Genomic DNA, 57,671 nt, shown 5'->3' on the forward strand with positions numbered 1-57,671 from the left:
AGATAGGCCGGCGTCACGCCAAAGCGCCCGGAAGCGATCTGCTTGATCTTGGAGGAGCGAATCGTGCCGTAACGCGCCGGGTCCTCACCGCCTTCACCGGAGTTGGAACGACCGCCCGCCTCGTTCATCGCCTGAGCCAGCGATTCATGCGCTTCAGGCGAGAGTGCGCCCAGCGACATGCCGGCACTGTCAAAACGCGGCAGCAGGTTTTCGACCGGCTCGACCTCATCGATCGAGATCGGCTCGGCACCGGGCTTGAGCTTGAGCATGTCACGGATGGTCGCTACCGGACGCTCATTGACCAGCGCCGCAAACACCTTCCATTTCTCGTAACTGCCTTCCTGCACGGCTTCCTGCAGCTTTTTGACCACATCCGGGTTATAGGCGTGGTACTCGTGACCGTGCACGTAGCGATAGATACCGCCCTGGCGGATCGGCTTGCGCGGCAGCCAGGCATCACGAGCCAGCAGTTCCTGCTGCAGCTGCAGCTCGGCAAAGCCGGTCCCTTCGATACGCGAGGCCATGCCGTGAAAGCATAGATCCATGATCTCGGACGACAGCCCCACCGCCTCGAACTGCTGCGAGCCGCGATAGGAGGCGATGTGTGAGATCCCCATCTTGGAGAGAATCTTGAACAACCCCTTCTGCAGACCGCGGCGATAGTTTTCACGCCCGTCTGCCGGATTGCCGGTCAGCTCACCGGTGCGGTACATGTCCGCCATGGTCTGATAGGCCAGCCACGGGTAGACCGCAGTGGCGCCGACACCGAAAAGCACCGCCATCTGGTGGGCGTCGCGGGCATAGCCGGTCTCGACCACCAGATTGACGCGCGGGCGCAGGGCCAGACGCCCCAGATGCTGGTGCACGGCGCCCACGGCCAGCGCCGGATGGATTGGCAGCAGGCCCTTTTTGAGATCGTTGTCGGAGAGCACCAGCACCACACAGCCGGCGCGGGCGCACTCTTCGGCCCTCTGACGCAGATGAACGATGGCCTCTTTCAGGCTCATCGAGTCGCTGTCATACATCATCGGCAGACGACAGCTGGCAAAGACCGGATCATCGTGCTCGGTCAGTGCCGTGAACTTGCGCGGTGATAGAACAGGCGTGGTCAGGATCAGACGATGAGCGTGATCCGGCGTGGCCTCGAAAACGCTGCGCTCGGCGCCCAGACAGGTCTCCAGCGACATGACGATCGCTTCACGCAGCGGATCGATCGGCGGATTGGTGACCTGGGCAAACTTCTGACGGAAAAAGTCGCTCAGAAGCCTCGGCTGACGCGACAGTACGGCCATGGGCGTATCGTCACCCATCGAGCCAACCGCTTCCTGACCGGTTTCGGCCAGCGGCCGCAGCACCTGGTCGCGCTCCTCGTTGGTCACAAGGAACATCTTTTCCATCGCCAGCAGCTGCCCTTCGTCCACGGCCTGGAACTGGGCCAGTTCGGTCAGGGCCGATTCCAGATAATGGGCGTTTTCCTTCAACCAGCGCTTGTAGGGATAAGCACGCTTGAGCTTGTCATCGACATCGCGGGTATGCAGCACTTCGCCGGTATGGGTATCCACCGACAGAATCTGACCCGGCCCGACGCGGCCCTTGGCCACGACCGAGCCACTGGGATAGTTCCATACGCCGATTTCCGAGGCGAGCGTGATATAGCCGTTGTCGGTGATCACCCAGCGGGCCGGGCGCAGGCCGTTACGATCCAGCATGCACACCGCATGACGACCGTCGGTCAGCACGATCCCGGCCGGGCCATCCCAGGCCTCCATGTGCATGGAGTTGTATTCGTAAAAGGCGCGCAGCTCGCTGTCCATGGTTTCGACGTTCTGCCACGCCGGCGGCACCATCAGGCGTACGGCGCGGTAGAGCTCCATGCCACCGGTCAGCAAAAGCTCGAGCATGTTGTCCATGCTCGATGAATCGGAGCCGGTCGTATTGACGACCTCCTCGAGCCCTTCAATGTCCTTCAGACGTTCGGTCGTGAAGTTTTCCTTGCGCGAGTTGGCCCAGCTACGGTTGGCCTCGATGGTGTTGATTTCGCCATTGTGGGCCAGAAAGCGAAACGGCTGGGCCAGCGGCCAGCGCGGCGCGGTGTTGGTCGAAAAGCGCTGGTGGAAGACACAGATCGCGGTCTCCATGCGCTCATCGCCCAGGTCTTGATAGAAGGTCGGCAGATCCGCCGGCATCATCAGACCCTTGTAGGAGACCACCTTTGAGGAGAGCGAGCAGACGTAAAACTCTTCCTCGCTCTTGAGCTTTTGCTCGGCATAGCGGCGCGCCATGTAGAGATCGACGTTGAAGTCGAGATCATCGTGGCGATCCTGTGCCGGTGACACAAACATCTGGCGAATGCGCGGCATGCAGGACTGCGCCAGCGGGCCACACACGCTTGAATCCACGGGCACATCGCGCCAGCCGTGAAACGCAAGGCCACGGGCGGCGAGTTCTTCCTCGACAACGCCCCGCGCCTTCATTTCACGCTCGTCGTCGTCGGGGAAGAACACCACGCCTACGGCGAAATTGTCACCCAGTTCGGCATCAAGCGACTCACGAGCGATATCGCGCATGAATCCTGTTGGCATCCCCAGCAGCAAGCCACAACCGTCCCCGGTCTTGCCGTCGGCATTGATGCCGCCGCGGTGCGTCATGCAGGTCAGGGACTCAATGGCCGTGGCCAGAAGATGATGACTGGACTGCCCTTCCATATGTGCGATCAGGCCGAAACCGCAGTTGTCTCGGAACTCGTCGGGCCGATGAAGACCTCTTGTCATGAACATGCCTCTCCGTAAACGCTAAAAAGCGAAGCATCAAGAAATTGACACGGTTGTAATGGGTCTAAAAGAAGGATACTCTGCCCGGTTATTTTTATTTCAGACAGCGCCTCTTGAGCGCCCGAGGTGGGAAAAGAGCTGCTTCGAGCATACGATAGACGGCCTTGCAGGCAAACCCCCCTGGCACCTTCCAGTTTTCAAAAAAACGGCTCAATTTCGAAGGGTTACACGCTTCCCACAATAAAAAAGGCTGTTTTCTCAAGACCTTAGGCCTGCACCCCAATAGCGCTTCAATCCGTTCGACGCCCTATAAAAGTGCGCGCCCACCCATGCCGTTTGTGCATAAGCCATGCCTTTTTTGATTTCACTCCGATTCAGAATCCATCGTCTCTTGAGCGCCACTGGCCCGGAAGAAAACTTCCGGGCCAGTGGCATCTCGGCGGGAACATCAATCCCTGTCAGGCGCCTCAATACAGGCCGAAGAGATAACCTACAAACATCATGATGAGGCTGAACCCCCAGAGATAGAGAAAGGCGTAGCGGATGTAGCGACCCATCTCCAGCCCGGCCAGGCCCAGCGCCAGCCAAAGCGCCGGTGAAAACGGGCTGATGAAGGTCCCAACGATACTGCCGATCGACATGGCATGAGCGACTGCAATCGAATCTATCGCGGCGCTGGCCGTAATCTGCTGAATGACCGGTAACAGTGCAAAGTAATAGGCATCGGTACTGGTCAGAAGCTCCAGCGGTACCCCCATGGTGCCGACCAGAATATGCAGCACGCTCACGGCCTGCCCTGGCAGAATCTGCGTCACATCCAGCGCGATCGATTCCAGCATGCCGGTGCCATTGAGAATGCCCAGAAAGGCGCCGGCAGCCGCAATGATCGCGCCCATGTTGAACGCCTGTGGCGCATGCTGCGTGATCACGCGCGACTGCGCCGAAAGACTTGGATAATTGAGCAACAGCGCCACGGACAGCGCGATCATGAAGATGTAGGCCGGTGCCATCAGACCCAGCGCCAGCGAGATGACCGTGACCAGCGTCAATGCTGCATTGAACCAGTAAAAGCGCGGCATGCCCTCATGAGTTCCCGAGGACGAAGCCTGCTCGTTATGATCAGACGCCTTTTCAGTGGTAGCCGTGCCCCCGGAGGCAATGTCGGTACTGCTGCCTGGCAGATAATGACGCGCGATGGCAGCTTCTACCCCACCGACCGCCTGAATCTGGCGCTTTTCACGCAACCCGAGCAGCGCAGCACCAATGACCGCCAGCATCACCCCAATCAGCTGCACCGGGATCAGTCCATGCCAGAGTTCATCAGGAGAGATATCGGTTACGGCCGCGGCACGACCGATCGGGCCGCCCCAGGGCACCATATTCAGAATCCCCATACTGGTCGCCATCAGGGTCAGCATCAGATAAGGGTTCATGCCCAGTCGGCGATAAAGCGGAATCAGCGCCGGCAGAACGATCAAAAAGGTCGCGGCACCAGCTCCATCCAGATGCACACAGGCCGCCACCAGTGCCGTCATGACCGCCACGGCCACCACATTGCCGCGCGTCAGCGTTACCATGGCCGAAATCAGGGGATCAAAGAGGCCTCGCTCTTTCATGATCGAGAAAAAGAGAATGGCAAACATGAACATGAAGGCAACGCCTGCCACCTTGTTCACACCCTGCTGAAAGAACTCCGAAATCTCGCTGATACCAAAACCGGCCAGCAACGCACCGATAAAGGGAATGGCGCTGAGTGCGATGATCGGGATGACCTTCTCAAACAGCAAAAGGATCACGATGGTGATAATGATGGCAAGGCCTATGAAGGTCAGCACCTCTACTCTCCTGCGCTTGTTGTCATGAAGGGACTACCGGCAAAGGCCGGCAGGCAAGCATCGGGCGAGCGTAGGGGGCAACACGGGGACAAGGCAAAGCTTACACAATTGAAAGAAAAGGATTTTTCAGTCGACCCCCAACATAACAATAAGACCTTGGTATCAGGCATTATCGACTTAACAGGAATCATTATTATTTGAAGCGGGGTTTGGAGAGCGAGCCTTTCAGAAATGAAAGACTTCATCGATGTAGCGATACTACTAAAGTTGAGTCAAAAAAATGGCCGGTGCACCATCGCACCGGCCATGAATCAGGGCCGACTCTTTACATCAGGAAAAACGCATCCACCTATTGTCTTTCCCAGTCTGCCAGCAGGTCATGAACCTGCCCTTCGTCGACCTCATCGGTAATACAGGCGTCGCCAAAGGCCTTTAACAGCACCAGCCGCAGGCGTGCATCCGTCACCTTCTTGTCCAGATGCATCAACTCCAGAAAACGCTCGGCGCTGACGCTGGCCGGCGCATGGCGCGGCAGGCCGGCCGCCTCGAGCAGCATTGCCACGCGCTTGACGGCGGCCTCATCAAGCCAGCCCAGTCGATGCGACAGGGCTGTGGCCATCATCATGCCGGTACCCACCGCCTCGCCATGCAGCCAGTTTCCGTAGCCCATTGCCGTTTCTATTGCGTGACCGAAGGTGTGGCCCAGATTGAGATAGGCTCGTACACCCTGCTCGGTCTCGTCCTCCACCACGATCTCGGCCTTGACGGAGCAGCTTTTGAGGATCGCCTCGGTCAGGAGTGCAGCGTCCAGCGAGCGTAGACCGGTCATATTGGTTTCAAGCCAGGTCATGAAGGCCTCATCGCGGATCAGGCCGTACTTGATGACCTCGGCAAGCCCGGCGGTCAGCTCACGTGCCGGCAGGGTCTTGAGCGTATCGGTGTCCACAATGACCGCGCGCGGCTGATGAAAGGCGCCAATCATGTTTTTGCCACGGGGATGATTCACACCGGTCTTGCCGCCGACCGAGGAGTCCACCTGCGCCAGCAGCGTGGTCGGAATCTGGATAAAGGCGATGCCACGCTGATAGCAGGCAGCGGCAAACCCCGTCATGTCGCCGGTCACGCCGCCGCCCAGTGCGATCAGGGTAGCGCGCCGGTTGAAACCGGCCGCCAGCAGGGCGTCCCAGATCCGTTCGACGTGCTCGAGATTCTTGGTCGCTTCACCATCGGGCAGCACCACTTCATGCACGTCATGACCCGCGAGGGTCGCCTTCAAGCGCTCAAGATACAGCGGCGCCACAACCTCGTTGGTCACGATCATGACCTGGCGCCCGGCAAGATGTGGCGTCAAAAGCGAGGCATCGTCCAGAAGACCCGGGCCGACATGAATGGGATAGTGACGATCCGGCAATTCCACCGTGAGGGTCTGCATCTGCGACATCCATTGATCCGTAAAGAGATGATGGCGGTGTCTCGCACCGCCGCTGACGGGCATTGACTAGAGCGAGTAGCCTGACAGGTCAGTGCAACAGCCACGCGCGGCGCTGCTCGCATAGCGTCGGGTGCGCCGGCGAATCTCGGCCACCACCGAGCGTGGGCTGCGCCGGTCGGTACTGACAATCAGGGTGGCGGTATCGCGGTAAAGCGGGTCACGCAGCTCCAGCAGTTCGCGCAGGCGCTGCTCGGGATTCTCGCACTGCAACAGCGGACGATTGCGGTCACGCGCCGTGCGTTTGAGCTGCTGCTCGATGGTGGTGGACAGGTATATGACCACGCCCCGCTCGCGCAGCAGGCGCCGATTGGTCGGGTGCATGACCGCCCCGCCACCGGTGGCCAGCACGATGCCCTGATAGCGGGTAATTTCATCAATGACCTGAGCTTCGCGAAGACGAAACCCGGCCTCACCCTCGACATCAAATATCCAGGGAATATTGCAGCCACAGCGCTTTTCGATAACGTGGTCGCTATCAAAAAAGTCGCGGTGCAGCTCGGCCGCCAGCGTGCGACCGATGGTACTTTTACCGGTCCCCATGGGGCCGATCAGAAACAGATTGGGTAAAGCCTGCATTAGCGCACCGTCAGGGTGTCCTCAAGGATCCTTGGCGTAATGAACACCAGCAATTCTACCTTTTCATTGGACTGCTCGGTATAGCGAAACAGTCGACCAAGGCCCGGCAGGTCACCAAGGAAAGGAGTCTTGTACAGATTGTTGACCTGCTCGGTAGAGAGGATACCGCCAAGTACGACCGTTTCACCATCATTGACCAGCACCTGGGTCTGAATTTGATTGGTATCGATGGCCGGCACACCGTTGTACTGATTGCTGGAGACGTCGTCATTGTTGACGATCAGATCCATGATGATGCGATTGTCGGGCGTGATCTGAGGTGTGACTTCCAGCGACAGCACCGCCTCCTTGAACTGCACGGTGGTGCCGGTCAGGGTGTTGTCGCCGCCCTGCTGATAGGGAATTTCCTGCCCCTGCTTGATCAGGGCCGGGTGCTGATTGGCCGTGATCACCTTGGGCTGGGAAATTGTCTGGCTCTTGCCCTCGGACTCCAGCGCATTGAGTTCCAGGTCCAGCAGCACATCTCCCGAGAGATAGCCAAAGCTGAAGCCGGTGGTAGGCGCTACGGCGTTACCCAGATCCACACTCAGCCCACCGTTGGCCGCCAACCCATTGGAGGCACCGTTCAGATTGATGCCGCTTGACGGCGTGCCCGGTCGTGACAGCCCCCATCGCACGCCCAGCTGATTGACCACCCGGTCGCGGGCGATCACGATGCGCGCCTCGATCTGTACCTGGCGCACCGGTACATCCAGATGATCGATGGTGCGACGAATCTCCTCGATACGCTCGCGGGTGTCCTGCACCAGCAGCGTGTTGGTGCGTTCATCCACTGACACGTGTCCACGCTCGGACAACAGTCCGAGCCCCTGCTCTCCACGCAAAAGTGCCGCCATGTTGACCGCCTTGGCATAGCGCATCTGCAGATAGTCGGTGGTCAGCGCCTCGTTGGCCGACATTCCCTGATCGGCCTGAGCGACACGCTGCGCCATACCGGAAAGCTCCTCGGCGGGCGCCACCAGCAAAACGTTGCCGCTGCGCCGACTGGCAAGGCCACGGGTCTGGAGAATCAGATCAAGCGCCTGATCCCACGGTACCTGGCGCAGGTTGATCGTCACGTTGCCACTGACGCTGTCACTGACCACCAGATTGAGCCCGACCTCATCGGCCAGAATCGACAGCACCGTACGCACATCGATGTCCTCGAAATTCAGCGAGATGCGCTTGCCATCAAAGGGAAACTGCGACTGCAGGCGACCGGCAGCGGCAGAGCCGGCCGGCGACACCCGGATCACGGCCTCGCTTCCTCGCTGGGTGGCCATCGCCACCGCCCCAGGCGCCATGGCCAGCGTCAGTACCACATCCTCACCCGACTGCGAAGGCGTCACGCGGGACACGGGGGTTGCAAAATCGCTGACATCCATGATGCGCTGCCACTGCGGCGTCAGCCGCACGCCCGACAGGCGTACGCGAGCCTGATCGCCCTGTACGTCCAGCTGGGGCGAGATGCCCTGTCGATCCAGCGTCACGATCAGTTCACCGCTGCCCTGACCGGCAGCGCGATAGTCAATGTTGTCGATACGGGCCCGGGCGTCGCTGCCCGCCGTGGCAGCATCATCATAGCCCCGAGCCGTCGCACCACCGGCCCGAACCGCGGCAATGCGCTGCAACAGATCGCCGTTCCGGGCGTCGTTGCTGCCTGAGTTGCGATCGCCGAGTCTGACCTCCAGCACATTGCCGGCGGCGGAGAGCTGCCACCCTACCGGGCGCGCCATGGCCAGAGTGACGCGCAGTCGATCGCCGGAAACGCGCGCCTCGGCGGCATCGACATTGGCACTGGCCAGCGGCACGCGCGAGGACGACAGCCGACTGCCGGCACCGTCGAAATCCAGCATCAGCCGCTGTGGGGCGCTCAGCATCGTGGACTGAGGCACATTGACCGGACCATCAAAGACCAGCTGAACGAGCTCTCCCGAGCCTGTCTGTCGAGAGGTGATATCGGTCAGAGAAGCCGCATTAGCAAGCACCGCCCCCACAAACAGTACAAGGCCTGCCACGAAGGCCGCAGCGTTACGCCATCGTCTGTACCGATGGCTCGAAACGATCGTGGCACATGGGCCGGACAACGGCCGACCGCGATAACCATGATGACCCGTTGGTGTCATGAGTTTGCTCCCAGCGTCAACGTGCGGCTGACTTCACTGAAACCGCCGCGTCCATCCGGCGCCAGCTCTGTAATCTCGATATGGTCACTGCCTATGCGAGTGACCCGTCCACTGTTTTCACCAATATGTTCCCGGTATCCCAGGCGTACGACCCGGCCTTCCGGCGTGCGGATCAGCGCAATCGTGCGCGCGCCCACACTCAGGGTGCCGACCAGTCTCAGGGACTCCAGCGCATAGCGTTCCAGCGGTTCGCGCGCGCGCTCGGGGTCCGGACTGACGCTGCCTGGGGATGGCGACGCTGCAGGTGCTGCAACCACCATGCCCGGTGCGCTGGCGAAGGGGCTGCGACGCCCGCCGGCATCATAATGCAGGGGTTGATAGGCCGGCTGTTCGGGCAGCGCATCCAGATGACCGACCGGGCGATTGCGCAGCGTCTCGAGCTCGGCATCCAGCTGCGCCGTGTCATTGCGCTCACAGCCCCAGAGCGCGAGGCAAAGCGTCATCACTACAAGAGGCGCGGCGTTCATGGCGCCACCGCCTTTGACGAGGCACCTTCGGCCTGACCGGGTTCATAGCGATAGGTTTCGGCCTGCAGCGACAGCACCAGCGCATCATTGGCCTCGCCGGTCGTGGGCACCAGGGTAAAATCGTGCAACGTCACGATGCGCGGCAACTCCGCCACGTGAGAAATAAAGGCGGCCAGACGGTGGTAATCGCCGCGTACCTGAATTTCCAGTGGCTGGGTAATATAAAAAGGATGCGATTCGGGCGAGGCCAGTCGAATGAAATCGATGTCGAGCTGCTGGCGACGGGCAGCGTCGCTGATGTCATCCAGCAGCGCCGGCACTTCACTGTCCGTGGGCAGCATGCTCAAGAGCGTCCCCATGCGAACATCCAGCTCCTGCATACGCTGTTCCAGCAGCGGCAGATTGGCCGCCTGAAAGGCACGCGTGGCGTACTGCGATTTCAGCGTCTCGACCTGCGCACGCGCCTCATCCACCGCTTGCGCGACCGGGGCTGCCAGATACCACTGCGCCCCGAACGCCACAAACAGGGTCACCAGCACGCAGAACAGCACGCGCAAAAGCCAGGGCCAGCTGCCGCCCTCTTCCAGACTCAGCTCGGTCAGGCGTACCTGACGCAGCCGCTGCCATTCAAGACGCCAGTCGATACGTCTCATGGCAACGCCTCCGAACTCGCTGGCACCTCATGCAGGGGGTGTTCCGGCACCTGCAGGTTAAAGCGCCGACGGTTCGAGCGTTCATCCTCGGCACGCACATCAAGCAGCAGGGGCTCTCCCAGGACCGGCGCACCCGAGAGCGCCCGCATCTGGTCGGACACCTGACGATTGGTCGTGGCCAGGCCACTGATCTCGAGCTGACCATCATGGCGATTGACCCGGTCATAAACCACGCCATCGCTCAGGGTATCGGTCAACGCCTGAAAAAGCGCCACGGTCTGGGAGCGGGAGAACTGCAGCTGACGAATCAGCTCGATGCGCCCCTGCATCTGATGACGCTTGTCCTCCAGCAAATGTCCCTGGGTAATGTCCTGCTCGAGGTGCTCGGTGCGCTGCTGAATATAAGCGATGTCATCATTAATGCGATCAAGCTGGTACTGCTGCCAGGACTGACATAAAAATCCGATGCACAGCCCGAGTATCACGCTGAGTACAAGCCAGAGATGAAACCGGCGGGTACGACGCTCACGCGCTTGCTCACGCCAGGGCAGCAGGTTGATATCGATCCGGACATCGCCGGGCCTTTCAATGACCGTGCTCATGACAGTGACCTCATGGCCAGCCCGCAGGCGGTCATCATGGCAGGGGCATCCATGGACAGTCGGACGTGATCGATCCCGCTGCCAATGCGCATGCTGGCAAACGGGTTGGCAGGGATCACCTCGAGCCGACTCTCCTCGGCCAGACGCTCGGCCAGACCTTCGATAACGCTGGAACCGCCGGCAAGGATCAGGTGCTCGATTTCACAGGCACCGGCTGTGGTGTAGTAAAGCTTCAGCGAGCGCATGATCTGCTGCACCAGTGACTCGCGAAAGGGATGCAAAACGGCAGAACGATAGTCCGGCAGATCGCCGGCCTTCTTGGCACGCCCGGCCTCCTCAAAGGTGAGGCGATAGTGCTGACGAATCTGGTCGGTCAGCTGGCGACCGCCCATGACATTATCGCGGGTATGCACAATGCGTCCCCGATGGACAATGTTAAAGGCGGTCATGCTGGCGCCGATATCCACCAGTGCACTGCCCCGGTCGGGATGATGGGCAATGCCGGACAGCAGATAGCGCGTGGCGCGCTCCATGGCGAACATTTCGACATCCACCACCGCAGGCTCGAGCCCCACCTGCTCCAGTACATCGGTCAGCAGCTGCATGTCCTGACGTCGGCAGGCCACCAGCAGGATATCCTGCTGATCGTTATAGCGGGGGTTGAGGCCCAGACGCTGAAAGTCGAGCGTCACCTCATTGAACGGAAACGGAATATGCTTGTCCGACTCCATGGCAATACGCTGGCTGATGTCATCATCATCAAATGACACCGGCATGCTCAGCACCTTGGTAATGACGGCGCCGGTAGGGAGAGCCACCACGGCACGGCGCGTCCGGGGGCCGGCATGATCCATGGCACGCGACAGCGCCATGACCACCTGATCCATGTCACGAATGCGGCGCTCGACCACGGCGCGATCCACCAGCGGGCGCACGGCCCAGGAGGCCACCCGCCAATGATCACTTTGACGCTCCAGCTCGAGCAGCTTGACGGTGGCAGAGGTAATATCCACGCCGATCAACCCCTGTGTCGCACGTCCAAAACCCAGCACGTCAGTCCTCCAGCCAGTGGCCCGTCTTTTGACGTTGTTTATAACGTGTTCAGGATCACTCTGATGACACAAATAACGGGGTTTACGCACGCTTTAAACGGTTTTAAAAGCATGCACTCTGTGCTCGACTACCCATTAACGCTGGTCGCCCTGGCGCCGGCTACTTATAATGCCCGGCTTGCTAGTGCCATATTTCAGCGCGGTCTTCGGCAACGACGCCAGACGGTCACCGATACCCTGCGCACTCAAGCCCGCCTCATCGACGGAACACGTGTTACATGACGTTCATCAAGCGCCTGGTTTTTCATCTCTTCTTCCTGCTGCTTGCCATAACGGCGGGCATTGCACTTTCTGTAGCTGGCGCTGCGCTCTACTTCGCCCCCAGCCTGCCCGACGTTCATCAGCTGCAGGACTATCAGCTCGAGATGCCGCTGCGGGTCTATACCCGCGACGACAAGCTCATCGGCGAGTTCGGCGCCCAGCGCCGTCAGCTGGTCAAGGGAGATGAGATTCCGCAGAACTTCATCAATGCCCTGCTGGCCGCCGAAGATGCCGGCTTCTATCAACACCCGGGCGTGGACCCGCGCGGTTTGCTGCGTGCCGCACTCGAGCTGGGCACCAGCGGCCGCATTCGCTCTGGCGGCAGCACCATTACCATGCAGGTGGCCCGTAACTACCTGCTCACCCTGGATCAGACCTTTACCCGCAAGATTCGCGAGATCCTGCTGTCGCTGCAGATGGAACAGATCCTGTCCAAGCAGCAGATCCTTGAGCTCTATGTCAACAAGATCTATCTGGGCCAGGGCGCCTATGGTGTGGGGGCTGCCGCCGAAGCCTATTTCGACAAGCCGCTCAACGAGCTGAGCCTGCCGGAGCTTGCCACCATCGCCGGCCTGCCCAAGGCACCGTCAAGCCTGAATCCAATCAGCAACCCCCAGCGCTCGCTGATTCGCCGCAACTGGGTGCTGCTGCGCATGCATCAGCTCGACATGATCGACCAGCAGGCCTATCAGAACGCCGTCCAAGCCCCGATCGAAACCAGGCGCCATCATGCCCAGCCTGATGTCCAGGCCCCCTGGGTGGCCGAAATGGCGCGCCAGTACGCGCTGGAACGCTTTGGCGATGAGGCCTATACGGGCAATTACCGCATCGTCACGACCCTTGACAGCAAGATGCAGGAAGCGGCTCGCAATGCGCTGGTCAATGGTCTGGTGGACTATGACACCCGTCATGGCTGGCGTGGCGCCGAGCAGAGCGATATTCCGGCCAGTCTGTCCGAGGCTCAGGACAACACCGACCGGGCCGGGCTGGAGGAAGAACTTTCAGAATCACCGGAAGTCGAAAGCACCGCCCGCGAGGCGGCGGCGCGCAGCAAGGCGTCGGTTCCGGGCGTCGACGGCGATGTCAGCAACTGGCAGCGCGTGCTGGATGCCACCCCGCGTCTGGGCCCGCTGCAGCCGGCCATCGTGATCAACACCAATGGTCGCACCATGCGCGTGCTCAATGACGATGACGAGGTTATTACCATTGAGTGGCCGGGCCTTGAATGGGCGGCACGCTACCTGAGCCCACGTGGCAGGGCCGCGGCCCCCAACAGTGCCGGACAGATCGCCAAACGCGGTGATCTGGTGCGCATCATGGAGCGCACCCGCGGCGACGGCTGGCGCCTGGCACAGATGCCCCAGGCCGAAGGTGCTCTGGTCTCGCTGGACCCGCAGACCGGCGCCCTGAGAGCCCTGCAGGGCGGTTTCAGCTTTGCCAACAGCAAGTTCAATCGCGTCACCCAGGCCCGTCGCCAGCCCGGCTCCAATTTCAAGCCGTTCATCTATCTGGCCGCGCTTGAAAATGGCATGACCCCGGCCACCATCGTCAACGATGCGCCGATCGTTCAGGCCGGTGTTGGTAATCAGGATGCCTGGCGCCCGGAGAACTCCGAGCGCAGCTTTGGCGGCCCGACCCGACTGCGCGTGGGGCTTTACCGCTCACTCAACCTGGTGACCATTCGCACCCTGCAGTCGGTCGGCCTGGACAACACCATCGACTTTCTGGTCAATATGGGCTTTGAACGCAAGCGCCTGCCGCACGGCCTGTCGCTGGCGCTGGGGACAGCCGAGCTGACCCCGCTGGAAATTGCCCGCGGTTATGCCGAGATCGCCAACGGCGGCTTTCGCATCAAGCCGTGGTTTATCGAGCGCGTAAGCCAGGGCGAGGATGGCCCCAACCTGCTTGAAGAGACCAATCCGCCGGCCGCCTGTCGCGAGTGTGATCCGATGGACGCCACTGTCACCATTGATGATCGCACCTACCCGATCGCCGAACGTGTGGCCTCGCCGGACTCGGTCTACATGCTGCGCACCATGATGCGTGATGTAATCGAGCGCGGTACCGGTCGCGCCGCACTGTCGCTCAATCGCGGTGATATCGCCGGCAAGACCGGTACCACCAACGATCAGCGTGACGCCTGGTTCTCGGGGTTCAACAACAACGTCGTGACCAGCGTCTGGGTCGGCAAGGACAGCAACGAGACCATTGCCGAGTATGGCGCTCAGGCCGCTCTGCCCATCTGGAAGGACTATATGGGCACCGTCCTCAAGGGGACGCCCGAAGCCGCGCCCAGTGCGCCTGACGACATCGTGACCGTGCGCATTGACCCGGATACGGGTAAACGCCTGCACGATGAAGACAGCGGCGGCATTACCGAAATCTTCCGGAAGGATAATCTGCCGCCCTATCAGCCGCGCTCGATTCGCCCTGAGCTTGAATCGGAAAGCGGTTCTCAGGGAACAGGCAGTTACGACGCCATTTTCTGATCACCCTCATCTACCTGTCCGGGCGCCCTGCCCGGACAGGTCTTTAAATCGCAACGATATCCATGACCATGAACCTACCCGTTCACGCCAACAGCACCATCACGACCGCATTTGACATGGCAACCCTGCCTCACCGGCACCGGGCCTGTCGTCGAAGCCTCGGCGTTCTTGTGCTGGCCGTCATTGCATTGGGCTGGTATGACAGTGCCAGGGCTGCCGATTCGCTGTTTTATGCACCGCCGCCTCCAGGCGATGATGCCGTGCCCTTTTCAGGGGCCATCGAGCTTGGCTACACGGCGCTGTCCGGCAATACCAATACCGAAACCCTGCTCGGCAAGGGCCGTATTACCTGGTACGACCAGGCCTGGACGCACACCACCCGCGCCGAGGTGAAAAACGTCAAGGACAGCGAAAACACCACTGCCGAGCAGTATCTGTTCAGCCAGCGTGAGCGCTACTCGCTTGGAGATTCTCCCAACTATCTGTTCGGGCTGGCACGTTACGAGAAGGAACGTTTTTCGGGCTACGACAATCAGTTCACGACCATCATCGGCTATGGCCGTCAGATCTTTGACACCGACCTTCAGGCCCTGTCGCTGGAAGCCGGCCCCGGCTATCGCTTCGACGATTACGAAAGCGGCGGCAGCCGACACATGCTGCTGGGCTACCTGGCCGCCGACTATTCGATATCGATTTCCGATACCGCAAGCCTTATCCAGCAATTTTCGGTGGAAGGTGCAGAGGACAATGTCACCCTTCGCTCCTACTCCGCCATTTCGGTGGCCATCAATTCAAGCCTGTCGCTTCGGGTATCCCACGACATCAAAAGCAACTCCAATCCGCCGCGTGAAGCGGATGCCCATACCGATCGCACGACAGCTGCCTCGGTGGTTTACAACTTCTAACGACGTTCAACGTTTTGGCCAACGAAGACATCATGCCTCACAAAACGTGACCCCAAACCTCGTGTAGCCCCCACACCTTCCGGGCAAACTGCCCTCGCGCGGCGGCAATGCTTCAGACCGCGCCATGCCCCGGAGCAAGACCATCACTGCTGCTATCGCAGCGTATCGGTATTCAAGAGATCTGCATCATCATGGGTTTACGCTATACACGTTTTTTTGTGCCATTCATCCCTTTTCTCGTCACGATGACACCAGCCGGACAAACTCTGGCCGCCGACAACGAAAACTTTGCCGGCTACTCAACGCTTGAAAGCGCTCAACAGGCCGATGATGACTTTGATGGAGAGTACGCGCTGGGCTATACGAAACTCTCCGGCAACAGCAACAGTTCCAGCCTGCGCACCCATGCCGACCTGACCTGGTATAACGGCCCCTGGTCGTGGAATTTCTATGCCGGCATCAACAGCGCCAGCGATGAGGACGACACCTCGGCCGAAAACTATAACCTTGGCGGGCGCACGCGCTATGACCTTGACGAAGACAACTATCTCTTCGGTCTGGCACGCTGGCGCAAGGATCGCTTCGCCGGTTATAACTCCCAGAGCACACTGGCCGGCGGGTATGGCCGCCAGCTGCTCAGTGGGCCGCCCCAGTCACTCTCGGTCGAGGCCGGACCCGGTGTGCGCCGCGACAGCTACACCGATAGCGACGAAAAGAAATATCGGGCGCTGGCCTATGGAGGACTAAACTATCGCTGGCAGGTCTCGGATACCGCCACCTTTGGTCAGGATCTAGTCATGGAAGCCACCGGACTCAATCTGATCATGCGCTCCCAGACCTCGATGACGGTATCCATCAACGACGCCCTGGCGATGCGTCTGTCCTACGATGTCGACTTCAATGACGACCCGCCTGAAGACGCCCAGCACAAGACCGATACCACCACGGCCGTGTCGGTGGTCTATGACCTCTGACACGGTGCCATGAAACCTGCATGAAAAAACCCCGTCACCATGGGTGACGGGGTTTTTGCGTGAAGTGATCCCGCGGCTGGTCAGCTGCCGTAGACATCCTCAACGCTGGTCAGCGGGTAATGCGACGGATAAGCCTTCGTGGCCACACCAGAATCGACTGCCGCCTGCGCCACGGCGGAGGAGACGCGATCCAGCAGACGCGAATCCAGCGGTGTGGGGATGATATAGCCACGACCGAACTCGAGGGCATCAAGCTCATAGGCCGTCAGGACTTCCTGCGTGACCGGCTCGCGGGCAAGATCCTTGAGTGCGTGAACGGCAGCGACCTTCATCTCTTCATTGATTTCACGTGCCCGCACATCCAGCGCACCGCGGAAGATGAAGGGAAAGCCCAATACGTTATTGACCTGATTGGGATAATCCGACCGTCCGGTGGCCATGATCACATCATCACGCGTGGCATGCGCCGTGTCGGGATGAATTTCCGGGTCAGGGTTGGAGCAGGCAAACACGACGGGGTTGGCCGCCATTTTCTGAAGCTGCTCGGCGGTAAACAGATTGGGGCCGGAGAGCCCGATAAAGACATCGGCGCCGTCGATGGCATCATCCAGGCTGCGCTCGGAGGTAGTGGCGGCGTAGCGCGCCTTGAACTCGTTGAGATCCTCACGACCATCATGAATCACGCCCTTGCTGTCGAGCATGCGAATGTTGTTACGCACAGCGCCACAGGCGATCAGCAGATCCATGCAGGCGATCGCTGCAGAGCCTGCGCCCAGACATACGATGCGGGCATCCTTCAGCGTTTTTCCAGCAATATCAAGGGCATTGAGAAGCCCCGCAGCCGTCACGATGGCCGTGCCGTGCTGATCATCATGAAAGACCGGGATATCGCATCGCGCCTTGAGTTCACGCTCGATCTGGAAACACTCGGGCGCCTTGATGTCCTCGAGATTGATCCCGCCCCAACTGCAGGCGATATTGGCCACGGTCTCGATAAAGGCATTGGGATCAGCGTTGTCGACTTCAATATCGATGGCATTGATCCCGGCAAAGCGCTTGAACAGCACGCCCTTGCCTTCCATGACCGGCTTGCTGGCCAGCGCCCCCAGATTGCCCAGCCCCAGAATGGCGCTGCCGTTGGAGATCACGGCCACCAGATTGCCCTTGCCGGTATAGCGGTAGGCGGTTTCGGGGTCGCGGGCGATTTCACGCACCGGCTCGGCCACGCCCGGGCTATAGGCCATGGCGAGATGCTTCGAGGAGGTTGTGGGCTTGGTCAACTCGATGCTGAGCTTGCCCGGAATTGGATAAGCGTGATAGTCCAGCGCTGCCTGTTTCTTGTCCTGAGACATGTCGTTACTCGATCGAAAATCAATTATCAATTCGGCGAAGCGTAACGAAAAATATCTGCCGCTACAAGCCGACTACCCCGCCATAACAGGGGATACACGAGCACTACAAGCCGGCACGTCCGCCCTGATGTCACGGCCGGCGCCGAGAACGTGCTACCCTGCCGCAGCCCGCAGAATGTCCCTCGGCAGTCGGGCAGAATCATTCCCTTTTGATTTCTGGAGCCAACCCATCGTGTCCACGTCCGGGCCTGACCGCGTGATTCTGGCGGTGGCCGTGCCGTCGCCACTCAAGCGGGCATTTGATTACCTGCCAGGCCCCGATGCTCCCGAGCAGGGCTGGGTCGCAGGCGTGCGTGTACGCGTCCCCTTTGGACGACGGTCAGTCATCGGTGTGGTCATCGACATTCGCCACCAAAGTGACGTGCCTGCCAATCGCTTGCGCCCCATTGAAGCCCTGATTGATCGAACCCCCCTGCCTGAAGACTGGCTGTGGCTGTGCCGCTTTGCTGCCCGCTACTATCAGTATTCGCTGGGTGAGACCCTCAGCAGTGCCCTGCCGGCGCTACTGCGTCAGGGACGCCCACTGGCCGCACGCACTCAAGCGCGCTGGTTCATCACCGAAGCAGGCCGGACACCGGGGGAGACTCTCGCACGTGCCCCCCGCCAGGCCGAGCTGCTGGCCGCCATTGCTCAGCATCCGCGGGGGCTGGTGGCCTCGGCCATCTCGGCGCTTGGCTTCAACCGGCCTCAGCTTCAGGCGCTGAAGGACAAGGGGTTGATCGACTGCCGCGAGGAGAATCTGGCAGCGCCTGCAAGCGCAGGCTCGCCCAAAACGCTGGCCGAGCCCACGCTGCCGCTTAACCGGGAACAGGCTGGCGTGCTGGCCGAACTGCATCAGGACCTGGACCGGTTTCGGGTCTCGCTTTTGCACGGTGTCACCGGCAGCGGCAAGACCGAGGTCTACCTGCAACTGATCGAGTCGGTGCTGGATCGCGGGCGTCAGGCGCTGGTGCTGGTCCCCGAGATCGGTCTCACGCCGCAGACCCTGTCGCGCTTTCGAAAGCGCTTTAACGCCCCGGTCATTGCCCTGCACTCCGGACTCAATGACAGTGAACGTCTCGACAGCTGGGAGGCTGCGCGTTCAGGTCGCGCCGCAGTGCTGATCGGTACCCGCTCGGCGGTCTTTACGCCGCTGGCCTCTCCTGGCGTCATCATCGTGGATGAAGAGCACGATGGCTCCTTCAAGCAGCAGGACAGCCTGCGCTATCACGCCCGCGATCTGGCGATTGCTCGCGCCCAGCGTGACGGCGTTCCGATCGTGCTGGGCAGTGCCACCCCATCGCTTGAAAGTCTTGCCCGGGCCCGCGACGGCCACTACCGCCACCTGCGGCTCAACACCCGTGCCGGCAATGCCGCACCGGCCGCCCTGTCGCTGGTGGATCTGCGCGGCAAGCCTCAGCGCGGTGGCCTCGGGCCACAGGCACTGACGGCCATCAGGGAGCATCTCGAGGCCGGGCGCCAGGTACTGGTGTTCGTCAATCGTCGCGGGTTTGCGCCCACGTTGACCTGCCATCAGTGCGGCTGGCTGGCCGAATGCCCGCAGTGTGACGCTCGCATGACCCTGCACCGCGATCCGCACCGGCTGATCTGCCACCACTGCGAACAGCAACGCGGCGTGCCGGATGCCTGCCCGAAGTGTGGCAGCGCCGATCTCAGGCCACAGGGCGCCGGCACTGAACGCACCGAAGAGGCGTTGCAGGAAGCCTTCAGCGATACCCGCATCATGCGGATCGATCGTGACAGCACTCGCAGACGCGATGCCCTCGAACAGACGCTGAACGAAATTCGGCAGGGCAGCTCATGCCTATTGGTCGGCACCCAGATGCTGGCCAAGGGCCATCACTTCCCGCATGTCACGCTGGTGGTCGTGGTCAATGCCGACGGCGGACTTTACAGTGCCGACTTTCGTGCGCTCGAGCACTCCGCGCAGCTGCTGACCCAGGTCGCCGGCCGTGCCGGGCGCGCCCAGCACCCCGGGCGGGTACTGATTCAGACCCTGCACCCCGAAGACCCGAGCCTTCGGCTACTGGTCGAGGAAGGTTATGACGCTCTGGCCGAAGAGCTTTTGACCGAGCGCCGCCTGGCCGGCCTGCCCCCCTTTCGCTTCATGGCCCTCATGCGCGGTGAAAGCGCGCGCATGGAGGCGGTGATCGAGCTGTTCGCCCGGGCCGGAGAGGCCATGCGGGCATGGCTCGACGAACGGGGTCTGGCGGTTCACTGCCTGGGGCCGGTCCCGGCGCCCATGGAGCGACGCCAGAACCGCTATCACGCCCAGCTGCTGCTCAGCGCCGACCGGCGCAGCGCACTGCATGAAGCCAGCGCCTGGCTGGACGAATGGATGATGCAGCAGGCCGATGCAAGACGCCTGCGCTACAGCATCGATATCGATCCGCAGGAGATGTATTGAACCGGTCTTCCCCGCCGCAAGGGGCCTGATACATGCCGGACACAATACCGGTTTTGACACTGCCGACGGTTGAACGATAATGGCGGGCGCCAAAGCGCCTGCCCCGTTTGATTCACCCTCAGTGTCAGCGCGGACATTCTGTTTCGGGGCGCGCAGTTCAAGACCTGGCCGAATGCGTCGGGCCAGCCATCCACGACCATAGATGCCAGCATGAAAGAGACGATTACCCTACTGCTCAATACGGCGCTCGAGGCGCTCAAGGCCGAAGGCGCCCTGCCCGTTGGCACCCAGCCCGACATCCGTGTCGACGCTGCGCGTGACCGGGCCCACGGCGACTACGCCAGCAACCTGGCCATGATGCTGGCCAAGCCTGCCGGCATGAAACCGCGCGATCTGGCCGAGCGTCTGATCGATGCCCTGCCGGCCTCCAGTGCCATCTCAAGGGTCGAGATCGCAGGCCCCGGCTTTATCAACTTTTTCGTTAACACCAGTGCCGCCGGCGAAGTGCTGTTCGACATTCTCGAAGCCGGTGATGATTTCGGCCGCAACCGCGACGGCGCCGGCCAGAAGGTGCAGGTCGAGTTTGTCTCGGCCAACCCGACCGGTCCGCTGCACGTGGGGCACGGCCGCGGTGCGGCAGTGGGCGACAGCCTGTGCCGCCTGCTCGAGGCCAACGGCTTTGAGGTGACCCGCGAGTTCTACTACAACGATGCCGGTGCCCAGATCGACAATCTGGCCCTGTCAGTGGCGGCTCGCATCAAGGGCATAGAGCCCAACGATCCGGCCTGGCCGGCCGACGGTTATCGCGGTGAATACATCCAGGACGTGGCACGCGCCTATATGCAGGGCGAGACCGTCACGGCCGACGACCGCCAGGTCACTGCCGCCGCCAACCCTGATGACATGGACGCCATCCGCGCCTTCGCCGTGGCCTGGCTGCGCCATGAACAGGATCTCGATCTCAAGGCCTTCGGGGTCGGTTTTGATGTCTTTTTCCTCGAGTCCGACCTTTACGAAAGCGGTAAGGTAGAAGACACCGTAGAGCGTCTGATTCAGGGCGGTCACACCTATGAATCCGATGGCGCCCTGTGGCTTCGGACCACGGACTTTGGGGATGACAAGGACCGCGTGATGCGAAAGCGCGAGGGTGGCTACACCTACTTCCTGCCCGATGTCGCCTATCATCTGGACAAGTGGCAGCGCGGCTTCACCACCGTCATCAACGAACAGGGCGCCGATCACCACTCTACCGTGACGCGCGTGCGCGCCGGGCTGCAGGCGCTTGACGCCGGCATTCCGAAGGGCTGGCCGGACTACGTGCTGCACCAGATGGTACTGGTCACCCGTTCGGGCCAGGAGGTCAAACTCTCCAAGCGCGCCGGCAGCTACGTGACCCTGCGCGATCTCATCGATGAAGTCGGCCGCGACGCCACGCGCTATTTTCTGGTATCGCGCGCGGCCACCTCGCAGATGACCTTTGATATCGATCTGGCCCGCTCGCAGTCCAGCGACAACCCGGTCTATTACGCCCAGTACGCTCATGCCCGTGTGTGCAGCGTCGAGGCGAAGGCCGCCAGTAACGATCAACCCTTTGATGCCGAACTGGCGCGCGCCTCGCTGCACCTGCTCGAGGATGCTCGCGAGCGCGACCTGATCAATCGCCTGGGCAGCTGGCCCGAGACGGTGCGTCGCGCCGCCGATCAGCGCGAGCCCCAGCAGATCGCCCTGTATCTGCAGGAGCTCGCCAGCGAATTTCATACCTGTTACAACGCCGTCAAGGTCATGGTCGATGACGCTGACCTGCGCAACGCGCGACTGGCGCTGGGTCTGGCGGTGCGCCAGGTCATGCGCAACGGCCTCGATCTGCTGGGCGTGTCGGCCCCCAGGGAGATGTAAATGGCACAGCGCCAGAGCAAAAAGGCGCCCTCGGGCAAGGGCGCCACATCACGCAACAAATCAAAATCCGGCGACGGCTTCCATATTCCCGGCTGGCTATGGGCACTGGTCGGCATCATTGCAGGCTTTGCGATCGCGCAGTATTTCCACAACGATGCCCCGCCCAAGCGTGACCAGGTGGCCGCCGTGGTGGCCAAAAAGCGCGCCGACGGCGGCGATCAGCAAAAGGGCAGCGAGTCTGCATCGACAGCCGAGGAAAAGGACCAGATGCCGACGTTCGAGTTCTATACCCTGCTGCCCGAGTCGGAAGTGATTGCACCGAACGTGGAAGACTACAACTCGGCGCCGCGTCCAGGCACCGAGGGCGCCGTGCTCGAGCAGCACGCCAGGCGCATCGCCGGCAGCAACGGCTCCGCTTCGGTCAGCAATCCCGAGGGTAACAAGGCGTCCTCATCACAACAGAGCGCCTCACCCAGCAAGCCCGAGCCGAAAAGCAGCGCCGACAGCGGTGATGCCATCCAACAGATGGCCTCTCGTCATGAAGCCTCCAGCAGCCGCCAGAGCGCGCCTGCCAAACAGCAGAGTGCGAGCAGCGCCGGCAACGGCCCCAGCTACATGCTGCAGGCAGCATCGTTCAAGTCACAAAGCGATGCCAACAACATGGCCGGCAAGCTGCGGGACCTGGGACTGGTCATGCAGGTCACTCAGGTCAAAACGGCTGATAACACGACCTGGTATCGCGTTCAGGCCGGTCCCTACCGGGATTCCGGAGAGCTGGCTCGTGCTCGTGGGCTGATGCAGACCCGTGGTATCGACCCGATGCAGATCCAGCAGCGCTAGGGCGCGATTCCGCCCGAGCCCGGGGCGCCTGTTGCGATGCAGCAGGCGCCCTTTCCTTTTTTGAGACCATCTTTCAGAAGCTCTACCTTTCCTCTCCCGCTATCAAACGAGGGCTAATCAACGCCAGCCTGCACACTTCAGACAACTTCCCTGGTGGTCATGGCTTGATTTGAGCCGCGAGCGCCCGCACTTCATGGGAAAGTTTTCAGCAACGCAGATGAGTTCAGGCGCCTCAAGCGCCGTTTGCGTTCAAGTCACCAGGTGCATGTCACCAACGCATTGGAGTAGCGCCGATGACCACGATTGTATCGGTTCGCCGCGGCGAACAGGTCGCCCTGGGTGGCGACGGACAGGTATCGCTGGGCAATACGGTCATGAAGGGGAATGCCAGCAAGGTCCGCCGTTTTTACCGAGGCCAGGTGCTGGCAGGCTTTGCCGGCGGTACGGCAGATGCCTTTACCCTGTTTGAGCGCTTTGAAGCGCAGCTTGAGAAGTACCAGGGGCATCTGACCAAGGCCGCCGTTGAGCTTGCCAAGGAGTGGCGCACCGACCGCGCCCTTCGCAAGCTCGAGGCGATGCTGGCCGTGGCCGACCGCAACGCCTCGCTGATCATTACGGGCACCGGCGATGTGCTGGAACCCGAACACGGCATTATCACCATCGGTTCGGGTGGTCAGTATGCCAATGCCGCCGCTCGGGCACTGGTTCAGAATACCGACCTGTCAGCGCGTGAAATTACCGAAAAGAGCCTCGCGATTGCGGCAGATATCTGTGTGTACACCAACCACAACGTGACGCTCGAATCACTGGACTGATCATGACCGAGACTTCCATGACCGATCAAAATGCCAACAGCCAACACATGACCCCGCGCGAGATCGTGCATGCGCTGGATCAATACATCATCGGCCAGGCCGATGCCAAACGCGCCGTGGCCATCGCCCTGCGCAACCGCTGGCGTCGCATGCAGCTTGACGATGCGCTGCGACCCGAGGTCACGCCCAAGAACATCCTGATGATCGGCCCGACCGGGGTGGGCAAGACCGAAATCGCCCGCCGTCTGGCCAAACTGGCCAATGCGCCGTTCATCAAGATCGAGGCGACCAAATTCACCGAGGTCGGCTACGTTGGTCGCGATGTTGAATCGATCATTCGTGATCTGGTGGAAGCCGCGATCAAGCTGGTCCGTGAACAGGCCAAGGCACAGGTCGGCCACAAGGCCGACGACGCTGCAGAGGAGCGCATTCTTGACGCCCTGCTGCCGCCTGCTCGTGGCAGCGAGTACGACAGTGGCAAGAGCCGTGACAGTGCCACACGTCAGACCTTTCGCAAGCAGCTGCGCGAAGGCAAGCTCGATGACAAGGAAATCGACATCGAGCTGTCGCCGGCAGGCCAGGGCATGGACTTTCAGGCCCCTCCCGGCATGGAAGACATGGCCAATCAGCTGTCCAGCATGTTTTCGAACATGGGCAAGCAGAACAAGGAAACGCGTCGCATCACCGTCAAGGAAGCCCTCAAGGTGGTCCGTGACGAGGAAGCCTCGCGCCTGGTCAACGATGAAGACCTCAAGGCCCGCGCGATCGAGGCCGTCGAGCAAAACGGTATCGTGTTCCTCGATGAGATCGACAAGGTGGCCAAGCGTGCCGAGTCCGGCAGCGGCGGCGATGTCTCCCGCGAGGGTGTCCAGCGTGACCTGCTGCCGCTGATCGAGGGATCGACGGTCTCTACCAAGCATGGCATGGTCCATACCGACCACATCCTCTTTATCGCCTCGGGCGCGTTCCACCTCTCCAAGCCCTCGGATCTGATTCCGGAGCTGCAGGGGCGTCTGCCGATTCGCGTTGAGCTGTCGGCGCTGTCGCCGGGTGAATTCAAGCGCATTCTGACCGAGCCGTCTGCTTCGCTGACGCGCCAGTATGAGGCGCTGATGAAAACCGAAGGGCTGGACGTTCAATTTACCGATGATGGCATCGAGCGCATCGCGCAGATCGCCTGGCAGGTCAACGAGGGCACCGAAAACATTGGGGCACGTCGCCTGCATACGGTCATGGAACGCCTGCTGGAAGAAGCACTGTTTGAAGGTAGCGACATGCAGGGTCCGCTGGTCATTGACGGCGCCTATGTCGATGAGCGTCTGGGGGCACTGGCACGCGACGAGGATCTGTCGCGCTACATCCTCTAAACGTCTTTATCGTTTAACGCCAACAGCGTATCCTGGAGGGCGGCCCGTTCATGGGCCGCCCGTTTTTTTAAAAGGATGAAGCGCCCTTCCCGCAAGGGCGCTTCATCCGGTGCTACCTGATATCATGGAGACGTCCCATGAGTGCCCCCATGCCAACCGGCGTTCACTACCATCAGCGCAGTCGTGAACTGGCGCTGACCTATGACCTCAACGGTGAATCGCAAAGCTTTCGACTCAGTGCCGAAATGCTCAGGGTCTATTCACCCTCGGCCGAGGTGCGAGGCCACAGCCCGGAGCAGGCCGTTTTGCAGACCGGCATGAAGTACGTGGGTCTGAAAAACATTACGCCTGTGGGCAATTACGCCCTCAAGCTGCACTTCGATGACGGTCATGACAGCGGCCTTTATACCTATGCCTATCTCTGGGAGATGATCGAAAACCGCGATCTGTGGTGGGACGACTATCTTCACGAGCTCAAAAAGGCCAATGCCTCACGCGAACCGCTGGGCATCCCGCTGCAGCGTCAATGATCCGGGCGCCTGATGGGCGTCAGGACAAATGACCTCCTGAAAGCTACAATGGCATTCGACCGGCGCGACCCTCCCGACCGGATAGACGGTGCATCGTGCCCAGGGGGCAGGTAGCGCCATTGACGATATCAGAACACATGACTTGCAAACGCTGACAGGGGAACGCCATGGACAAGCAGACAACGCACTTCGGCTATGAGGAAGTCCCTGTCGAGGATAAGGCCGGACGCGTCGAGCAGGTCTTCGATAGCGTGGCACGCCGCTATGACATCATGAACGATCTGATGTCGATGGGCATTCATCGCTTCTGGAAGCGTGTGGTGATGGAGCGTTCAGGCGTACGCCGCGGCCATACCGTACTGGATCTCGCCGGCGGCACCGGCGATCTGACGGCCAAATTCGTGGAGCGCGTCGGCCCCACCGGTCGTGTGGTACTGGCCGATATCAACGCCTCCATGCTGCAGGTCGGACGTGATCGTCTGATGGATCGTGGCATCGGCGCGCAGGTCGAGATTGTTCAGGCCGACGCCCAGGCACTGCCCTTCCCTGACAATACCTTTGACTGCATTACCATCGCCTTCGGTCTGCGCAACGTGACCGACAAGGATGCAGCGCTTGCGTCGATGACGCGCGTGCTCAAGCCGGGCGGACGACTGTTGATTCTGGAATTCTCAAAGCCCGTCAATGCGGTCTTCGAGAAGGTCTACGACCAGTACTCCTTCCATGTTCTGCCGCGCATCGGCAAGTGGGTGGCCAACGACGCCGACTCCTATCGCTACCTGGCCGAATCGATCCGCATGCACCCCGATCAGCCGACACTCAAGGCCATGATGGAAAATGCAGGTCTCGAGCGGGTCGAGTACACCAACATGACCGGCGGTGTTGTGGCACTGCACCGCGGTATCAAGTTCTGAACGTCCCGCGCGGATGATGCCCATCACCTGGCAACATCCGCCGGGCCGCTTTCCCGACAGGGTTAATGGCATGACACACGCGTATTTCATGACTTTTCGTCATTGCATACCTCAAGGGCAGTTCTGCTGATGTCCTTTATGACCCCCGTACTGCTGGCAGGCGTTGAGAAAACGGTGAATCGTCTGCTGGCGCGCGACCCGGCAGCCCCGTCCCGTCTCGCGGCCATGGCAGGACAGCGCCTTTTACTGAGACTTGAATCCCCCAGGATCGAAGTCCTGGTGATCTTTCATATTCACGGCCTGACGCTCGCCTCACTGCCCGACGGCGAAGACCGGGACGCCGACACCACCATCGAAATCGATGCCGATACGCTGGGCGCCCTGCTGGGCGGCATGCCGATCCAGTCGCTCATGACCAGCCACCGGCTGGTCGTGCGTGGCCAGCTCGGTCTTTTGATGCAGGCCCGCGAACTGCTGATGGATCTTGATATCAACTGGGAAGGCGCCTTTGCCGAGTGGTTTGGCGAGGCGCCGGCACACAGCCTGGCCACCGGACTGCGACGTCTGGGCCATTTTGGCGTGCACTCCTCCAAAAGCCTGGAACAGGATCTGCGCGAGTACATCCTGGAAGAGGGGCAATGGCTTGCCGGCCGCGGCCGCTTTGATGTCGCCCGTGACCACCTGACCGAACTCGAAATTGCGACGGACCGGCTGGAAGCCCGGCTTGAACGTCTCAATCGTCGTCTGCGAGGGCACCACTCTTGATGACGCTATGGCGCCTGATCCGTATTGCCTGGGTAGTCACCCGCTATCGGCTCGACAGTCTGATCCCAATGGATCGCCTGCCGGGCTACGCCCGTCTTGTCATGGCCATCGCGCCCATTCGACTGTTTCCGAAAGGCGATAAAACACGCGGTGAGCGCCTGCGACTGGCACTCGAGGATCTGGGCCCCATTTTCATCAAGTTCGGACAGATGCTCTCGACGCGGCGCGATTTGATGCCACCGGACATCGCCGTGGAACTCAAGCGACTGCAGGATCAGGTGCCGCCCTTTCACAGCGACACCGCTCGCCAGATCATCGAGGAGGAGCTGGGCGCGCCGGTCGGTGAACTGTTTGATCACTTCGAAGCCGATTCAATGGCTTCGGCCTCCATTGCGCAGGTCCACGCGGCACGACTTCACAGCGGTGAGGAGGTCGTGATCAAGGTCATTCGCCCCGGCATCGATAACGTCATGCGCAACGACATTGCGCTTTTGTATACCTTTGCCAGGGTGCTTTTAAGGGTATGGCCGGAGGCCAGGCGCCTGCGTCCGGTTGAGGTGGTCAAGGACTACGAGTCCACGCTCTTTGATGAGCTTGATCTGCAAAAGGAAGCCGCCAACACCTCTCAGCTCAAACGCAATTTTCAGCACTCACCGCTGTTGCATGTACCCACCATTTACTGGCCGCTGACGCGCAAGCGGGTCATGACCCAGGAGCGGGTCAGTGGTGTGCCGGTGGCTGATACCGATGCACTGGAAGCCCAGGGCGTCGACATGCGCCTGCTGGCCGAGCGCGGCGTGGAAATCTTTTTTACCCAGGTGTTTCGCGACAACTTCTTTCACGCCGACATGCACCCGGGCAATATCTTCGTGAATGTCAGTAACCCCAGCGACCCCAGCTATATCGCCATCGACTGCGGGATCGTGGGCAGTCTGACCCGAGAGGATCAGGACTATCTGGCACGCAATATCATCGCCTTTTTCCGCCAGGACTATTACGAAGTGGCCATGCTCCACATCGAGTCCGGCTGGGTGGGTGAACACACGCGTGCCAACGAGTTTGCAGCAGCCATCCGCTCGGTCTGTGAGCCCATTCTGGAAAAACCACTCAAGGATATTTCCTTTGGCCAGGTGTTGATGGGGCTTTTCCAGACCGCGCAGCGCTTTCACATGGAAGTACAGCCTCAGCTGGTACTACTGCAGAAAACCCTGCTCAATATTGAAGGACTGGGACGTTCTCTCTATCCCGAGCTTGATCTATGGCATACCGCCAAGCCCTTTCTGGAACGCTGGATGCATGAGCGCGCTGGCCCCAAGGGGTTCTGGGAGGAGCTCAAGCGTCAGGCGCCGGATCTGGCCCAGCGCATGCCGCAGCTGCCGGTACTGGCTCATCAGGCCCTCTCCCAGGTCGAGAACGAGCGCAAGCACCGCGAACAGCAGACCGCTGCCTTCGTGACCCTGCAAAACTCCTTTTCCGGGGTGCGCAAGGGGGCACGGCGGATCAGGATCGGTCTGGTATTGATTGCAGGGGCGCTTGCCTGGCAGCCCATTTCCCAGTGGGCGTTTCAGCAGCACTGGAGCATACTGGCCGCGGCCGGTATTGGCCTGGTACTGGTCATCTGGCGCTGAGCGCCATGGAGAACATCGACAGATTGCGGATGGTGATGATATAAGCGCTCACCATCCTGAACACGCCCTGGCATGACACATCAGGAACCCATTTCAATGAGCACCATTCTCGATCAGCTCGACCAGAGCCTGGCCAGCCGCCGCCACGGTGACGCGGATACTTCCTACGTCGCCGGCCTTCACCAGCGCGGTCTCAACAAGATTCTGGAAAAGGTGGGTGAAGAAGCAGTCGAGGCAATCCTTGCTGCCCGTGATGCCGAGCACGGCGATGATGCTGCCAGACAGGCGCTGATCAACGAGACGGCCGATCTATGGTTTCATTCGCTGGTCATGCTGTCCCATCTTGGGCTGGATCATCGCGGCGTGCTTGAAGAGCTGGCACGGCGTCAGGGCATTTCCGGACTTGAAGAAAAGGCCTCGCGTACCGAGAAGTAACATTTGCTTCTTTTACCTGTCCTACCATTACAATGATGGATGCAGCCACGGGCGGCATCGGATTTACAATGACCGTGTCCGGTCGGACACAATGGAGAGACGTCATGTTGGGTGGTATCAGTATCTGGCAGCTTCTGATCGTTCTGGGCATCATCATCCTGATTTTCGGCACCAAGAAGCTTCGCAATCTGGGCGGGGATCTGGGCGGCGCCATCAAGGGCTTCAAGCAGGCCGTCAACGATGACGACGAGGCCGGCAACAAGCCTCAGCAGCGCGTCAAGCATGATGAACGCCCGGGCCACGAGAGCATCGATAGCCATACGGAAACGCGCGATAAAGAAGACACCCGGAAATAATCCGCCATGTTCGATATCAGTTTTCCCGAGCTGATCGTGGTCGGTGCCATCGCGCTGGTGGTGCTGGGCCCGGAGCGTCTGCCAACGGCAGCCCGTACGGCCGGTCTGTGGCTGGGAAAGATCAAGCGCACGGTGTCCAGCGTTCAGCAGGAAATCACCTCGCAGCTTGAGGCAGAAGAGCTGCAGCGCAAGATGAAAAGTCAGCAGGACCGCTTCGATCAGGGGCTGAAAAAGGCACGGGAGGATATCGAAAGTCTGGGCGATGACCCCTCGGCGGCGAGCCGAAAGGTCTCTGACAGGGCGCTTTCAGGCGCCGCCTTGCCGGAGCGCTCCGAGGAGCAATCTGCGGATGCCGAACCGCTGTCGGATCGCCACGCCAATACCGCCGACCCATCCACTGCCCCGCTCTCGGCTGCCGAAGCCGCTCAGGCCGAGGCTGCGGCGGGCGAGCGGACAACCTCCGAGACCTCTTCCGGGCAGACATCGGTGTCGGACAGCCATGACAGGGATAAACAGGATCGATGAGCCCACAGGACGATAATCAGTCGCAGACCCCGCTGATCGATCATCTTATTGAACTGCGCTCACGCCTTTTGCGCGCCATGATTGTCATCGTGGTCGCGTTTGCGGCGCTGTACGCCTTTTCCAATCAGATTTATACCTTCGTGGCCGAGCCGCTCATGGCACTGCTGCCGCCCGGCTCGCAGATGATCGCCACCGAAGTCGCCTCGCCCTTTCTGGCGCCCTTCAAGCTGACGCTGATCGTATCGCTGTTTCTGGCCATTCCCTTTGTGCTCTATCAGGCCTGGGCCTTTATTGCCCCCGGCCTCTATGCCCATGAGAAAAAGCTCGCGCTCCCCCTGCTGGGGTCGAGTGTGTTGCTGTTCTACGGTGGGGCAGCCTTTGCCTATTACGTGGTATTTCCGCTGCTGTTTCAGTTTTTTACCACGGCAGGGCCAGCAGATGTGCAGGTGATGACCGACATCAACGCCTATCTCTCCTTCGTGCTCAAGCTGTTTCTGGCCTTCGGCATTGCCTTCGAGATTCCGGTTGCCACTTTCCTGCTGGTACTGACCGGGGTGACCACGGTTCAGGCGCTGTCCGCCAAGCGGCCCTATGTAGTGATCGGCTGCTTCATCGTTGGCATGGTGCTCACGCCGCCCGATGTGATCTCACAGACCCTGCTGGCAGGGCCGATGTGGCTGCTGTTCGAGATCGGCATTCTCTTTGCCCGCCTCATTCGACGACCACGCGGCGGCCGTGATGATGTGGAGATGAGCGATACCGACAGCTGAACGATCCGCCGCGCCTCAGCGCGGCTGCTCCATTAGCGTGTTCATGCGGTCTACCAGCTTGAAAAGTCCCTGCGCCACGTCCGACGGCCGCTTGCCCATGAGCCAGCCAGGCGTGGTCAGAACACGGTGTTCGATATCCACCACGATCTCTCCGACATTGGCACTCTTGTGTAACCCCCCCATGGCACTGATGGTACCGGACAGCTCGGCACTCTGGCCCAGCGTGACCGGAATGGCCTGCTCAAAGAGCCGGGGCACCAGCAGGGCTGCCATACCGATCAGAGCAATGGGCTTGCGGGCCTCATGAAATTCGTGAAGCTGACCGACCAGCTGCTCGAGTACCTGCATGGAAGAACCGCTGACGGCAAAATCGCTCAACTGATTGATGGCGCCATGCCCACCGGGGATGATCACCGCCCCGAACTCCTTCGCCTGTAGCTTGTCCAGCGGATAAATTCGTTCATGGACCATGCGGCAGGATTCAACCATGGCGTGACGTTTTACATCGTCCATGGGCTCACCGCTGGTGTGATCGATCACGTGATGCTGTGCCACATCCGGAGCAAAACAGCTCCACTCAAGCCCAAGTTGATCCAGGCGCAAAAGCACCATCGTCAGTTCCTGCACATCGGTACCATCCAGCCATCCGCATCCGGAAATCACGACTGCTACACGCTTTTTCATGCTGCTGCTCCCATGAGATTCATGACATCCGCCTTCCTGGCAGGAGAGTAGTCACAGAGCCCTGTTCGGCTCTTCAAATACGACGATCGTCGTCACCGCTGCCGGACAGGCCAGCTATTATAGTGATGCTTGTTATGTCACTTTCGTGTTTCAGGAGTTCTATCGTGACTGCCATTGTCTCACGCGCATTTCCCGGAACCCGTATGCATCGCATGCGTCACGATGATTTTTCACGTCGCATGATGCGTGAAAGCACGCTGACCGTGGATGATCTGATTCTGCCTGTTTTTATTCAGGAAGGAGACAATCGCCGCGATGACATCCCCTCCATGCCAGGCGTGGAGCGACTCTCCATCGACCAGCTTCTGCAGGATGCCGGTGAACTCGTCGCACTGGGCATTCCTGCCATTCTCCTGCTTCCCGTCATTGATGCGGATCATAAAAGCGAGCTGGCTGAAGAGGCCTACAACGCTTCGGGACTGATGCCCAGGGCACTTCGTGCACTCAAGGCCGCCTATCCGACTCTGGGTCTTATTACCGACATTTCCCTTGATCCTTATACCGTACATGGTCAGGACGGTATCCTCGACGCTCAGGGCCGCATCCTCAACGACCGTACGGTCGAAACGCTGACCAAGCAGGCCCTGAGCCATGCCGAAGCGGGTGCCGATTACGTCTCCCCCTCCGACATGATGGACGGTCACATCCTTGCCATCAGAGAGATACTTGAGGCCGAAGGACTAACGCATACCCGCCTCCTGTCATGCTCGGCGAGATACGCCTCATACTATGACACGCCTGCCCTCAATACCGACTCATCCCCTGCCGAACGCTCCATCTGTCAGATGGACCCGGCCAATGGCGATGAAGCGCTGCATGAGTCGGCCATGGACATCGCCGAAGGCGCTGATGCGATCATGATCAAACCCGGAATGCCCTATCTGGACGTACTGTATCGCGTCAAGCAGGAGCTGCGTGTACCGACTTTCGTCTACCAGGTGAGCGGTGAGTACGCCATGCACAGGGCAGCGTTTATCAACGGATGGCTGGATGAAAAAACCGTCATACTGGAGTCTCTGCGCTGCTTCAAGCGTGCCGGTGCCGATGGCATCGTGACCTGGTTTGCCCGACAGGCTGCTCGAATACTCAGGGAGACGTGACTGTCATCAAACCGTCATGAGCGTTTCTCAAACTGATGAATGCGCCACCTCTTTTCCAGGAGCGCCTGTCATTTTCCGGAGAGTTCTCGATGTCATCACTGCCCACTACCCCGGCTTCTGAATCATCTGCATCACTCGAGAATGACCCCGCCTCAACGCTGAGAATCAACCATACCCATGCCGGCATTCGCGCCCGGGCAGCTGCCAATGCGTCGCGCGATCTTGATGATGCCGGCCTCTATTTCAATCGTGAACTGTCGACCCTGAGATTTCACATACGCGTGCTGGAACAGGCGCTTGATGATACGCATCCCCTGCTCGAGCGGCTCAAGTTTTTGCTGATTTTCTCCTCCAATCTGGATGAGTTCTTCGAGATTCGCGTGGCAGGTCTTAAAAGGCGGATTGCCTATGGCAATGAAGAGTCGGGGATGGACGGTCACTCAAGCTCCAGCATCTTTCAGGAGATCACAAGCACCGCTCACGAACAGGTCGAGCGTCAGTACCATATTCTCAATACCCGTCTGATCCCGGCACTGGCCGAGCGTGGTATCCACTTTCTGCGTCGCAACAGCTGGAACAAGTCACAAAGAGAGTGGGTCAGGACCTATTTTGATGACGAAATCATGCCGGTGGTCAGCCCGATCGGACTGGACCCGTCCCACCCCTTCCCGCGACTGGTCAACAAAAGCCTTAATTTCATCGTCGAACTGGAAGGCCGGGACGCTTTCGGGCGTGAAGGCGGCATGGCCATCATTCCGGCGCCCCGCTCCCTGCCCCGGCTGATCAGACTCCCCCAGGAGCTTGAGCGTGAAGGATGTCAGGAGTATGTGTTTCTCTCCTCGATGATCCATGCCCATGCCGAACAGCTCTTTCCCGGCATGACCGTCCGCGGCTGCTATCAGTTCCGTCTGACGCGCAATGCCGACCTTGCCATGGACACCGAGGACGTCTCGGATCTGGCCTCGGCGCTTAAAAGCGAGCTGCTGGCCCGACGCTATGGCGATGGCGTGCGTCTTGAAGTTGCCAATAACTGCCCGGCACACCTGAGCGATTTTCTACTCAAGCAGTTCAAGCTGGAACAGGAGGATCTCTATCTGGTCGACGGGCCGGTCAACCTGAGCCGGCTGATGGCCATGATCGGAGACAGCGAACGCGCGGACCTGCGCTACACCCCTTTCGTACCGGGCCTGCCGAAAGCCCTTCGCAAGGATGAAAGCCTGTTCGACATGATCAGTCGACAGGACATCCTGCTTTTACACCCCTGGGAATCGTTTGGCGTCATCGAAAACTGGCTGGCCGAGGCCGCTCGAGACCCGGGCGTTCTGGCAATCAAGCAGACCCTTTATCGCACCGGTTTTGAATCAGGCGTAGTCAGTGCTCTGGTTGATGCCGCAAGAAGTGGCAAGGAAGTCACGGTGGTGATCGAGCTGCGCGCCCGCTTTGATGAAGCCGACAACATCGCACTGGCCTCCCGGCTTCAGGAGGCCGGCGCCAACGTGATCTATGGCGTCATGGCCTACAAGACCCACGCCAAGATGCTGCATATTGTGCGTCGCGAAGCCGGCCAGATTCGTCATTACGCCCACATGGGCACCGGCAACTACCATTCAAAGACTGCAAAGCTCTATACCGATTACAGCCTTCTGACGGCGCGTGAAACGCTTTGCGAAGATGTCCATCACGTGTTTCAGCAGCTCTCCGGAATGGGTGAGCCGCGCCATACCGAACACCTGCTGCACGCGCCCTTTACACTGCACCGGCGGCTGGTAGAGCTGATTGATCGTGAAACCGCACACGCGCGCAAGGGTCGCAAGGCGATGCTGACCGTCAAGTGCAACTCCCTGACCGAGCCAAAACTGATCCAGGCGCTGTACCGCGCGTCCCAGGCCGGTGTCCTATGTCAGCTGATCATCCGGGGCACCTGCTGTCTACGCCCGGGGGTTCCGGGCATCTCGGACAACATTACGGTGCGCTCGGTGGTGGGTCGCTTTCTGGAACATACCCGCGTCTTTCACTTTCACAACGCCGGCAAATCCGAGACCTGGTGTTCCAGCGCCGATTTCATGGAGCGCAACATGTTTCAACGGGTCGAGACCTGCTTCCCTCTGCTGGATCGCAAGATTGCACAGCGGGTCAGAAAGGATCTCGATACCTACATGCTGGACAACTGTCAGAGCTGGACGCTGCAACCGGACGGGCATTATGAAAAACGCTGCCCGGGCAAGGATGAAGCGGCCATCAGCGCGCAGGAAACGCTGCTCTATGCCTATGCCGCGCGACCCTGACAACATCCTTCAATGCCCATGACAGCACTCGGGCCGCATGAGCGGCCCGAGTCCCTTTTCCAGAATGCTCCCCCGGGGGTCAGACACCAATCATGCCGCCATCGCGCTTTTGAATGACCACGGTCGATGAGCGCGGGCGCACCTGCCCCTGTGCTGTTTGCGTGGCATCGTCGGTATCGGCGGCCGGCCAGTTGGCGGGATGCTGAATATTGATAAACAGCGCTGTCCGATCAGGGGTTGCAAAAATCCCGGTGACTTCTGCTTCGTTGGGGCCGATGGCGAAACGCTTGAGCTGCGCCTGATTGCCGGCATTGATGGCCGGCTGCCCCTTTTCATTCATGGCGCCTGGCACCACGGCGAGTACCTGATCATTGGTCATGTTGGCCACCGCGTTCTCACGACCCTTGTCCAGCCCGTTATCCGTCTCGATCCAGAGAATTCCCTCGCCATTGTCACGCTCGTCAAACCAGAGACCATCAGGGCTTGCAAAGGCGTTGACGTCGGTCAGACCGGAAGGGTTGGTGTCATCCTGCGCATCAGGGCTACCGCCAAAGACGAAAGGCTCCCAGCGCATACGGGTGGGATCATCATGACTCTCCTGCCAGCGGATGATATGGCCATAGGTATTGTCCGGGCGTGGATTGGCCGCATTGACCGGTGCCGTGGCATACCCGCTGCCCATGGCAGACACATCATCGCCCTCACCGGTAAAGCTGGCCGAGCTGTCTTCATCGGTACGTTTTGAGTTATTGGTCAACGTCATGTAGACCATGCCTGACTGCGGATCGACCGTGCCCCATTCCGGACGGTCCATGGGGGTGGCGCCCATCAGGTCAGCGGCGTCACAGGTGTTGACGATGATGCCGGCCTGATCCTCGAACAGCTCTCCCAGTCGCTGCCCCTTGTGTTCGCCCTGAGGAATTACGGCATCAACCGTCAGAGGCAGCCACTCTCCCGTACCATCGGCATCGAAACGGGCCACATACAGGGTGCCCTCATCCAGGTAGCTGGCACCGATGGCCTGGCGGTCATAGGTGTCGCCGGGACGATTGGCATCGCTTTGCTGCCAGTGTTTTTTGGTCACGAACTTGTAGATGTATTCGTTGCGACTGTCATGACCGGTATAAAACGTCAGCGGCATGCCTTCGACCACACGGCCGGGCCAGCAGCCCTCATGACGGAAACGTCCCAGCGCCGTGCGCTTGTAGATGGTGCTGTCGGGGGCGTAGGGATCAATTTCCACGATGTAGCCGAAACCACGGGCCTCGTTACGATAGTCCCGGGCGGGATCGTCACCCTGTGGCGTGTTATCGAAACGGCTGAACTCTCCCTGCTCGCCATGCTCGGCACTTTCCCAGCCATAGCGGCCACGCTCGCCATTGATACCCAGACGGGCCTGATCGGCCGTCAGCTCACCACGATTGATGAATACCTCGGGCCAGTTCTCTTCACAGGTCAGGTAGGTACCCCACGGTGTGTAGCCACTGGCGCAGTTGTTGTTGGTACCGCGAACATGCGTTCCTTCCGGCGACCAGGCGGTCACCACCCAGGGCGTTCCCGCCACGGGACCCGCCAGCGCCATGGGCGTGGCCGAGGTAATGCGCCGGTTATGGGCGTCGTCGGCTACGGGTCCCCAATGCCCTTGGTCGTCACGACGCAGGCGGACAATCGCCACGCCGTGGGCGTTGATTTCGGTACGCACCTCATCGGCCGGACGTGCCCCCTCATCCTTGTGGGTCGGTCCGCCCTGCGGCGCCCAGAGGGCGCTTTGATCGATATATTCGTGATTGATCGCCAACAGGAAATCGCGTGAGGCGTGCTGCGTATCCAGCGGAAAATGGTACATGCCGTCGTGATGCATGCCCATGGCGCGCGCCTGAAAGGCCGGTGTGACCCGCAGATCCTGCTGCCAGCGGGCCGCACTACTGTCCAGTGGTGTGCCCCACGGCACCAGAACCTGAGCGGTGTACCCTTCAGGGACCACAATGCCGTCCGTCATGCTGCCCGGCAGCGATTCAAAGCCCAGCGTCAGCCGGCGCCCGGGCTCGGCACCGGCCTGACGAATGACAGATCCCAGACCGAAATCGGTAAACAGTGTGGCAGCCGCCAGCCCAAGACTCCCCTGCAACATGCGCCGGCGCGACATGTAGCGGGCCATGACGGAAGAAAAGGGGCGATTATCGCTGTCATTGTGATTGTCGTGATTCTCGATTTCCTGACTCATGCCATCGTCTCCCGTGGATTGATCGATGGCCGAGATTACGACGATATCATGACAGGTTTTTGACACCCGGGGGGTCGGGGCCGCTTCAGTACGGCCCGAACAACGGCTGACCGCCTTAAACCGACCGCTCGGTCAACCGCTTCGCCACACACCTAATGTGATGCTCGCTGTCCGTCCAGCCCAGACAGCCATCGGTGACGGAAACGCCGTAGCGCAGTGCAGCGCCCATGGGCTGCTTGCCTGTTTCCAGATGGCTTTCGAGCATGACGCCGACCAGTGATGACACGCCATTGAGTCGTTGGCGGATGACCTCATCGAGCACCAGAGGCTGTCGAGTGGGGTCCTTGCCACTGTTGGCATGGGAACAGTCCACCATGATGGCGCCTGAAACGCCCGCTGCACCGAGAGCAAAAGCGGCCTTTTCAACGCTTTGCGCATCGTGATTGGGCCCTTGATGGCCACCGCGCAGCACCAGATGAGTGTCGGGATTGCCGCGTGAATGCAAAAGTGCCGGGTGACCGTTGTCATCAAACCCCGGATAACGATGGCCGTGGCGACTGGCGCCCATGGCATCGATGGCCACCTGAATGCCGCCGTCAGTACCGTTTTTGAACCCTGCAGGCATGGGCAGCGCACTGACCATTTCGCGATGAATCTGCGACTCGGTGGTCCGTGCCCCCACCGCCGCCCAGCTGATGAGATCATCCATGTAGGCACTCAACATGGGCTGAAGCAGCTCGCAGGCAATCGGCAGCCCCAGCGCCGCGATATCCCGCATGAGGCGGCGCGTACTGGCAAGCCCTTCGGCCATGTTGTCACTGCCATCCAGGTGCGGGTCATACACCAGCCCCTTCCAGCCGACAGTCGTTCTCGGCTTTTCCACGTAAACCCGCATGACCAGCACCATGCTGTCTGCCACCTCATTGGCGAGTTCTTTCAGACGCCGGGCATAATCCAGCGCGCTGTCGCGGTCATGAATGGAGCAGGGTCCCATGACAACCAGCAGGCGCGAATCATGGCCATTCAGGATATTGCGGATCGTCTGCCGCTGGTGGGCAATCTGCTCTTTTATGGCAGGTTCCAGGGCAATGGCCTTTTTGAGCGCGCCGGGTGTCGGCAGGGGCTGGGATACAATGGCGGCATCCGCGTCATCGGTCTGATCGAAGGAATCGGGGTGGGCAGCTTCAACAGCGTTGAGTAAGGCATTCATGACGAGATCTCTATCCTTTAACGGCGTAACAAGGGTAAGTGTGGAGCGCCCGTTACTGACACGCCGGCGGTCAGCGCTCGAAGCGCCGCCAGCGTGCGGTTAAATCGCCAGCCATACGCTGGATGGTTCTGGTCCGTCATGGTCATGTGATTCTCCCTCTGCCTGTGTCCAACGAGTCGTTTGTCATGACACAAAAACAAAAAACCCCGGTGGCGTGCTGCCGACCGGGGTTTTTGAGGGTGGGCAGCACGGTAGATACCGGCACGCCCTGGTATTCAGGCGTGCCCGTTCCTAAACCAATACCAGTAGCCCACTGAATAACCGACTGCGCCAGAGACACGCGCAGACACTGCCAAAGCCTTTTGGGCCAGCAGAGTCTGAGTGTCATTGGGCGCCAGATGCGACATGCAGGGTTATCCTGATCAAAAATTCCGAAACACCATGAGAGCCCCTGCCCTCATGATCGATCATCCGAGACTAGCATGACTGACTCAGATGAGAAACTCCTTCCAGATAAACAGTGCCGGCAATGCCGCTGCCAGCGATATTACCACCACACCGGCCACCATACCGACCAGCAATGCACGATCCTTTAGTAACGTCGACGGCGATATCATGATGCCACCTGTCACGGTTGTTGAAACAACATTGTCTTGAACATCGTGGTTGTTGTCTGGCGAGTTGTTCGCCAATATCAGTTCACTTCACATGACGTCCGCCGTCAACAGGCAATGTGATGCCTGTGACGAAAGCACTATCGAGCAGATAGCGCACCCCCTGCCAGATCACCATCGGTCCGGGAACGGCAGGCAGGGCTGATTTGCTGTTGAGGTGCGCCAGATAGTCATCGCCGTCGCCTGCGTTGAGCATGATACCTGCCGGTGCAATGGCATTGACCTTGATGTCGGGCGCAAACCTTCCGGCCATCGACAGGGTCAGATTTTCAAGGCCTGCCTTGGTGGCGGCATAGGCCATATGTCTTTGAGAACCGTGTGCGGCGCTGTAGTCAGTGATGTGAATGATGTCACGCATCGGCTCGGGACAGGCCATCAAAAGCGCCCGGGCATGTAGATTGATGAGGTAGGGGGCCTGCATGTGCACCTGAAACATCAGGGCAAAGTCTTCTCCGCAAGCGCCACCTTCGTCGTGCTGCCAGTGCGAGGCATTGTGGATAATGGCCCTTAGTGCATGGGTATGCGATTTCAGTCGGGCAATGAACTCGAGGATCGAGGCCTCGCTTGAGAAGTCGGCATACAGCGCCGTGATGCCACGTTTTCGCAGTGCCTCGATGGCCGGACGTTCCCGGCGATAGGTGATGATGACCGGATGACCATCATCATGGAGGCGTTCGGCGCAGTAGCGGCCCAGTCGCTGACCGCCGCCGGTGATCAGGATGGGCGACTGACTCATGACCCGTCGTCCTGCCCCTTGAGGCGGGGCGCATAGCTGAAGACATCGGAAAATATCCGTTTGGCCATCGGCTCGATCCGGGCGAGCGTGTCCACCACGGCATACACCATGCCGGGCGAGCCGGCAATGAAGATGCTCGCCTCGTCGGCACGATGAACCCGGTCATGCAGGGCGTTATCGATGCGCTCGACCACCCCGTCAAAGTCGTCTTCTCCGGGCAGCTCCACCACCGGGGTGAAGCTGAAATGTTCGTTTTGTTCGGCCCACTGACGTGCCTGCCACTCCATGTAGAGTTCGCTGCGCGCGCGTGCTGCCCACCAGAGATGAATGGGGCGCTCGGGGTGCAGGGCAAGCGAGGCCTCGATGATCGATTTCATCTGCGCAAAGCCCGTTCCGGCCGCAATCAACAGCAGCGGGCGCGGATCATCGAGCTCGAGCACGGACTCTCCACCGGCCAGTGAGACCTCGATATCGGCCCCCACGTGGAGCTGCCTGAACAGTGCACGGGCGTTATCGCTTTCAGCGATATACTGGACATGAAGCTCCAGAATGCCGTCTCCGTTGGGCGCATTGGCGATGGAAAACGGCAGATGATTGCCCTGCACAATCAGCATCAGATACTGACCGGGAGCAAACAGAATCTGTTGCGGGTCACCACGCAGGAAAAGGCGATAGACATCGGCCGATAGCGTTTCCATGGTCTCGACCGTGCAGGTCAGCGTCCTGGCAGACATGGTGCTTCCTTCAATCAATGGATATGCAGCAATGCATTGTGTCAGTAACTCCCGAGCCATGAAGGGCTCAGGTATTGATGCCGTAGGTGTCCCAGCGCTCGTCCACCCGGCTCTTGATCTCATCGCTCATGACAATGGGCGTGCCCCATTCACGCTGGGTTTCGCCCGGCCACTTGGTAGTGGCGTCCAGCCCCATCTTGGAGCCCAGGCCGCTGACCGGTGAGGCAAAGTCGAGATAGTCGATCGGCGTGTTCTCTACCATGACCGTATCACGCGCCGGATCCATGCGCGTGGTGATGGCCCAGATCACATCCTTCCAGTCACGGGTGTTGACGTCATCATCCACCACAATCACGAACTTGGTGTACATGAACTGACGCAAAAAGCTCCAGACGCCCATCATCACCCGCTTGGCATGCCCCTGATACTGCTTTTTCATCGACACCACGGCCAGGCGATACGAGCACCCTTCAGGTGGCAGATAAAAATCCACGATTTCAGGAAACTGGCGACGCAGGATGGGGACAAAGACCTCATTGAGGGCTACCCCCAGTACGGCCGGTTCATCCGGCGGGCGACCGGTGTAGGTAGAATGATAGATGGGATCTCGCCGATGGGTCATGCGCTCGACGGTAAAGACCGGGAAAGTATCCACCTCGTTGTAATAACCGGTGTGATCCCCAAAAGGACCTTCAGGGGCCATGTCGTCAGGATAGATATACCCTTCAAGCACGATCTCGGCACTGGCCGGCACGCTGAGATCAGCGTGATGACACTTGACCAGCTCGGTTCTGGAGCCGCGCAAAAGGCCGGCAAAGGCGTATTCGGACAGCGTATCGGGCACCGGCGTCACGGCACCAAGGATGGTGGCGGGATCAGCGCCCAGCGCTACTGCCACGGGGAATGGCTCACCCGGATGGGTCTGCTGCCAGTCGCGAAAGTCGAGTGCGCCGCCGCGGTGAGACAGCCAGCGCATGATCAGGCGATTTTTCGAAAGCTTCTGCTGACGATAGATCCCCAGATTCTGGCGCTCCTTGTGCGGACCCTTCGTGATGACCAGCGGCCAGGTCACCAGCGGCGCAGCATCGCCCGGCCAGCAGTGCTGGATGGGAATGGCGTCAAGATCCACGTCTTCGCCTTCGAGCACCACTTCCTGACAGGGCGCCTTTTTGACATGCCTTGGCCCCATGCTCATGACCTGCTTGAAGATGGGCACCTTCTGCCACGCATCGCGAAAACCCTTTGGCGGCTCGGGCTCTTTCAAAAAGGCCAGCAGCTCACCCACCTCGCGCAGCGCCTCGACGCTGTCCTGGCCCATCCCGAGCGCCACTCGACGTGGCGTGCCAAACAGATTGGCCAGCACCGGCATACGGCTTCCGCGCACGTTTTCAAACAGCAGGGCCGGCCCTTCATCGCGCAGCACGCGATCACATATCTCGGTCATCTCCAGATGGGGGTCTACTTCAACGGTGACACGCTTGAGCTCCCCCATCCGTTCAAGCCCCTGGATAAACTCCCGCAGATCGCGATACTTCATGCCCGGTCCTGCTCCCGTAATAAAGCAAAGGGGCAGCATAGCATGCTGCCCCTTTCGTGCAGACGACCCTTTGGACGCCCGTATCACCTGAACGGCGCTTTAGCGACGCTTCATGGCCTCGAAAAATTCCAGATTGGTCTTGGTGTCCTTGAGACGATCAATCAGGAACTCGGTGGCCGCCACATCTTCCATGGGATTGAGCAGCTTGCGCAGAATCCACATGCGCTGCATTTCATCCTCGGAGGCGATCAGGTCTTCACGACGCGTACCGGAGCGGCGGATGTTGAGTGCCGGGTAAACACGCTTCTCGGCCAGCTTGCGGTCAAGATGCGCTTCCATGTTACCGGTGCCCTTGAACTCCTCGAAGATGACTTCGTCCATCTTGGAGCCGGTATCCACCAGCGCAGTGGCCAGAATGGTCAGGCTACCGCCCTCTTCGATGTTACGGGCCGCCCCAAAAAAGCGCTTGGGCTTTTCAAGAGCGTGGGCATCGACACCACCGGTCAGCACCTTGCCGGAGCTGGGTACCACGGTGTTGTAGGCACGAGCCAGACGGGTAATGGAATCCAGCAGGATCACCACGTCCTTTTTGTGCTCGACCAGACGCTTGGCCTTTTCGATGACCATTTCGGCCACCTGCACGTGGCGGGCCGGCGGCTCATCAAAGGTGGAGGCCACGACTTCACCGCGCACGGTGCGCGACATTTCGGTCACTTCCTCGGGACGCTCATCGATCAGCAGCACAATCATGTGGCATTCGGGATTGTTGCGGGTGATCGAGTTGGCGATGTTCTGCAGCATCATCGTCTTGCCCGCCTTGGGCGGCGAGACGATCAGGCCGCGCTGTCCCTTGCCGATCGGCGAGGTCAGGTCAATGACGCGAGAAGTGATGTCTTCAGTGGAGCCGTTGCCGATCTCCATGACCAGACGCTCCTGAGGGAACAGCGGCGTCAGGTTTTCAAACAGGATCTTGTGCTTGGCGTTCTCGGGGCGGTCAAAGTTGATCTGGTTGACCTTGAGCAGCGCAAAGTAACGCTCCCCTTCCTTGGGCGGGCGAATCTTGCCGGCGATCGAGTCGCCCTTGCGAAGATTGAAGCGGCGAATCTGGGACGGCGAGACATAGATGTCGTCGGGACCGGCCAGATAGGAAGAGTCGGCGCTGCGCAGGAAACCAAAGCCATCCTGAAGGATTTCGAGTACGCCATCGCCATAGATGTCCTCGCCGCTTTTGGCGTGCTTTTTGAGGATGGCGAAGATGATGTCCTGCTTGCGCGAACGAGCCAGATTGTCGATGCCCATTTCCTGGGCAACTTCCAACAGCTCGGGAACAGTCTTTTGCTTGAGTTCGGTTAGATTCATCGGCTTGATTCGGAAATCGCTTTAGTCAGCATGGCTGTAAGAGATGCGGCCGGGACAGGAAACGGTATCTTGAATACCGCCTGATTTGTCGTCAGAGCCCGCGGGGTCTCGACGCCTGATGGTTATTGAAACCCCGGCAGTGGAGATACACCCGAAAAGCGCCTCGTTCGAAGGAAAGAAGTAACATGACGGTAAAACCCGAGTTCGTCACCGATCGCGTCAGGGTCAGATCGTCTGCTTGAGAAATGGCGTGGCAGACTGGGAGAAAAGCAATATGACCCTGCGGGCTCGTTCGGCGGCTGACGAGCAGCTGAAATCAGGCGAACGCACCGATGTTAGACAACGCTGATCGTCGACGCAAGCCCTTTTATTATCCCGCAGGCTACCGATTCGAGCGCAGCCACCCCGGGGTGTATTTAAAGATGCTCATCAAGAAGCTGGTGTAGCTGTGCATGGGAAAGGGCGCCAACGCGTGTGGCCTCAAGCGTGCCATCGATAAACAGACACATCGTCGGCACGCCTCGAGCGCCCAGACGTACCGCCAGAGCCGGTGACTCATTGATGTCGACACGATAGACCTTCACTTGATCCGCGTAGTGCTGAGCCACTTCTTCAAGGGTCGGCATCAGCGTCCGACACGGCCTGCACCAGTCGGCCTTGAGCACCACCAGTACAGGCTCATGCCTGTGAGCGACCTCCTGCTCGAAGCGATTTTCGTCCAGATCGGTAATGATACTCACACCCTTTCCCATCGACGTTGTGTCCTTGCCTGTCCTGTCAAAGCGACCTGTTGGTTTAAGCAATTGACATGATATCAGCCTGACATCACTCTTTGGCGAACCATTATCTGACCTGGGGCCTGATGCGCAGGGCCTGCCAGGGCAGCAACGCCATGGATACAGGCTCATGACGAATTTTCAGACCCCCTCCTCCGCCCCGCTGCGCCTGGCGGCAGTGGATCTCGGCTCCAACAGTTTTCACCTTCTGATCGTGGAAGCTGACAACGGTCACTTTACAGAGCTTGAAAAGTGCAGCAAGAAGGTACAGCTGGCGGCAGGACTGGACGACCATGGCCAGCTCGACGAAAACGTGATGATTCGGGCGCTGGAATGTCTGGAAGCATTTGGCACGATCATTGATGAGCACCGGGTGGACCGGCTCCGGGTGGTCGGTACCAATGCTCTGCGCACGGCCGCCAACAGCATCGACTTTGTCGTTTGTGCCGAACAGTGTCTGGGCCAGCGCATTGAGACCATTTCAGGACGTGAGGAAGCCCGGTTGATCTACCAGGGCGCCTCGACGGCCTGGCAGAATGACACGGCCCATTGTCTGGTGGCCGATATCGGCGGCGGTTCAACAGAGCTGATCGTGGGCAGCGGCACTCGCCCACTGGCACTTGAAAGCCTTGAAATGGGCTGCGTGGTCTATACGCGACGCTTTTTCGGTAGCGGCGACATTACCGAGGCCACCATGGCAAGCGCCGAGCAGGCCGCCCTGCTGGAGCTTGCCAACATCACCGCACACTATCGACGGCTGGGCTGGCAGCGCGCCATCGGCACCTCCGGCACCATCAAGGCCGCGGCCGCCACCCTCAGAGCGATTCACCCTGGTTTAAAAAAGGGCGAAATTACACGTGAAGGGCTTGTAGAGCTGCGCCGGAAACTGATTGAACTGGGGCACCTTGACCGTGTCAGCATGTCCGGACTCAAAAGCAATCGCGCTCGCGTCTTTCCGGCCGGTATTGCCATCCTGAGCGCCATCTTCAAGGCACTGAACCTGGAACACATGCAGCATACCAACGGTGCACTTCGCGATGGCGTGCTGCTGGACCTGCTCTCTCGCGATACCCGCCATGACGTGCGTCACACTACCCTGGGTGACATGCAGCGCCAGTATCAGGTGGACGTTCAGCACGCCGAATATGTCGCGGCCACCGCCCTGACCCTGTTTGACCAGCTTGAAACGCCTTGGGCGCTGGATGAGGCATCACGTCAACTGCTCGAACAGGCCGCCATGGTTCATGAAATCGGACTGGGGATTGCTCATAACCGCTATCATCAGCACGGCAGCTACCTGCTGGCCAACAGCGATATGCCAGGGTTTTCGCTGCCCGATCAGCTGGCGCTGGCCTGGCTGGTGCAGGCGCATCGGCGACAGCTTCCCGAGCCACCGCCGGAACATCGTGCCGCGCTGCCTTCCAGTACGCTCATGCGTCTGGCCAGGCTATTGCGACTGGCCGTCGTCCTCTGTCGTGCGCGCGACTCTGCCGATCACTGGCCGTCAACACTCGCAGCCGACGATGACAGCCTGACACTGACGTTCCTGCAACCGATACCTGACCTGCTGCGTCAGGATCTGGCACTCGAACAGCAGTGGCAGCAGCGCTCAGGATTGTCACTCATCATCGAGACGCCCTGAGCTCTCCAGACCGAGAGCGTCCTTCAGCGTCCAGCCATCAGCGGCCAGCCTCAAGGGCCCCAGAACGCCGACCGGTATCTCGTCATGCCACACGACCACGACCCGGTCGCGCTGCCATGGCGGGATATCATGCTCCTGCAACAGCTTTTTAAGAGGCCGGCGCTGTGCGTCAATCCTGAGCCTTTCTCCACCGGCTCTTGTCGCCAGCATCAGCGCCGGCTGCGCGCCCGCCAGCGGCTCTAGTCGATCACGAATAGCACCCAGTGGCGTGGTAACGGGTGTAATGCCGTCCCAATCGAGCGACCACGACGCCTCTGGAACAGCCATGCCGTCCTCAGGAAGCAAAAACAGCATCTCCCGCCAGAGCCGTGCCTGGCCACCAGGCCAATCAACGTGCACTAGTCGATCCTGACCGGCACGGGCCAGCTGATCCAGCAGGGTCTCCAATCGGCCGCGCGGCGGCGAGGTCAGCGCCAGATGTCGAAGCGCCATATCGATCACCAGCCGCTGTCTTGGACGGCTCAAAAGACACAGCGGTGCGCGTGGCAAACGGTCGGGCACACCACCCAGTGCCGCCAGATCCATCTCCGCTAGCGCCTTGAGAAGCTCATCCGCCTCCCGAAGATAGTCGGCGCTGCGCGCCATCTGTTCGGCAGCGCCCGGCCAGCGTGCCTTCAAGGGTGTCATGACGTGATGGCGCAGGTAGTTGCGATCCTGAAGGTCCTCTTCATTGGTCGGGTCGTCGCACCAGGGAATGCCCTCTTCGGCCAGCAAGGCATCAATCTCGAAACGTGAGGCGTCAAGCAACGGTCTTTCCAGCCAGCCAGCCCCCAGCGCGCGACGCGCAGGCATGCCGGCCAGGCCGCGCACGCCGCTGCCCCGCATCAGGCGATAGAGCAGCGTTTCGGCCTGATCCTCGCGATGATGTGCCATCCAGAGGGTATCACCCGGTGCGAGCAGCGCCTCGAATACAGCGTAGCGGGCACGACGTGCATCAGCTTCGATCCCTTCCCGCGCAGCAATCCTCACCCGTTCGACGTGGAGGGCCACTCCCAGACCGTCGCAGGCTGCCTGCGCCGACGCGACAAAGGCATCAGCGGCCGGTTGCAGGCCGTGATGGACATGAACGGCGCGCAGGGTAACGCCGGGGTAGCGCTGCACCGTACGGGCCGCCAACCATAGAAGGCAGGTACTGTCACGCCCACCGGACAGCGCGACCCAGAGCGTGAAGGTCGCTGCACGCGTATGCAGCGCTGCCATGGCATGATCGATACGTGCCTCAAGCGATGGCGTCATGGCAGAAGAGGCTCCGTGTTCGACGGGAGTGGACAGGACGCAGTGGGCCGGAATACCCGGAAACGTTTCAACCATCAAAAACGGGAAGGCAGAGCCTTCCCGTGATGTTGTCGCGATCAAGCAACGTGTCGATCAGTCGAGCGCACCGTAGCTCATCAGGCGCTCGTAGCGCCGCTCGAGCAGGGACTGGGTATCCATGGCCTGCAAAACGTCCAGCTGCTGCAGCAGGGAAGTCTTGAGACGGCGCCCCATTTCGGACATGTGGCGATGCGCGCCGCCCAGCGGCTCCTCGATCAGTTCATCCACGAACCCGAGCTCCTTGAGCCGGGTAGCGGTGATGCCCATGGCCTGAGCGGCATCCGAGGCGCGATCGGCGCTTTTCCACAGAATCGAGGCGCACCCTTCCGGCGAGATTACCGAATAGGTGGAAAACTGCAGCATGGCCAGCGAATCACATACGCCGATCGCGAGCGCCCCACCCGAGCCCCCTCACCGATCACGGTCGAGATAATGGGGGTTTTCAGGCGTGACATCACCGCCAGGTTGCGGGCAATGGCTTCACTCTGTCCACGCTCTTCGGCATCGATTCCCGGATAGGCGCCGGGCGTATCAATGAACGTCAGAATGGGCATGTGAAACCGCTCGGCCATTTCCATCAGGCGGCAGGCCTTGCGATAGCCTTCCGGACGGGGCATGCCGAAGTTGCGGCGCACCTTGTCCTTGACCGTGCGGCCCTTCTGATGGCCGATGACCATCACCGGGCGGTCATCAAGGCGAGCGACGCCACCGATCAGGGCAGCATCGTCGGAAAAGCTGCGATCACCGTGCAGTTCATCGAATTCGGTGAAGATTTCGTCAAGATAATCCAGCGTATAGGGACGCTGGGGGTGGCGGGACAGCTGAGACACCTGCCACGAGGTTAGATCACGAAAGATCTGTTCGGTCAGCTTGCGGCTTTTCTCCTCAAGCTTGGCGATCTCGTCACTGATGTTGATCTTGCTATCGTTGCCCACCAGCCGCAGTTCTTCGATCTTGGCCTGCAGTTCGGCAATCGGCTGTTCAAAGTCGAGATAATTCGGATTCATAGGGGTCGTCACAGAGCTCTTTCATCAACGCGAGCAGCGCAGGGCGTGCACGACAGTATCGGCCTGGACCGTCGCAGCACAATAAGGCAGCGCACGGCGTCGGTGAATCGGTGGATCATTATCCCATTGTGGGCGTTGGGTGCAACCATGAGACGACATCCATTGCTCTGCGATGCCATCCCGATAAATCAATCACGTCAAAAATGGCGACGTCAGCGATAGCAGAGCCTGACCTGCGGATGGCCTTCCACGCCCTCCTGAAGCCCGGTAATCAACTCATCACAGGGCGAGACTCGCCACTGCGAGTCAAACTCGAGACAGCCGCCGGCCTGACTATTGCGATACTGAAGACGAATGGGCAGCCCTTCCTGATCCAGGTGCGGGGTCAGCCGGTCCATGAGCGTGCGACTGAAACGTCCATTGATACGCTCGGCATCGATACTGATCTCGAGCGCCTCGCCAAAGCGGGCGCGAGCCTCGACCATCGGCGTGACCTCCTTTGCCCGCAGGCGCAGCCCGCCGGAATAATCGTCCAGACTGACTTCACCTTCGAGAATCACGACCCGGTCGGCCGCCAGATGCTGGCGCACCTGGTCATAGAGCTCACCAAAGAGAGAGGCCTCGATGCGGCTGGTGCGATCATCCAGAGTGACAAAGGCGATGGTATCGCCGCGCTTGGACTTCATGGTGCGCATGGCCACGATCAGCCCCGCCACGCGCTGGGGTTCGCGCGAAGGCTTGAGATCCACGATACGGGTCGAGACAAAGCGCTTGAGCTCGGCCTCGTACTCATCGATCGGGTGCCCGGTCAGATAAAGCCCCAGCGTATCCTTCTCGCCGGCCAGACGATCTCGATCACTCCAGTTGCGCGCACCGCGATGGTCGCTATAGACGTCCAGCGACGCCTCATCGTCACTGACAAACGCCTCACCGAACATGTCGACCATGCCGATGCTGGCGTTGTTCTGGCTCTGGGACGCCGCCCGCAGGGCATCCTCGAGCGCCGAGAACAGCACCGCTCGCGACGGGCCCAGATGATCCAGCGCACCGGAGCGGATCAACGCCTCCAGTGTCCGCTTGTTCATGCGCTTGCCATCAATGCGACGACAGAAATCAAAGAGGTCACGGAACGGACCTTCCGCATCACGTGCCTCGACGATGGCGCCAATCGGGCCTTCACCCACGCCGCGGATGGCCCCCAGCCCATAGACCACCTGCCCCTGCTCGTTGACGCTGAAGCGGTAGCTGCCAATATTGACGTCCGGCGGCGTCACGGTCAGTCCCATGCGCCGGCACTCCTCGATCAGCGGCACCACCTTATCCAGATTATCCATCTCGGTGGAGAGTACTGCCGCCATGAAGGGCGCCGGGTAATGTGCCTTGAGCCAGGCAGTCTGATAGGACACCAGACCATAGGCCGCCGAGTGCGACTTGTTAAAGCCATAGCCGGCAAACTTCTCGACCAGATCAAAGAGGTTGCCTGCCAGATCGGCATCGATACCGTTACTGGCACACCCCTCCATGAAGCCGGCACGCTGCTTGGCCATCTCCTCGGGCTTTTTCTTGCCCATGGCACGACGCAGCATGTCGGCCTGACCCAGGCTGTAACCGGCCAGCACCTGGGCGATCTGCATTACCTGTTCCTGGTAAAGGATAATGCCGTAGGTGGGCTCCAGCACGCTCTTGAGCCATTCGTGCTGATAGTCCGGATGCGGATAGGCAAGCTCTGCCCGACCGTGCTTTCGGTTGATGAAGTCATCCACCATGCCCGACTGCAGCGGTCCGGGGCGGAACAGGGCCACCAGAGCGATCATGTCTTCCAGCGAATCCGGCTGGAGGCGCTTGATCAGCTCCTTCATGCCGCGGGATTCAAGCTGAAACACCGCCGTGGTCTCGGCCTTTTTCAGCATGTCGAAGGTCGGCTTGTCATCGAGCGGGATGGTGGCAATATCCAGCGGCCCCTCACCCGTTCGCGCACGCACCGTGTCGACCATCTCCAGCGCCCAGTCGATGATGGTCAGCGTACGAAGCCCCAGGAAGTCGAACTTGACCAGCCCGGCCTCTTCGATGTCGTTCTTGTCGTATTGCACCATCAACCCGCTGCCGTCCTCATCGCACAGCAGGGGCGAGAAATCGGTCAGGCTGGTAGGTGCGATCACGACGCCGCCGGCGTGCTTGCCGGTGCCGCGAGTAATGCCTTCCAGACGGCGCGCCATGTCCCAGATTTCCTGAGCATCCTCGTCGACGTCCAGAAATTCACGCAGCGCACTTTCCTGCTCGTGCGCCTTGGCAAGCGTCATGCCGACCTCAAACGGAATGAGCTTGGAGAGCTTGTCACCCAGCGAATAGGGCTTGCCCTGGGCACGCGCCACGTCACGCACCACGGCCTTCGCCGCCATGGTGCCGAAGGTGACGATCTGGGACACGGCGTTGCGGCCGTAGCGGTCGGCCACGTAGTCGATGACCCGGTCGCGCTTTTCCATGCAGAAATCGACGTCGAAGTCGGGCATGGAGACACGTTCGGGGTTCAGAAAGCGTTCGAACAGCAGGTCGTATTCAAGCGGGTCAAGATCGGTGATCTCGAGCGCATAGGCCACCAGCGACCCGGCACCGGAGCCACGCCCGGGCCCCACCGGCACGTCGTTCTGCTTCGCCCAGCGAATGAAGTCCATCACGATCAGGAAGTAGCCGGGGAAGCCCATCTGATTGATGATATTGAGCTCGAAATCCAGTCGCTTGCGATATTCGGGTTCGTGCTCTTCGCGGGAGCGTCCCGGATAGATGGGCCGCTCACCCCCAAACAGCAGATCCAGACGTCGGCTCAGGCCGGCATGGGAGAGTTCACAGAAAAACTCCTCCATGGTCTGGCCTTCCGGTACCGGATACTCGGGCAAAAAGATTTCGCCCAGCCGCATATTGACGCTGCAGCGCGACGCAATATGGACGCTGTTTTCCAGCGCCTCGGGGATATCGACGAAAAGCTCGGCCATCTCCTCGGGCGTCTTGAAATACTGCTCCTCGGTGTAGCGCGTTTCGCGACGTGGATCGTCCAGCGCCTTGCCCTCGGCAATTGACACCCGGGTCTCGTGTGCCCAGTAGTCCTCACGGGACAAAAAGCGTACGTCGTTGGTCGCCACGACCGGCGTGCCGGTCTCCATGGCCAGCCCCACCGACAGATGCAGGCATTCCTCGTCGTTTTCACGCGCCGTGCGCTGCAGCTCGAGATAGAACCGATCGGGGAAAAAGCGCTGCCACTCGGTCAAAAGCTCACGGGCCGTCTCGGCATGACCATGAAGCAGATAGCGGCCGATTTCGCCTTCGCGCGCACCGGACAGTGCGATCAGCCCTTCGCTCTGCTCAAAGATCCACTCCTTGTGGAGGTAGGCCCGACCCTGCTGCTGACCATGCTGCCAGGCCCTGGAGATCAGCTCGGTCAGATTGAGATAGCCGGCCTGATTCATGGCCAGCAGGGTCAGGCGGTAGGGATGGGCCGGATCCTGAGCGTTATAAAGCCAGACATCGCTGCCCACGATCGGCTTGAGCCCTGCCCCCTGCGACTGTTTGTAGATCTTGACCAGACCGAACAGGTTGGTTTCGTCGGTGACGGCCAGCGCCGGCTGACCGACCTCGACCGCCTTTTGCGTCAGCGCCTTGAGCCGAATCAGCCCGTCAGTCAGCGAATATTCACTGTGCAGTCGCAAATGTACAAAGGGCGTGGTCATGGGTACAGGCTCGCTATGGTCAACGAATGGCATCAGTCAACGAAGGACATCGGGGAACACCGGAGAGGCCATGACATGGTACCGATGTTCACCTCTGCCGGGCCAGTGGTCCGGCAGGAAGAGAAACGTTCAAGGCCGGGCGTCAGTCCGGCAACAATGCCCTGACAGGGCGGAAGGAGCGCCGGTGCTCGGGCAGCGGACCCAGCCGGGCCAGCGCGTCCAGGTGGGCGCGGGTCGGATACCCCTTGTGAGCGGCAAACCCGTATTCGGGATGGCGAGCATCAAGCGAGAGCATCTGGGCATCCCGGGCTACCTTGGCCACGATCGAGGCAGCGGCAATCGCGGCCACTCGACCATCGCCCTTGACGACTGCCTGCCCTGGCAGACGGTGACCTGGCAGTCGATTGCCATCAACAAGCAGATATTCAGGCGTGATCGACAGGCCATCGATGGCCCGACGCATGGCCAGATGCGTGGCATGATGAATATTGAGCGCATCGATTTCGCCGGAGGTCGCCTCCCCCAGCGACACGGCCAGCGCCCGCTCGCGAATCAAAAGATCGAGCTTCTCGCGACGTTTGGGCGTCATCTTCTTGGAGTCCATCAGCCCCTCAATGGGACGCTGGGGGTCAAGAATGACGGCGCAGGCCACCACGGTACCGATCAGCGGGCCGCGGCCGACCTCATCAACGCCTGCCAGACGCCAGCCCTGATAGGGAATGACCAGCGGCGAATGCTCGGAATTCGGGGTCATGATTTCGGGAATAAAGTTCATGTTTTGCTGCGCTGTTGTCCAAAAGGAACCGGCTCGGAATAACCGGCTCAGTGTGGCGAGGCCATCAGATCCAGAATGACCCGGGCGGCCCGCGCGCTGGCACCGCGCTGAAGTGTTCGGTGCATGTCGACAAATCGCGCGCTCAGCGCATGGGACTCGGATTCATTTTCAAGCATGGGAACCAGCGCCTCGGCAATGGCCTCCCCCGTCGCATCATCCTGAATCAGCTCGGGCACCAGGCTTTCCTGTGCGATCAGATTGGGCAGGGAGATCCAGCGCGTCTTGACCAGCCGACGGGCAATCTGCCAGGTCATGGGCGCCATGCGATAGGCCACCACCATGGGACGATGGCAGAGCATGGCTTCAAGCGCCGAGGTTCCCGAGGTCAAAAGCACCGCATCGGAAGCCGTCATGACCTCCCAAGCCCGGCCATCCACGATGGTAATGCCCTCATCGGCCACACCGTGGGCCATCAGCTCTTCACGCCTTGCCGGTGAAGCGGCGGGAATGACGACCTCAAGCGTCGGCAGGTGCTGTCTTAAAAGCCGAATCGCCTTGAGAAAGACCGGCGTCATGAAGGCAATTTCGCTGCTGCGTGAGCCGGGCAATACGGCAAGCACCCGGGTGCCGTCGCTCAGACCCAGCGCACGTCTGGCCTGGTGGCGATCGTTATCCAGCGGCAGCTCTTCGGCCAGCGGGTGACCGACAAACTGCACCGGCACATCATGGCGCTCGTAGAACTCTGCTTCAAAGGGGAGAAACGTCAGCATCATGTCGACAGCGCGACGTATCTTTTTGACCCGTCCCTGACGCCAGGCCCAGACCGACGGGCTGACATAATGGGCCGTGGTCATGCCACCTGATCTGAGCTGGGCCTCAAGCCCCAGATTGAAATCCGGCGCATCGATGCCGATCATGATGTCGGCAGGCCAGGCCTGCGCCTCGCGCCTGAGGTGACGACGCACGCCCACCAGCCGGGGAAGATGTCTGAGTACTTCGACCAGCCCCATGATGGAGAGCGTTTCAAGCGGATAGAGGCTGTCGAGCCCCTCCTCGATCATTCGCGGGCCGCCAATGCCACGAAAGCTCACGTCACCGTGCTGACGCTTGAGCTCGCGCATCAGGGTCGCCCCCAGGATATCTCCCGAGAGCTCACCGGCTACCAGAAAAACACGCATCGAGGTTCTCTCCGGCCAGCGGCCTGCATCATCAGCGGGTCAGACCACGCGATGAGCTTCTCAGCGAATCGATGAAGACATCAAGCCAGGCACTGCGATTTGCCTGTTGATCCAGCTCTTCAAGAGCCTGCGTCAGGGTGCGCTGGCTGCGAAATACCAGCTTGTAGGCACGACGCAGCTCGTTGACCACATCACTTTCAAAGCCGCGGCGCTTGATGCCCTCGGCGTTGAGCCCGTGCGTGGCCGCGGGATTACCAGTCACCATCACAAATGCTGCGATGTCCTTGGTGATGATGGAGCCGCCACCGCACATGGCATAGGTGCCCACATGGCAGAACTGATGCACGGCGGACAAACCACCGAGAATCACGTTATCGCCGATATGGACATGGCCGCCGAGCGTGGCCTGGTTGGCAAGAATCACGTTATCGCCCAGTACACAGTCGTGAGCCACATGGGCGTAGGCCATGAAAAGCCCGCCACTGCCAATCCGGGTTATGCCCTGGTCCTGAACGGTGCCGCGGTGAACGGTGACGCCTTCGCGAAAGATGTTGTTGTCACCAATCTCGAGACGAGTGGCTTCACCCCGGTACTTCTTGTCCTGACAGTCTTCACCAATGGTCGCGAACTGGTAAACGCGATTGTTGCGCCCCATCGTGGTAGGCCCTCTGACCACCACATGCGGCCCGATGACGCTGCCGGCGCCGATCTCGACATCGGCACCGATGACGCTGAACGGTCCGACCTCGACATCATCCGCCAGACGCGCAGCAGGATCGATGATGGCAGATGGATGAATCAAGAGACTTTCCTCTCGGCACAGATGATGTCGGCCTCACAGACCACCTCACCTTCGACGTGCGCACGGCAGGAAAACTTCCAGATACCGCGACGCGCCTTGAGCATGCGCGCTTCCAGCGTCAGCTGATCGCCCGGAAATACCGGACGCTTGAGGCGAACATTGTCACTGCCGACATAATAATAGATGTAGCCATCGGCGGGACGCTTGTCGACGGTCTTGAAACCGAGGATACCGGCCGCCTGCGCCAGCGCTTCGATGATCAGAACGCCAGGCATGATGGGATGTCCCGGAAAATGCCCCTGAAAGAAGGGCTCGTTGTAGCTGACATTCTTGCAGGCCGTAATGCATTCGCCCAGTTCCAGTGCGTTAACACGGTCTACAAGCAAAAACGGGTAACGATGGGGGAGATATTCCTGGATCTCGTTGATATCCATGACCATGGGCTCAAAACCTCTGACATAACGAAATGCCTGCCGAACCGGCAGGCATGTGACTGGCGGCCGCATGGCCAACCATTATGATATTTGCTGCCACAGCAGCAATGAAAAACCGATGGCAACAGCCACCCGAGAGCGCCTATTCACCCTCGCTGTGACGTTCAAGACGGGTAATTCTTCTGGCCAGTTGATCAAGCTGCTTGAAGCGCACGGCGTTCTTGCGCCAAAGCGCATTGGGCATCGAGCCGGTTCCGGAAGAATAAATACCAGGCTCATCAATGGAGTTGGTGACAAGACTCATGCCGGTCACGTTGACACCATCGCAGAGGGTCAGATGGCCGGCAAGGCCTACCCCACCCCCAAGCTGACAATGGCGACCGACATGAGTGGAACCTGCAATGCCGACACAGCCAGCCAGTGCGCTGTGATCACCAATATGAACGTTGTGCGCGATCTGCACCTGAGAGTCGATCTTGACGTTGTCACCGATGACAGTGTCATCAAGCGCTCCGCGATCAATACTGGTGCAGCTGCCGACTTCTACATCATCGCCGATGATCACGCCGCCAAGCTGTTCGATCTTGTGCCAGCGGCTCCCGTCATGGGCAAAGCCAAATCCGTCGCCACCGATCACAGCACCGCCGTGGAGAATGGCGCGAGCTCCGATGATGACCCCATGATAAAGGGTCACCCCCGGGTGGATCAGACTGTCGTCGCCTACCGTGCAGTATTCTCCTACCACGCTATTGGCACCGACGGTGACCCGGTCTCCCAGAACGACTCCGGCGCCGATAACCGCATGAGCGGCCACGGTGACATCGCGGCCCAACTGCGCGGACTCATCGATCACGGCAGTCGGGTGGATCCCACCCTGGTGACTGGGCAGAATCGGGGCGAAACAGCGAGACAGATGCGCATAGCCCAGATAGGGATTATCAATGGCCAGCGCCGGCACGGGACACTGATCAACCAGATCAGGATGCAGCATGACAGCCGCAGCACGGGTACCGGCCAGATCCTTTAGATAGGCACGATTGGCCAGAAAGGCGATGTCGGTAGTGCCGGCGTCGTGAAGTGTCGACAACCCGTCAACACGCACGGTGCCATCTCCGTGAAGGGTGGCCCCCAGGCGCTGAGCGAGTTCGGCAAGTGTATAATTCTGGCTTGAATATCTTGTCATCTTGGTGGAGCGACGCGCGCCTTCAGTTGAGCGAGTTGAAGGTTTGGGTCACTTCCTGAGTCAGATCCAGCGCATCACCTGCATAAATGACGCTGTTGCGATCCACCAGCACATCCACATTGTGGCGCTTGACGACCTGCTCGATGGCACGATCAAGCTTGGGACGCGCCTGCTTCAGGAAGGCCTGCTCCTGCTGAGCCCGCTTTTGTTCCAGCTGACCACGCTGTTGCTGAAACTGGCCGCCCTTTTGACGCAGTTGTTGCATGACGTTTTGCCGCTCGCTGTCGGACATGACGTCACCGTTGCTTTGCAGACGCTGCTGAAGCTTTTGAACTTCCTCGCCCAGCGCCTTGACCTGCTTTTGTTGACTGCCCAGCTGATTCTTGAGCTGGTTCATCGACTGTTGCGCCGAGCTGGTCTGCAACAGCGCCTGCTGCCAGTCGAGTACCGCCACTTCATTGGCCTGCGCAGTCCCCGCAGCCGTTCCAAGCGCTCCGGTCACCGCCAGAGCCAGCATCCACTTACGCATTACTCAACTCCTGTAATTCGCGTCATTGTAACGCAACGGCCAATGATCAGAAGGTCTGGCCCAGCGAGAACTGGAAGAACTGTGTATCGTCATCATCCTTTTTATTGATGGGACGAGCCACCGAGAACGTCAGGGGGCCAACCGGGGTCAGCCAGGAAAGCCCAAGACCCGCGCTGTAGCGCAGTTCTCCGAGATCAACCCCCGAGCTGCACTCGGAAGTGCGACCTGATTCTACCGGATAACAGTCGCTCAGGAAGGTATTACCGGCATCCACAAAGAAGGATGTCTGCACCTGGCGATGATCATCGATAAACGGCGTCGGGAAGATCAGCTCGGCAGAACCTTCCATCAGGATGTTGCCGCCCAGGGTATCGTCGTCGCCGTCGTTACGAGCGGTGGTCGGCTGGCCCAGTGTGTTGCTGCGAAAACCGCGGACAGAACCCAGACCACCTGAGTAGAAGTTCTCGTAAAACGGCATATTATCGGTACCGCCAAAGCTGTTGGCATAGCCAAGCTCCGTACGGAACTTGAGTGCCCACTCTTCGGTCTTGATCGGGAAAAGCTTCTGGCCCTGATAGCGCAGCTTGTAGAACTGGGCATCACCGCCAGCCGTTTCGACGGAGG

The 57,671-nt window shown here is 60.1% G+C and carries 47 protein-coding genes and 1 pseudogene (2 of these 48 cut by a window edge); 19 read left to right on the forward strand and 29 right to left on the reverse strand.

Features of this window, described 5'->3' with window-relative positions; translation table 11 throughout:
* The 9 genes from gltB to pilM all read right to left on the reverse strand — a co-directional run.
* Window positions 1-2,771, reverse strand: partial view of a glutamate synthase large subunit gene (gene gltB, locus B9G99_RS02455; RefSeq protein ID WP_086623237.1) — the 5' portion only. 1,684 nt of this gene lie to the left of the window's left edge; 2,771 of the gene's 4,455 nt are visible here — the first part of the coding sequence; it begins with the start codon at window positions 2,769-2,771; its stop codon lies off the left edge, out of view.
* A gap of 467 nt (window positions 2,772-3,238) precedes the next feature.
* Window positions 3,239-4,606, reverse strand: a complete 1,368-nt coding sequence (locus tag B9G99_RS02460) for a CitMHS family transporter (RefSeq protein ID WP_086620599.1) — start codon at window positions 4,604-4,606, stop codon at window positions 3,239-3,241.
* 349 nt (window positions 4,607-4,955) lie between these two features.
* On the reverse strand, window positions 4,956-6,038 hold the full coding sequence (gene aroB, locus B9G99_RS02465) for a 3-dehydroquinate synthase (RefSeq protein ID WP_086623238.1): 1,083 nt from the start codon (window positions 6,036-6,038) through the stop codon (window positions 4,956-4,958).
* Between the two features lie 66 nt (window positions 6,039-6,104).
* Window positions 6,105-6,674, reverse strand: coding sequence for a shikimate kinase AroK (aroK, locus tag B9G99_RS02470; protein ID WP_086620600.1), 570 nt, complete (start codon window positions 6,672-6,674; stop codon window positions 6,105-6,107).
* The gene (pilQ, locus tag B9G99_RS02475; RefSeq protein ID WP_227875895.1) at window positions 6,674-8,731 is read right to left on the reverse strand and encodes a type IV pilus secretin PilQ; all 2,058 of its coding nucleotides are present in this window, start codon (window positions 8,729-8,731) and stop codon (window positions 6,674-6,676) included. Before pilQ ends, aroK begins: the two co-directional genes overlap by 1 nt.
* Window positions 8,732-8,835: 104 nt before the next feature.
* On the reverse strand, window positions 8,836-9,366 hold the full coding sequence (locus B9G99_RS02480) for a pilus assembly protein PilP (protein WP_086620602.1): 531 nt from the start codon (window positions 9,364-9,366) through the stop codon (window positions 8,836-8,838).
* Window positions 9,363-10,019 (reverse strand): type IV pilus inner membrane component PilO, encoded by a 657-nt coding sequence (locus B9G99_RS02485; RefSeq protein ID WP_227875896.1) that lies wholly within the window; start codon window positions 10,017-10,019, stop codon window positions 9,363-9,365. The genes B9G99_RS02480 and B9G99_RS02485 overlap by 4 nt, the downstream gene beginning before the upstream one ends.
* On the reverse strand, window positions 10,016-10,621 hold the full coding sequence (locus B9G99_RS02490) for a PilN domain-containing protein (RefSeq protein WP_086620603.1): 606 nt from the start codon (window positions 10,619-10,621) through the stop codon (window positions 10,016-10,018). Before B9G99_RS02490 ends, B9G99_RS02485 begins: the two co-directional genes overlap by 4 nt.
* Window positions 10,618-11,673 carry a type IV pilus assembly protein PilM gene (gene pilM, locus B9G99_RS02495; RefSeq protein ID WP_086620604.1) on the reverse strand — a complete coding sequence of 352 codons (1,056 nt, stop codon included), beginning with the start codon at window positions 11,671-11,673 and terminating at the stop codon, window positions 10,618-10,620. Before pilM ends, B9G99_RS02490 begins: the two co-directional genes overlap by 4 nt.
* 278 nt (window positions 11,674-11,951) lie before the next feature.
* Here pilM and B9G99_RS02505 point away from each other — a divergent pair, with 278 nt between their 5' ends.
* The 3 genes from B9G99_RS02505 to B9G99_RS02515 all read left to right on the forward strand — a co-directional run bounded on the left by B9G99_RS02505 (window position 11,952) and on the right by B9G99_RS02515 (window position 16,362).
* Window positions 11,952-14,483, forward strand: a complete 2,532-nt coding sequence (locus B9G99_RS02505) for a penicillin-binding protein 1A (protein WP_086620606.1) — start codon at window positions 11,952-11,954, stop codon at window positions 14,481-14,483.
* Between the two features lie 68 nt (window positions 14,484-14,551).
* Complete coding sequence (locus tag B9G99_RS02510) at window positions 14,552-15,388, forward strand: DUF481 domain-containing protein (RefSeq protein WP_227875897.1); 837 nt, start codon at window positions 14,552-14,554, stop codon at window positions 15,386-15,388.
* A gap of 191 nt (window positions 15,389-15,579) precedes the next feature.
* Complete coding sequence (locus B9G99_RS02515; RefSeq protein WP_158521426.1) at window positions 15,580-16,362, forward strand: DUF481 domain-containing protein; 783 nt, start codon at window positions 15,580-15,582, stop codon at window positions 16,360-16,362.
* 80 nt (window positions 16,363-16,442) lie between these two features.
* Here B9G99_RS02515 and B9G99_RS02520 read toward each other — a convergent pair whose 3' ends face one another.
* Window positions 16,443-17,714 (reverse strand): malic enzyme-like NAD(P)-binding protein, encoded by a 1,272-nt coding sequence (locus tag B9G99_RS02520; RefSeq protein WP_086620608.1) that lies wholly within the window; start codon window positions 17,712-17,714, stop codon window positions 16,443-16,445.
* Between the two features lie 232 nt (window positions 17,715-17,946).
* Here B9G99_RS02520 and B9G99_RS02525 point away from each other — a divergent pair, with 232 nt between their 5' ends.
* The 13 genes from B9G99_RS02525 to tatC all read left to right on the forward strand — a co-directional run bounded on the left by B9G99_RS02525 (window position 17,947) and on the right by tatC (window position 31,022).
* Entirely contained in the window at window positions 17,947-20,181 is a 2,235-nt protein-coding gene (locus B9G99_RS02525; protein WP_227875898.1) for a primosomal protein N', read from the forward strand.
* A 210-nt stretch (window positions 20,182-20,391) separates the two neighbouring features.
* Window positions 20,392-22,077 carry an arginine--tRNA ligase gene (argS, locus tag B9G99_RS02530; RefSeq protein WP_086620610.1) on the forward strand — a complete coding sequence of 562 codons (1,686 nt, stop codon included), beginning with the start codon at window positions 20,392-20,394 and terminating at the stop codon, window positions 22,075-22,077.
* Window positions 22,078-22,917 (forward strand): SPOR domain-containing protein, encoded by an 840-nt coding sequence (locus B9G99_RS02535; RefSeq protein ID WP_086620611.1) that lies wholly within the window; start codon window positions 22,078-22,080, stop codon window positions 22,915-22,917.
* A gap of 293 nt (window positions 22,918-23,210) precedes the next feature.
* A complete protein-coding gene (gene hslV / locus B9G99_RS02540; protein ID WP_086620612.1) occupies window positions 23,211-23,732 on the forward strand; it encodes an ATP-dependent protease subunit HslV in 522 nt (173 codons plus the stop codon).
* Window positions 23,733-23,734: 2 nt separating this feature from the next.
* Entirely contained in the window at window positions 23,735-25,099 is a 1,365-nt protein-coding gene (gene hslU, locus B9G99_RS02545) for an ATP-dependent protease ATPase subunit HslU (RefSeq protein ID WP_227875899.1), read from the forward strand.
* Between the two features lie 137 nt (window positions 25,100-25,236).
* A complete protein-coding gene (locus tag B9G99_RS02550) occupies window positions 25,237-25,629 on the forward strand; it encodes a gamma-butyrobetaine hydroxylase family protein (RefSeq protein WP_086620613.1) in 393 nt (130 codons plus the stop codon).
* A 167-nt stretch (window positions 25,630-25,796) separates the two neighbouring features.
* On the forward strand, window positions 25,797-26,543 hold the full coding sequence (gene ubiE, locus B9G99_RS02555) for a bifunctional demethylmenaquinone methyltransferase/2-methoxy-6-polyprenyl-1,4-benzoquinol methylase UbiE (protein WP_086620614.1): 747 nt from the start codon (window positions 25,797-25,799) through the stop codon (window positions 26,541-26,543).
* Between the two features lie 129 nt (window positions 26,544-26,672).
* The gene (locus tag B9G99_RS02560) at window positions 26,673-27,308 is read left to right on the forward strand and encodes a ubiquinone biosynthesis accessory factor UbiJ (RefSeq protein WP_086620615.1); all 636 of its coding nucleotides are present in this window, start codon (window positions 26,673-26,675) and stop codon (window positions 27,306-27,308) included.
* Entirely contained in the window at window positions 27,308-28,936 is a 1,629-nt protein-coding gene (gene ubiB, locus B9G99_RS02565) for a ubiquinone biosynthesis regulatory protein kinase UbiB (protein WP_086620616.1), read from the forward strand. The genes B9G99_RS02560 and ubiB overlap by 1 nt, the downstream gene beginning before the upstream one ends.
* Before the next feature lie 96 nt (window positions 28,937-29,032).
* The gene (locus B9G99_RS02570; RefSeq protein ID WP_086620617.1) at window positions 29,033-29,371 is read left to right on the forward strand and encodes a phosphoribosyl-ATP diphosphatase; all 339 of its coding nucleotides are present in this window, start codon (window positions 29,033-29,035) and stop codon (window positions 29,369-29,371) included.
* A gap of 104 nt (window positions 29,372-29,475) precedes the next feature.
* Window positions 29,476-29,727, forward strand: coding sequence for a Sec-independent protein translocase subunit TatA (gene tatA / locus B9G99_RS02575; protein WP_086620618.1), 252 nt, complete (start codon window positions 29,476-29,478; stop codon window positions 29,725-29,727).
* Window positions 29,728-29,733: 6 nt separating this feature from the next.
* Window positions 29,734-30,252 carry a Sec-independent protein translocase protein TatB gene (gene tatB / locus B9G99_RS02580; protein ID WP_086620619.1) on the forward strand — a complete coding sequence of 173 codons (519 nt, stop codon included), beginning with the start codon at window positions 29,734-29,736 and terminating at the stop codon, window positions 30,250-30,252.
* A complete protein-coding gene (gene tatC, locus B9G99_RS02585) occupies window positions 30,249-31,022 on the forward strand; it encodes a twin-arginine translocase subunit TatC (protein WP_086620620.1) in 774 nt (257 codons plus the stop codon). Before tatB ends, tatC begins: the two co-directional genes overlap by 4 nt.
* Window positions 31,023-31,037: 15 nt before the next feature.
* Here tatC and elbB read toward each other — a convergent pair whose 3' ends face one another.
* On the reverse strand, window positions 31,038-31,706 hold the full coding sequence (elbB, locus tag B9G99_RS02590) for an isoprenoid biosynthesis glyoxalase ElbB (protein ID WP_086620621.1): 669 nt from the start codon (window positions 31,704-31,706) through the stop codon (window positions 31,038-31,040).
* A 164-nt stretch (window positions 31,707-31,870) separates the two neighbouring features.
* Between elbB and hemB the strand changes: the two genes are divergently transcribed.
* On the forward strand, window positions 31,871-32,866 hold the full coding sequence (gene hemB / locus B9G99_RS02595; RefSeq protein WP_227875900.1) for a porphobilinogen synthase: 996 nt from the start codon (window positions 31,871-31,873) through the stop codon (window positions 32,864-32,866).
* Between the two features lie 89 nt (window positions 32,867-32,955).
* On the forward strand, window positions 32,956-35,151 hold the full coding sequence (gene ppk1 / locus B9G99_RS02600) for a polyphosphate kinase 1 (RefSeq protein ID WP_086623242.1): 2,196 nt from the start codon (window positions 32,956-32,958) through the stop codon (window positions 35,149-35,151).
* A 79-nt stretch (window positions 35,152-35,230) separates the two neighbouring features.
* Here the strand turns inward: ppk1 and B9G99_RS02605 are convergent, their stop codons facing one another.
* The 8 genes from B9G99_RS02605 to B9G99_RS02635 all read right to left on the reverse strand — a co-directional run bounded on the left by B9G99_RS02605 (window position 35,231) and on the right by B9G99_RS02635 (window position 44,365).
* Window positions 35,231-37,375 carry a PhoX family protein gene (locus tag B9G99_RS02605; RefSeq protein WP_086620623.1) on the reverse strand — a complete coding sequence of 715 codons (2,145 nt, stop codon included), beginning with the start codon at window positions 37,373-37,375 and terminating at the stop codon, window positions 35,231-35,233.
* A 115-nt stretch (window positions 37,376-37,490) separates the two neighbouring features.
* Window positions 37,491-38,585 (reverse strand): 3-deoxy-7-phosphoheptulonate synthase, encoded by a 1,095-nt coding sequence (locus tag B9G99_RS02610; protein ID WP_086620624.1) that lies wholly within the window; start codon window positions 38,583-38,585, stop codon window positions 37,491-37,493.
* 491 nt (window positions 38,586-39,076) lie between these two features.
* Window positions 39,077-39,202, reverse strand: coding sequence for a hypothetical protein (locus tag B9G99_RS17150; protein WP_257789365.1), 126 nt, complete (start codon window positions 39,200-39,202; stop codon window positions 39,077-39,079).
* An 82-nt stretch (window positions 39,203-39,284) separates the two neighbouring features.
* Window positions 39,285-39,995, reverse strand: coding sequence for a dihydromonapterin reductase (gene folM / locus B9G99_RS02615; protein WP_086620625.1), 711 nt, complete (start codon window positions 39,993-39,995; stop codon window positions 39,285-39,287).
* A complete protein-coding gene (locus tag B9G99_RS02620) occupies window positions 39,992-40,729 on the reverse strand; it encodes an FAD-binding oxidoreductase (protein WP_158521427.1) in 738 nt (245 codons plus the stop codon). The genes folM and B9G99_RS02620 overlap by 4 nt, the downstream gene beginning before the upstream one ends.
* A gap of 67 nt (window positions 40,730-40,796) precedes the next feature.
* Window positions 40,797-42,266, reverse strand: a complete 1,470-nt coding sequence (ubiD, locus tag B9G99_RS02625; protein ID WP_086620627.1) for a 4-hydroxy-3-polyprenylbenzoate decarboxylase — start codon at window positions 42,264-42,266, stop codon at window positions 40,797-40,799.
* A 99-nt stretch (window positions 42,267-42,365) separates the two neighbouring features.
* A complete protein-coding gene (rho, locus tag B9G99_RS02630) occupies window positions 42,366-43,625 on the reverse strand; it encodes a transcription termination factor Rho (protein WP_086620628.1) in 1,260 nt (419 codons plus the stop codon).
* Window positions 43,626-44,041: 416 nt separating this feature from the next.
* Entirely contained in the window at window positions 44,042-44,365 is a 324-nt protein-coding gene (locus B9G99_RS02635) for a thioredoxin family protein (protein ID WP_158521428.1), read from the reverse strand.
* A gap of 166 nt (window positions 44,366-44,531) precedes the next feature.
* Here B9G99_RS02635 and B9G99_RS02640 point away from each other — a divergent pair, with 166 nt between their 5' ends.
* A complete protein-coding gene (locus B9G99_RS02640) occupies window positions 44,532-46,043 on the forward strand; it encodes a Ppx/GppA phosphatase family protein (protein WP_086620630.1) in 1,512 nt (503 codons plus the stop codon).
* Here the strand turns inward: B9G99_RS02640 and tilS are convergent.
* The 10 genes and pseudogenes from tilS to bamA form a co-directional block, all read right to left on the reverse strand.
* Window positions 46,020-47,339: a tRNA lysidine(34) synthetase TilS gene (gene tilS, locus B9G99_RS02645; protein ID WP_086620631.1), complete on the reverse strand. Its 1,320-nt coding sequence runs from the start codon at window positions 47,337-47,339 to the stop codon at window positions 46,020-46,022. The two genes, B9G99_RS02640 and tilS, sit on opposite strands and share 24 nt — an antisense overlap.
* Window positions 47,340-47,471: 132 nt before the next feature.
* Window positions 47,472-48,424, reverse strand: a pseudogene (gene accA / locus B9G99_RS02650) (acetyl-CoA carboxylase carboxyl transferase subunit alpha).
* A gap of 212 nt (window positions 48,425-48,636) precedes the next feature.
* On the reverse strand, window positions 48,637-52,146 hold the full coding sequence (dnaE, locus tag B9G99_RS02655) for a DNA polymerase III subunit alpha (RefSeq protein ID WP_086620632.1): 3,510 nt from the start codon (window positions 52,144-52,146) through the stop codon (window positions 48,637-48,639).
* A gap of 142 nt (window positions 52,147-52,288) precedes the next feature.
* A complete protein-coding gene (gene rnhB / locus B9G99_RS02660) occupies window positions 52,289-52,921 on the reverse strand; it encodes a ribonuclease HII (RefSeq protein ID WP_227875901.1) in 633 nt (210 codons plus the stop codon).
* Window positions 52,922-52,968: 47 nt separating this feature from the next.
* Window positions 52,969-54,099, reverse strand: coding sequence for a lipid-A-disaccharide synthase (gene lpxB, locus B9G99_RS02665; RefSeq protein ID WP_086620634.1), 1,131 nt, complete (start codon window positions 54,097-54,099; stop codon window positions 52,969-52,971).
* A 31-nt stretch (window positions 54,100-54,130) separates the two neighbouring features.
* The gene (gene lpxA / locus B9G99_RS02670; protein ID WP_086620635.1) at window positions 54,131-54,901 is read right to left on the reverse strand and encodes an acyl-ACP--UDP-N-acetylglucosamine O-acyltransferase; all 771 of its coding nucleotides are present in this window, start codon (window positions 54,899-54,901) and stop codon (window positions 54,131-54,133) included.
* Window positions 54,898-55,341 (reverse strand): 3-hydroxyacyl-ACP dehydratase FabZ, encoded by a 444-nt coding sequence (gene fabZ / locus B9G99_RS02675; protein WP_086623243.1) that lies wholly within the window; start codon window positions 55,339-55,341, stop codon window positions 54,898-54,900. Before fabZ ends, lpxA begins: the two co-directional genes overlap by 4 nt.
* A 136-nt stretch (window positions 55,342-55,477) precedes the next feature.
* Window positions 55,478-56,518 carry a UDP-3-O-(3-hydroxymyristoyl)glucosamine N-acyltransferase gene (lpxD, locus tag B9G99_RS02680; protein WP_086620636.1) on the reverse strand — a complete coding sequence of 347 codons (1,041 nt, stop codon included), beginning with the start codon at window positions 56,516-56,518 and terminating at the stop codon, window positions 55,478-55,480.
* Between the two features lie 22 nt (window positions 56,519-56,540).
* A complete protein-coding gene (locus B9G99_RS02685) occupies window positions 56,541-57,047 on the reverse strand; it encodes an OmpH/Skp family outer membrane protein (protein ID WP_086620637.1) in 507 nt (168 codons plus the stop codon).
* 46 nt (window positions 57,048-57,093) lie between these two features.
* Window positions 57,094-57,671, reverse strand: partial view of an outer membrane protein assembly factor BamA gene (gene bamA, locus B9G99_RS02690; RefSeq protein ID WP_086620638.1) — the 3' end only. It continues 1,756 nt past the right edge of the window; 578 of the gene's 2,334 nt are visible here — the last part of the coding sequence; the start codon falls outside the window, past its right edge; the stop codon is at window positions 57,094-57,096.

The organism is Kushneria konosiri, from assembly GCF_002155145.1.
Lineage (GTDB): Bacteria > Pseudomonadota > Gammaproteobacteria > Pseudomonadales > Halomonadaceae > Kushneria > Kushneria konosiri.

What these genes read in the sequence shown, in the direction of transcription:
- B9G99_RS02620 (WP_158521427.1), bottom strand. Translation starts at nt 40,729, where the DNA reads ATGTCTGCCAGGACGCTGACCTGCACGGTCGAGACCATGGAAACGCTA.
- B9G99_RS02685 (WP_086620637.1), bottom strand. Translation starts at nt 57,047, where the DNA reads ATGCGTAAGTGGATGCTGGCTCTGGCGGTGACCGGAGCGCTTGGAACG.
- B9G99_RS17150 (WP_257789365.1), bottom strand. Translation starts at nt 39,202, where the DNA reads ATGATATCGCCGTCGACGTTACTAAAGGATCGTGCATTGCTGGTCGGT.
- elbB (WP_086620621.1), bottom strand. Translation starts at nt 31,706, where the DNA reads ATGAAAAAGCGTGTAGCAGTCGTGATTTCCGGATGCGGATGGCTGGAT.
- B9G99_RS02510 (WP_227875897.1), top strand. Translation starts at nt 14,552, where the DNA reads ATGAACCTACCCGTTCACGCCAACAGCACCATCACGACCGCATTTGAC.
- lpxD (WP_086620636.1), bottom strand. Translation starts at nt 56,518, where the DNA reads ATGACAAGATATTCAAGCCAGAATTATACACTTGCCGAACTCGCTCAG.
- folM (WP_086620625.1), bottom strand. Translation starts at nt 39,995, where the DNA reads ATGAGTCAGTCGCCCATCCTGATCACCGGCGGCGGTCAGCGACTGGGC.
- tatA (WP_086620618.1), top strand. Translation starts at nt 29,476, where the DNA reads ATGTTGGGTGGTATCAGTATCTGGCAGCTTCTGATCGTTCTGGGCATC.
- B9G99_RS02520 (WP_086620608.1), bottom strand. Translation starts at nt 17,714, where the DNA reads ATGTCTCAGGACAAGAAACAGGCAGCGCTGGACTATCACGCTTATCCA.
- B9G99_RS02640 (WP_086620630.1), top strand. Translation starts at nt 44,532, where the DNA reads ATGACGAATTTTCAGACCCCCTCCTCCGCCCCGCTGCGCCTGGCGGCA.
- B9G99_RS02610 (WP_086620624.1), bottom strand. Translation starts at nt 38,585, where the DNA reads ATGAATGCCTTACTCAACGCTGTTGAAGCTGCCCACCCCGATTCCTTC.
- rho (WP_086620628.1), bottom strand. Translation starts at nt 43,625, where the DNA reads ATGAATCTAACCGAACTCAAGCAAAAGACTGTTCCCGAGCTGTTGGAA.
- B9G99_RS02560 (WP_086620615.1), top strand. Translation starts at nt 26,673, where the DNA reads ATGTCCTTTATGACCCCCGTACTGCTGGCAGGCGTTGAGAAAACGGTG.
- aroB (WP_086623238.1), bottom strand. Translation starts at nt 6,038, where the DNA reads ATGCAGACCCTCACGGTGGAATTGCCGGATCGTCACTATCCCATTCAT.
- B9G99_RS02480 (WP_086620602.1), bottom strand. Translation starts at nt 9,366, where the DNA reads ATGAACGCCGCGCCTCTTGTAGTGATGACGCTTTGCCTCGCGCTCTGG.
- fabZ (WP_086623243.1), bottom strand. Translation starts at nt 55,341, where the DNA reads ATGGTCATGGATATCAACGAGATCCAGGAATATCTCCCCCATCGTTAC.
- B9G99_RS02505 (WP_086620606.1), top strand. Translation starts at nt 11,952, where the DNA reads ATGACGTTCATCAAGCGCCTGGTTTTTCATCTCTTCTTCCTGCTGCTT.
- ubiE (WP_086620614.1), top strand. Translation starts at nt 25,797, where the DNA reads ATGGACAAGCAGACAACGCACTTCGGCTATGAGGAAGTCCCTGTCGAG.
- ppk1 (WP_086623242.1), top strand. Translation starts at nt 32,956, where the DNA reads ATGTCATCACTGCCCACTACCCCGGCTTCTGAATCATCTGCATCACTC.
- rnhB (WP_227875901.1), bottom strand. Translation starts at nt 52,921, where the DNA reads ATGAACTTTATTCCCGAAATCATGACCCCGAATTCCGAGCATTCGCCG.
- tatB (WP_086620619.1), top strand. Translation starts at nt 29,734, where the DNA reads ATGTTCGATATCAGTTTTCCCGAGCTGATCGTGGTCGGTGCCATCGCG.
- dnaE (WP_086620632.1), bottom strand. Translation starts at nt 52,146, where the DNA reads ATGACCACGCCCTTTGTACATTTGCGACTGCACAGTGAATATTCGCTG.
- B9G99_RS02515 (WP_158521426.1), top strand. Translation starts at nt 15,580, where the DNA reads ATGGGTTTACGCTATACACGTTTTTTTGTGCCATTCATCCCTTTTCTC.
- ubiD (WP_086620627.1), bottom strand. Translation starts at nt 42,266, where the DNA reads ATGAAGTATCGCGATCTGCGGGAGTTTATCCAGGGGCTTGAACGGATG.
- lpxB (WP_086620634.1), bottom strand. Translation starts at nt 54,099, where the DNA reads ATGCGTGTTTTTCTGGTAGCCGGTGAGCTCTCGGGAGATATCCTGGGG.
- hslU (WP_227875899.1), top strand. Translation starts at nt 23,735, where the DNA reads ATGACCGAGACTTCCATGACCGATCAAAATGCCAACAGCCAACACATG.
- tatC (WP_086620620.1), top strand. Translation starts at nt 30,249, where the DNA reads ATGAGCCCACAGGACGATAATCAGTCGCAGACCCCGCTGATCGATCAT.
- B9G99_RS02490 (WP_086620603.1), bottom strand. Translation starts at nt 10,621, where the DNA reads ATGAGCACGGTCATTGAAAGGCCCGGCGATGTCCGGATCGATATCAAC.
- tilS (WP_086620631.1), bottom strand. Translation starts at nt 47,339, where the DNA reads ATGACGCCATCGCTTGAGGCACGTATCGATCATGCCATGGCAGCGCTG.
- B9G99_RS02485 (WP_227875896.1), bottom strand. Translation starts at nt 10,019, where the DNA reads ATGAGACGTATCGACTGGCGTCTTGAATGGCAGCGGCTGCGTCAGGTA.
- argS (WP_086620610.1), top strand. Translation starts at nt 20,392, where the DNA reads ATGAAAGAGACGATTACCCTACTGCTCAATACGGCGCTCGAGGCGCTC.
- B9G99_RS02550 (WP_086620613.1), top strand. Translation starts at nt 25,237, where the DNA reads ATGAGTGCCCCCATGCCAACCGGCGTTCACTACCATCAGCGCAGTCGT.
- ubiB (WP_086620616.1), top strand. Translation starts at nt 27,308, where the DNA reads ATGACGCTATGGCGCCTGATCCGTATTGCCTGGGTAGTCACCCGCTAT.
- B9G99_RS02570 (WP_086620617.1), top strand. Translation starts at nt 29,033, where the DNA reads ATGAGCACCATTCTCGATCAGCTCGACCAGAGCCTGGCCAGCCGCCGC.
- aroK (WP_086620600.1), bottom strand. Translation starts at nt 6,674, where the DNA reads ATGCAGGCTTTACCCAATCTGTTTCTGATCGGCCCCATGGGGACCGGT.
- B9G99_RS02605 (WP_086620623.1), bottom strand. Translation starts at nt 37,375, where the DNA reads ATGAGTCAGGAAATCGAGAATCACGACAATCACAATGACAGCGATAAT.
- hslV (WP_086620612.1), top strand. Translation starts at nt 23,211, where the DNA reads ATGACCACGATTGTATCGGTTCGCCGCGGCGAACAGGTCGCCCTGGGT.
- B9G99_RS02535 (WP_086620611.1), top strand. Translation starts at nt 22,078, where the DNA reads ATGGCACAGCGCCAGAGCAAAAAGGCGCCCTCGGGCAAGGGCGCCACA.